The sequence below is a fragment of the Streptomyces scopuliridis genome (genome assembly GCF_042790125.1).
GTDB classification, from domain to species: domain Bacteria; phylum Actinomycetota; class Actinomycetes; order Streptomycetales; family Streptomycetaceae; genus Streptomyces; species Streptomyces scopuliridis_A.
This window is the reverse complement of the sequence record NZ_JBHTZS010000036.1, coordinates 21,859-73,450: the sequence shown is the minus strand read 5'-3', so window position 1 is coordinate 73,450 and position 51,592 is coordinate 21,859. Positions and strand designations below refer to the sequence as shown.

At 69.5% G+C, this 51,592-nt stretch carries 38 protein-coding genes and 3 pseudogenes; 22 read left to right on the top strand and 19 right to left on the bottom strand.

Going from position 1 to position 51,592, the window contains the following annotated elements; translation table 11 throughout:
• Positions 1 to 306 precede the first annotated feature (306 nt).
• A complete protein-coding gene (locus ACFRKB_RS33955; protein WP_383110461.1) occupies positions 307 to 1,389 on the top strand; it encodes a hypothetical protein in 1,083 nt (360 codons plus the stop codon).
• Between the two features lie 25 nt (positions 1,390 to 1,414).
• Positions 1,415 to 2,278 carry a DUF3592 domain-containing protein gene (locus ACFRKB_RS33950; protein ID WP_383110460.1) on the top strand — a complete coding sequence of 288 codons (864 nt, stop codon included), beginning with the start codon at positions 1,415 to 1,417 and terminating at the stop codon, positions 2,276 to 2,278.
• 226 nt (positions 2,279 to 2,504) lie between these two features.
• Here ACFRKB_RS33950 and ACFRKB_RS33945 read toward each other — a convergent pair whose 3' ends face one another.
• Positions 2,505 to 3,167: a response regulator gene (locus ACFRKB_RS33945; RefSeq protein WP_383110459.1), complete on the bottom strand. Its 663-nt coding sequence runs from the start codon at positions 3,165 to 3,167 to the stop codon at positions 2,505 to 2,507.
• A complete protein-coding gene (locus tag ACFRKB_RS33940) occupies positions 3,164 to 4,291 on the bottom strand; it encodes a sensor histidine kinase (RefSeq protein WP_383110458.1) in 1,128 nt (375 codons plus the stop codon). Before ACFRKB_RS33940 ends, ACFRKB_RS33945 begins: the two co-directional genes overlap by 4 nt.
• A gap of 230 nt (positions 4,292 to 4,521) precedes the next feature.
• On the opposite strand from ACFRKB_RS33940, the gene ACFRKB_RS33935 reads away from it, so the two are divergent.
• Positions 4,522 to 4,881, top strand: coding sequence for a DUF6223 family protein (locus tag ACFRKB_RS33935; protein ID WP_383110457.1), 360 nt, complete (start codon positions 4,522 to 4,524; stop codon positions 4,879 to 4,881).
• Positions 4,882 to 5,168: 287 nt separating this feature from the next.
• On the opposite strand, the gene ACFRKB_RS33930 is transcribed toward ACFRKB_RS33935, so the two are convergent.
• On the bottom strand, positions 5,169 to 5,627 hold the full coding sequence (locus ACFRKB_RS33930; RefSeq protein ID WP_383110456.1) for an NUDIX hydrolase: 459 nt from the start codon (positions 5,625 to 5,627) through the stop codon (positions 5,169 to 5,171).
• A 485-nt stretch (positions 5,628 to 6,112) separates the two neighbouring features.
• Here ACFRKB_RS33930 and ACFRKB_RS33925 point away from each other — a divergent pair, with 485 nt between their 5' ends.
• Positions 6,113 to 8,479: a glycogen debranching protein gene (locus ACFRKB_RS33925; RefSeq protein ID WP_383110455.1), complete on the top strand. Its 2,367-nt coding sequence runs from the start codon at positions 6,113 to 6,115 to the stop codon at positions 8,477 to 8,479.
• 144 nt (positions 8,480 to 8,623) lie between these two features.
• Here the strand turns inward: ACFRKB_RS33925 and ACFRKB_RS33920 are convergent, their stop codons facing one another.
• Positions 8,624 to 9,304, bottom strand: coding sequence for a hypothetical protein (locus ACFRKB_RS33920; protein WP_383110454.1), 681 nt, complete (start codon positions 9,302 to 9,304; stop codon positions 8,624 to 8,626).
• A gap of 180 nt (positions 9,305 to 9,484) precedes the next feature.
• Entirely contained in the window at positions 9,485 to 10,093 is a 609-nt protein-coding gene (locus tag ACFRKB_RS33915) for a helix-turn-helix domain-containing protein (RefSeq protein ID WP_383110453.1), read from the bottom strand.
• 122 nt (positions 10,094 to 10,215) lie between these two features.
• On the opposite strand from ACFRKB_RS33915, the pseudogene ACFRKB_RS33910 reads away from it, so the two are divergent.
• The 3 genes and pseudogenes from ACFRKB_RS33910 to ACFRKB_RS33900 form a co-directional block, all read left to right on the top strand.
• Positions 10,216 to 10,323, top strand: a pseudogene (locus ACFRKB_RS33910) (mycothiol transferase); the annotation flags it as partial.
• A gap of 91 nt (positions 10,324 to 10,414) precedes the next feature.
• Positions 10,415 to 11,395 (top strand): alpha/beta fold hydrolase, encoded by a 981-nt coding sequence (locus tag ACFRKB_RS33905; RefSeq protein WP_383110466.1) that lies wholly within the window; start codon positions 10,415 to 10,417, stop codon positions 11,393 to 11,395.
• A gap of 95 nt (positions 11,396 to 11,490) precedes the next feature.
• Positions 11,491 to 12,030, top strand: a complete 540-nt coding sequence (locus ACFRKB_RS33900) for an SRPBCC family protein (protein ID WP_383110452.1) — start codon at positions 11,491 to 11,493, stop codon at positions 12,028 to 12,030.
• A 116-nt stretch (positions 12,031 to 12,146) separates the two neighbouring features.
• On the opposite strand, the pseudogene ACFRKB_RS33895 reads toward ACFRKB_RS33900, so the two are convergent.
• From ACFRKB_RS33895 to ACFRKB_RS33870, 6 genes and pseudogenes are all read right to left on the bottom strand, one after another.
• A pseudogene (locus tag ACFRKB_RS33895) lies at positions 12,147 to 12,694 on the bottom strand (GNAT family N-acetyltransferase).
• A 91-nt stretch (positions 12,695 to 12,785) separates the two neighbouring features.
• Entirely contained in the window at positions 12,786 to 13,271 is a 486-nt protein-coding gene (locus ACFRKB_RS33890; RefSeq protein WP_383110451.1) for an iron chaperone, read from the bottom strand.
• 52 nt (positions 13,272 to 13,323) lie between these two features.
• Entirely contained in the window at positions 13,324 to 13,599 is a 276-nt protein-coding gene (locus ACFRKB_RS33885) for a VOC family protein (RefSeq protein WP_383110450.1), read from the bottom strand.
• 137 nt (positions 13,600 to 13,736) lie between these two features.
• Complete coding sequence (locus ACFRKB_RS33880) at positions 13,737 to 14,786, bottom strand: aldo/keto reductase (protein ID WP_383110449.1); 1,050 nt, start codon at positions 14,784 to 14,786, stop codon at positions 13,737 to 13,739.
• Between the two features lie 250 nt (positions 14,787 to 15,036).
• Positions 15,037 to 15,414: a GNAT family N-acetyltransferase gene (locus ACFRKB_RS33875; RefSeq protein WP_383110448.1), complete on the bottom strand. Its 378-nt coding sequence runs from the start codon at positions 15,412 to 15,414 to the stop codon at positions 15,037 to 15,039.
• 802 nt (positions 15,415 to 16,216) lie between these two features.
• Positions 16,217 to 16,576, bottom strand: a complete 360-nt coding sequence (locus ACFRKB_RS33870; RefSeq protein ID WP_383110447.1) for a hypothetical protein — start codon at positions 16,574 to 16,576, stop codon at positions 16,217 to 16,219.
• Between ACFRKB_RS33870 and ACFRKB_RS33865 the strand changes: the two genes are divergently transcribed.
• Both ACFRKB_RS33865 and ACFRKB_RS33860 read left to right on the top strand, forming a co-directional pair.
• Positions 16,569 to 17,399 (top strand): RlpA-like double-psi beta-barrel domain-containing protein, encoded by an 831-nt coding sequence (locus ACFRKB_RS33865; protein ID WP_383110446.1) that lies wholly within the window; start codon positions 16,569 to 16,571, stop codon positions 17,397 to 17,399. The two genes, ACFRKB_RS33870 and ACFRKB_RS33865, sit on opposite strands and share 8 nt — an antisense overlap.
• A 183-nt stretch (positions 17,400 to 17,582) precedes the next feature.
• Positions 17,583 to 18,998 carry a M1 family metallopeptidase gene (locus ACFRKB_RS33860; protein WP_383110465.1) on the top strand — a complete coding sequence of 472 codons (1,416 nt, stop codon included), beginning with the start codon at positions 17,583 to 17,585 and terminating at the stop codon, positions 18,996 to 18,998.
• Positions 18,999 to 19,151: 153 nt separating this feature from the next.
• Here ACFRKB_RS33860 and ACFRKB_RS33855 read toward each other — a convergent pair whose 3' ends face one another.
• Positions 19,152 to 19,820 carry a M15 family metallopeptidase gene (locus ACFRKB_RS33855; protein WP_383110445.1) on the bottom strand — a complete coding sequence of 223 codons (669 nt, stop codon included), beginning with the start codon at positions 19,818 to 19,820 and terminating at the stop codon, positions 19,152 to 19,154.
• Positions 19,821 to 20,325: 505 nt separating this feature from the next.
• Between ACFRKB_RS33855 and ACFRKB_RS33850 the strand changes: the two genes are divergently transcribed.
• The 7 genes and pseudogenes from ACFRKB_RS33850 (at position 20,326) to ACFRKB_RS33820 (ending at position 38,271) form a co-directional block, all read left to right on the top strand.
• Positions 20,326 to 20,946 carry a LuxR C-terminal-related transcriptional regulator gene (locus tag ACFRKB_RS33850; protein WP_383110444.1) on the top strand — a complete coding sequence of 207 codons (621 nt, stop codon included), beginning with the start codon at positions 20,326 to 20,328 and terminating at the stop codon, positions 20,944 to 20,946.
• A 358-nt stretch (positions 20,947 to 21,304) separates the two neighbouring features.
• Positions 21,305 to 22,072, top strand: a pseudogene (prcB, locus tag ACFRKB_RS33845) (proteasome subunit beta); the annotation flags it as partial.
• Between the two features lie 402 nt (positions 22,073 to 22,474).
• The gene (locus ACFRKB_RS33840; protein ID WP_383110464.1) at positions 22,475 to 23,497 is read left to right on the top strand and encodes a beta-ketoacyl-ACP synthase III; all 1,023 of its coding nucleotides are present in this window, start codon (positions 22,475 to 22,477) and stop codon (positions 23,495 to 23,497) included.
• A 58-nt stretch (positions 23,498 to 23,555) separates the two neighbouring features.
• Entirely contained in the window at positions 23,556 to 23,789 is a 234-nt protein-coding gene (locus ACFRKB_RS33835) for an acyl carrier protein (RefSeq protein WP_383110443.1), read from the top strand.
• Between the two features lie 237 nt (positions 23,790 to 24,026).
• Entirely contained in the window at positions 24,027 to 25,736 is a 1,710-nt protein-coding gene (locus ACFRKB_RS33830) for an acyl-CoA dehydrogenase family protein (RefSeq protein ID WP_383110442.1), read from the top strand.
• Positions 25,733 to 32,146, top strand: coding sequence for an amino acid adenylation domain-containing protein (locus tag ACFRKB_RS33825; protein WP_383110441.1), 6,414 nt, complete (start codon positions 25,733 to 25,735; stop codon positions 32,144 to 32,146). Before ACFRKB_RS33830 ends, ACFRKB_RS33825 begins: the two co-directional genes overlap by 4 nt.
• Complete coding sequence (locus ACFRKB_RS33820; protein ID WP_383110440.1) at positions 32,143 to 38,271, top strand: type I polyketide synthase; 6,129 nt, start codon at positions 32,143 to 32,145, stop codon at positions 38,269 to 38,271. Before ACFRKB_RS33825 ends, ACFRKB_RS33820 begins: the two co-directional genes overlap by 4 nt.
• A gap of 48 nt (positions 38,272 to 38,319) precedes the next feature.
• Here ACFRKB_RS33820 and ACFRKB_RS33815 read toward each other — a convergent pair whose 3' ends face one another.
• A complete protein-coding gene (locus ACFRKB_RS33815) occupies positions 38,320 to 39,378 on the bottom strand; it encodes a hypothetical protein (protein ID WP_383110439.1) in 1,059 nt (352 codons plus the stop codon).
• Positions 39,379 to 39,530: 152 nt separating this feature from the next.
• On the opposite strand from ACFRKB_RS33815, the gene ACFRKB_RS33810 reads away from it, so the two are divergent.
• Complete coding sequence (locus ACFRKB_RS33810) at positions 39,531 to 40,187, top strand: TetR/AcrR family transcriptional regulator (protein ID WP_383110438.1); 657 nt, start codon at positions 39,531 to 39,533, stop codon at positions 40,185 to 40,187.
• 76 nt (positions 40,188 to 40,263) lie between these two features.
• On the opposite strand, the gene ACFRKB_RS33805 is transcribed toward ACFRKB_RS33810, so the two are convergent.
• Positions 40,264 to 40,743, bottom strand: a complete 480-nt coding sequence (locus ACFRKB_RS33805) for a DUF6194 family protein (protein ID WP_383110463.1) — start codon at positions 40,741 to 40,743, stop codon at positions 40,264 to 40,266.
• 47 nt (positions 40,744 to 40,790) lie between these two features.
• On the opposite strand from ACFRKB_RS33805, the gene ACFRKB_RS33800 reads away from it, so the two are divergent.
• The 3 genes from ACFRKB_RS33800 to ACFRKB_RS33790 all read left to right on the top strand — a co-directional run bounded on the left by ACFRKB_RS33800 (position 40,791) and on the right by ACFRKB_RS33790 (position 43,860).
• Positions 40,791 to 41,540 carry a MerR family transcriptional regulator gene (locus ACFRKB_RS33800; RefSeq protein WP_383110437.1) on the top strand — a complete coding sequence of 250 codons (750 nt, stop codon included), beginning with the start codon at positions 40,791 to 40,793 and terminating at the stop codon, positions 41,538 to 41,540.
• Between the two features lie 376 nt (positions 41,541 to 41,916).
• Positions 41,917 to 42,816: a helix-turn-helix transcriptional regulator gene (locus ACFRKB_RS33795; RefSeq protein ID WP_383110436.1), complete on the top strand. Its 900-nt coding sequence runs from the start codon at positions 41,917 to 41,919 to the stop codon at positions 42,814 to 42,816.
• Between the two features lie 24 nt (positions 42,817 to 42,840).
• A complete protein-coding gene (locus ACFRKB_RS33790) occupies positions 42,841 to 43,860 on the top strand; it encodes an aldo/keto reductase (protein ID WP_383110435.1) in 1,020 nt (339 codons plus the stop codon).
• A gap of 46 nt (positions 43,861 to 43,906) precedes the next feature.
• Here the strand turns inward: ACFRKB_RS33790 and ACFRKB_RS33785 are convergent, their stop codons facing one another.
• Positions 43,907 to 44,488 carry a TetR/AcrR family transcriptional regulator gene (locus ACFRKB_RS33785; RefSeq protein WP_383110434.1) on the bottom strand — a complete coding sequence of 194 codons (582 nt, stop codon included), beginning with the start codon at positions 44,486 to 44,488 and terminating at the stop codon, positions 43,907 to 43,909.
• A 137-nt stretch (positions 44,489 to 44,625) separates the two neighbouring features.
• Here ACFRKB_RS33785 and ACFRKB_RS33780 point away from each other — a divergent pair, with 137 nt between their 5' ends.
• Positions 44,626 to 45,879, top strand: coding sequence for an MFS transporter (locus tag ACFRKB_RS33780; RefSeq protein WP_383110433.1), 1,254 nt, complete (start codon positions 44,626 to 44,628; stop codon positions 45,877 to 45,879).
• 344 nt (positions 45,880 to 46,223) lie between these two features.
• On the opposite strand, the gene ACFRKB_RS33775 is transcribed toward ACFRKB_RS33780, so the two are convergent.
• Positions 46,224 to 47,927, bottom strand: a complete 1,704-nt coding sequence (locus ACFRKB_RS33775; protein ID WP_383110432.1) for a CocE/NonD family hydrolase — start codon at positions 47,925 to 47,927, stop codon at positions 46,224 to 46,226.
• 53 nt (positions 47,928 to 47,980) lie between these two features.
• On the opposite strand from ACFRKB_RS33775, the gene ACFRKB_RS33770 reads away from it, so the two are divergent.
• Positions 47,981 to 48,685 (top strand): TetR/AcrR family transcriptional regulator, encoded by a 705-nt coding sequence (locus ACFRKB_RS33770; protein WP_383110431.1) that lies wholly within the window; start codon positions 47,981 to 47,983, stop codon positions 48,683 to 48,685.
• Between the two features lie 145 nt (positions 48,686 to 48,830).
• Here the strand turns inward: ACFRKB_RS33770 and ACFRKB_RS33765 are convergent, their stop codons facing one another.
• From ACFRKB_RS33765 to ACFRKB_RS33755, 3 genes are read right to left on the bottom strand one after another with little or no spacing between them, the layout of a single operon-like run.
• Positions 48,831 to 49,808, bottom strand: a complete 978-nt coding sequence (locus tag ACFRKB_RS33765; protein ID WP_383110430.1) for a PDR/VanB family oxidoreductase — start codon at positions 49,806 to 49,808, stop codon at positions 48,831 to 48,833.
• A 44-nt stretch (positions 49,809 to 49,852) separates the two neighbouring features.
• Positions 49,853 to 51,289: a glutamine synthetase family protein gene (locus ACFRKB_RS33760; RefSeq protein ID WP_383110429.1), complete on the bottom strand. Its 1,437-nt coding sequence runs from the start codon at positions 51,287 to 51,289 to the stop codon at positions 49,853 to 49,855.
• A gap of 8 nt (positions 51,290 to 51,297) precedes the next feature.
• Complete coding sequence (locus ACFRKB_RS33755) at positions 51,298 to 51,507, bottom strand: hypothetical protein (protein WP_383110428.1); 210 nt, start codon at positions 51,505 to 51,507, stop codon at positions 51,298 to 51,300.
• Between the last annotated feature and the right edge of the window lie 85 nt (positions 51,508 to 51,592).

The window sequence follows — 51,592 nt, the reverse complement described above, 5'->3', positions numbered from 1 at the left end:
AACCCCCGCGCCCCGGTGCCCCAACACCACCCCGTTGTGGCCCCCCACCCCTCATGCCCCCGCCCCCCCCCCCGCCACCTGCTCCTGCGTGTGGCCCCGGGTGAGGGCCAACGAGGCTGACTCGCGGATCGTCTCCCGATCGGTCTCCGCCGTCGCCGCGAAGAACGCGAACAGCAACGGCGCCGCGCCGGTGAGGTCATAGACGCGGGGCAAGGGCCCGGCGAGCCTCTCCAGGCGAACTCACCAGATGGGACGACTTATCCACAGGGCTGTCGTCCGTCGCGCATGGCGTGCACAATCTGCAACATGACGATCACCGCGGGCACACCGCCCACGCACAACACGCCTGCCGGCCTCGCTCTGGGGTTCCTGACGGGCGGCGTGATCGGGGCGTCGCTGACCGCCTTCATCGGTGGCTGTGTCGTCGAGAGGGCGCCACTGATCGTCACGGGGCTGGTCCTGCCGGCGGTCTACGGGCTCCTCTTCTTCCTCGCCACACTGCCGCACCGTGCCCGGGAAGCGGCCGTCGTGCCGCGCACGGCGCTCGCGGTGATCGAGAGCCTGGAGGCCGTCGGGGGTGAGACCAGCGATGTGCCGGTGCGGTTCGAGCTGTCCGTCGTGCCGGACGACGCACCCGCGTTCCGTGTCGAGATACGGCAGGACGTCAACCTCGTCGAGCTGTCCGAATACCGGCCGCGCGGAGTCGTGGTGGTGGAGTATCCGCCGGACCGGCCGTGGAAGACGCGGATCGTGATGCGGCCGACGCCGGAGTGGGAGGAGCGGGCGGCCGTGGCCCGGGTGGACTCGGTGCCCGGTCCGGCCATGAAGAGCGAGACGCCAGGTGGCTGTTTCAGCACGGTCCTCGCTCTCCTCGGGCTGTTGCTCGGCGCGGCCGCCGTGCTCCTGCTGTTCCGTGCCGACCTCTTCGACTCCCACGAGAGCAAGAGCGGCGCCCCCAGGCCGTCCGTCTCCTCCTCGTCGTCCACGACCACCGTGACGTCGGCGACGGGCACGGTCACCCTCGGTCCTGGCCAATCGATGCTCGACGAGGGTGAACTGCGCAAGGCCGTCGAGTCGTTGACGCAGGGTGCGGACAAGCGTCAGGCGCTCACCGTCGTCGTGCAGGACCGCCTGCTGACGGTCGTTTTCACCTCCACCGGCGTGAAGGCCGCCGCATTCGACCCGAGGTCCCTGCCCTACGAACGTGTCCCCGGCCTGATCGAGGAGGCCAGGACGACCCTCGGCGTCGAGTCCCCGCAGAGCTGGCAGCTCACCGCCGACGGTGTCACCGGCTCGCTCACGCTCAGGGTCATGGTCAGCGGCGACGGGGGCGCGGGAACGCTGGAGGCGGACGGTCAGGGCAACGTGCTTCGGCGCAACGGCAGTTGACCGGATCGGGCAGGAGGAGGGGTGCATGGGATGGGACGAGTTTCTGGTGCTGTGGTGTGCGGCGTGGGGTGTGGTGACGCTGGCCGGGTACGGCATGTCGCTGGCCGGGGTGACGAAGGCGCAGCGGACGGTCCGGCTCACGGGGCGGATCGAGCAGGTGCGGGAGCCCCGGCACGGCGGGTCCCGGACGGGCGGGATATGGGTGGTCGTCTCCTACCGCGACCCGGCCTCGGGTCAGCAGATCACCGTGACGAACGACGGTGAGCGGGGCGAGATGATCACCGCTGCGTGGGAGGGCCGGGAGATCGGGGTCAGCCATCCGCGGGGCAGACCGCACGCCTACCGGTTCTCCAACACCCCGGAGAAGCCAAGTCGTGGGCTGGGCTGGCCAACTTTCGCGGTCTTCCTGGTCTACGTCGGGCTGGTGGTCCTCGCCGCGGTCGGCTGGGGGTGGCCGTGGGCGCTGATCGGCTTCGGCGGACCGTGGGCGGTCTTCGCCGCCGCTTCGCTGCCCGGGACAGTACGCGCCAAGAACCGCCGCATCGAGAGACTGGCCGCGATGGACAGCGTGCGGGGGCAGGTCGTCGCGGTCCTGAAGGACGTCAGCGTCGACCAGGACGACGGCCACACCTCGACCACCATCACTCCGGTCGTGTCATTCACCACCCGCGAGGGCACGGCCGTCACGGCCCACTGCACGTCGAACCTCCCGGACCCCGCCGACGCGTACGGCCGTGACGTCACGGTCCACTACACGCCCGGCAACCCGGCCGAGTTCGTGCTGGACCCCGCGGCCGAACACCGCTCGGAGGAGCGGGAAGTGATGGTCAACGTCCTGGTGATCATCGTGCTCATGGCGACGGCCGTGGCGGGAGTGGCGATGCTCTGAGGCCCAAGAGAGCTTCTTGTGATGGGGTCCCGTTGCGGCATGCGGCAGCCCTGTGCCGTGCACAAAAAGAGCTTCGACGTTCTTCATGCCGGTCTGGTTCTTGAGCCCGGTCTTCTCCTTGGGGGTGATGGGGGGGAAGACATCCCCGGCCGCATACCGTGCCGGAACGCCGGCCCGTCCCAGATCTCGACCGGCCCATGGATGTCAGGATGCCGGCCCATGGATGTCAGGATGTGCGCGGAGTCACCAGGCCGGATTCGTAGGCGAATACCACGAGTTGGGCGCGGTCGCGGGCGTGGAGTTTGGTCATGGCCCGGTTGATGTGGGTCTTCGCGGTCACTGGACTGATGACCATGCGGTCGGCGATCTGATCGTTGGACAGACCCTGCGCGACCAAGGTGACGGCCTCGCGTTCGCGGCTGGTCAGCTCTCCCAGCCCGGCGGCGGCGGTGGCCGGGAGCGGCTGGGTGACGTACTGGTTGATCAGCTTGCGGGTGATGGACGGCGCGAGCAGCGCGTCACCGCGGGCGGCGACCCGCACAGCGTGCACGAAGTCGTCCGGCACGATGTCCTTGACGAGGAAACCGGCCGCGCCGGCGCGCAGCGCGTCCAGGACGTACTCGTCCATGCCGTAGTTGGTGAGGATGACGACGTGCACCGGGGCCAGGGCCGGGTCCGCGGCGATGCGCCGGGTGGCCTCGATGCCGTCGACGACCGGCATCTGGATGTCGATCAGCACAACATCGGGCAGGTGCTGTTGGGTCAGCGCCAGGCCCTGCTCACCGTCTGCTGCCTCGGCCACCACCTCGATGTCGTCTTCAAGGTCGAGGAGCGCACGGAATCCGCTGCGAATGAGCGGCTGGTCGTCGACGAGCAGGACACGGATCATGACGCTCGTTCCACGGGGAGTTCGGCCTCGACGGTGAAACCGCCCTCGGCGGTCTGCTGTGCGCGCAGCCGACCGCCGAGGGCGGTGACACGTTCGCGCATGCCGAGCAGCCCCAGGCCGGGCTTCGGCACTGTGGTCGGTGTGGCCTGGCCGTCGTCATCGACCTGGATGGCCAGTGAGTCGGCCCGGTAGACGATGCGGACCGACGCGGACGAGGCATCGGCATGCCGGGCGATGTTGGTCAGCGACTCCTGAACGATCCGGTACGCAGTCCGGCCCACCGCGGCCGGCACGTCGGTCCGCTGTCCCTCGACCATCAGCGTCGCCTCCAGGCCCGCCCTGCTTGCCTGCTCCACCAGCTTCGGGATGTGGTCGAGCCCGCGGGGCGGGGTGGTGTCGTCATCACGCAGCGCCTCCAGGGTGGCGCGCAGCTCCCGGGTCGCCTCACGTCCGGCCTCCTGGATCGCGAGCAGGGCCTCGGGTACCTGCTCACCTCGCCTGCGGGCCACGTGGACGGCGACTTCCGACTGAACCTTGATGATCGAGATTTGCTGGGTGAGCGAATCATGCAACTCCCGCGCGATATGCAGCCGTTCCTCATCCGCGCGGCGCCGCGCGGTCTCCTCCCGGGTGCGCTCGGCTTCGTCCGCTCGTTGCTCGGCCTGCCGCAGCGCCTCCCCCGCGGCGAACGCGGCAATCAACCAGGCGAGCTCAAGGACGTGCCGGGCCTGCGCCAACGCCTCACCCGCAGGCCCATCATGGAAGACCAGAGCAGTGAGGTGAAGGACGACCAGCATGGCCACGGACGCCGCCACCGTGACGGCCCGTTGGCCGGCCCGCACCGCGCCGTACACAGCGACCAGGTACGAGACGGCGAGTACGTCGAAACCCACCGCCTGATACCCCACCGCACACAGCCCGGTGACGGCCAGGACGGTCAGCGGAGCGCGGCGACGCGCGACCAGCGCGAGGCCACCGGCCGCCAGCAGCACGTAGCCGAGCATGTCGGGGCCCGTGCCGGGGTGCTCCCCTGACAGCCCATTGCCCAGCAGCAGTGCCGCCACACCGAGGGCGATCGCCCCGTCTCCGACACCGGCAGGAACGCCGAACCGACCTTGGTCCATGCGCGCACCCTAACCGTGTGCCGCTGCGAGCGCGTCCCGCTCGTGGACGAGCGGCCGACTACCGCGCTCGCGGTATCCGGGCGGCTCCTGCCGCACCCGCAGCAGGCGTCTGCGGCAGCGGCGGCAGCGCGAAGTGCCTGCGCCTGAGGGACGACCGGCACTGCGGTCGGCAGACATGCTCACGGCACAGCGAAACCTTGGAATTGATCCAAGCGAAGAAGGGGAGAGGCATGAACGCATCAGACGTCTTGATGGCGGCTGCCGAGGGCGGAGTCATCGGCGACGGGCGGACCGGTGCCAACCTGGCCCTCGCGGTGGGGGCGGTCGGCGTGGCCATCGGCTGGCTGGCGCTGGCCCGCCTCGCCGGCCGTAGCCGCACCGGCAACGCGCGCGCCGGCGCCATCTCGGCCATGACGGCCGGGCTGGCCGGCACGGTCCTCGCGGTGGTGCACCTGGCCACCTCCAGCGGCGGTCCCGGGACCGGCAACGGAATCGTCGGAGCCATCGTGGCCATCCCGTTGGGAGCGATCGCCATCGTCCTCGGCCGCCGGGCGCTGATCCGCTCCCGTCGCACTGTGCCGGCCGGCTGACCGCGGCGCATCCGTGCGCGGCCGGATACGGTCAGCAGCAGGCGGCTGGACCGCGCCTGATGCCCCGTTGGCGTCGAAGTGTGGCTCGCGGACCGGCCGGGCTTCTCCAGCTGCGTGACGCGGTCCTCGTCCACGTCACCGCCGCCGCAGAACTTCGCGTCGTTCAGCCACGAGTTGGTCGCCGCACAGCCACGCGGATGCAGACGCGGTCCGGAGGTACGGCCCTTCGGGCTGGTGGGGGCGCATCCTGATGTGCCGCGTATTCAGCGGGCAAGTCCGACGGCTGATTACTGCCTGTTGCCGGTAACGGTGGTCCAGCGCGGGTCGATGTGGCCCAACCATGCGTCTTGATCGTCGGCCAGTGGCTGCTTCAGGGGAAGTGGGAGGAACCGGCAGGCGAAGGTGAGGCCGGCGTCATCTCCGTCGCCGTGAACGTGGTGTTCCCAGGCATCGGGGGTGTCCGCGGGCGCCTGGAGGTGGAAGAAGCCGCTTCGTCGTGGCTGTCCCGTGTCGGGGTGGGGTTTGTCCTCCTCAGCGATCTGCCGGACCACTGTGGCTGTCAGCAGGCCGGTTTCCTCGGCGACCTCTCGAAGAACCGCTTCTTCCGGTCCTTCGCCCGATGTGACTCCTCCCGCCGGGACCTGAGTGCCGGCCTCTGGCATATCGACGTGGTCGAAGACCAGCAGCTCGGGGGCTGCGCGATGCCGGATCACGTATGCGGCGACGCGGATTCTGGGTCGGATCATCCTGGCATTGTCCGTCATCGGCGCCGTTCGCGATCGCCGGGGCATATCGGCTCCAAGTGCCCTCGGCCTCGGTGACCAGGCGGGGGGCGGTCTTGTCGTGGCAACCGCAGCCCTTGGCGGTGACGGGGCCGCGGCTTGGAGGGCGAGGTGACGGATCGACGAGGTCCGGGCCCGCTGGAGGGGAACGCTGAGTTTACTCAGTCCGTCCCTGCCCAGTCCGACCCGCAGGGTGGCCTGGTGCATCGGCTGGTTCGCCCGACAACCGGGGAAGAGCGAGCGGGGGACTTCGCGGTCACCGCTGCTGCCCGGCCCACCGGTCGGAGCTTGGAGTCGCCATGTGCCTGCGGGAGGTACTCGGTGGCGCGCGCCGGAAGTCTTTACGCGGACCGGTCGGCCCGCTACCTTGCGGCAAGTTACCGCAAGGATTTGCAGGTTACAGTGCGGCCGCGGCGCTTGCGGCCCCTCCATGCCGTGAAGGAGCAGCCGTGCGTCCCGCTACCTGTGTCCGTGCCCGAATACGAGAACAGCTCCGACGTGTGGTGCTCGCCGCTGTAGTCGTATGCGCGGCCCTGACCGGTCCCGGTGTCCCCGCTGCGGCCGAGACGTCGGCTCTCGTGGCCTCCGGTGCGCGGAATCTGGGAGCGGCCTACGACTCCACAGGGGCGGGCATCGGCTTCCGTATCTACTCGTCACGGGCGACCCGGATCGACGTCTCCTTGTACGCGTCCGCCTCCGGTAGCCAGGAGCGTGTCAGTTATCCGCTGACCAAGGACCCCACCAGTGGCGTCTGGTCGGTCAACGTATCCGTCGCGACGCTGCGCGACCAGTACGGCATCACCGGGGCGGTCTACTACGGCTACCGGGCCTGGGGCCCCAACTGGCCGTACAGCTCAGCCTGGACGAAGGGGTCGTCCGCCGGATTCGTCTCCGATGTCGACTCCGCCGGCAACCGGTTCAACCCCAACAAGCTTCTGACAGACCCCTACGCGCGGGAACTCAGCCATGACCCTCGCACCGCCGCGGTGAACAGCGAGACGGTCTACGCCTCCGGCCCGCAGTACCGCACCCTCGACAGCGGACCGCAGGCGCCCAAGGGCATCGTGCTGCCGAGTGACACCACAGGCACCGGCAGCAAGCCCAGCCGCGCCCTGAAGGACGACATCGTCTACGAAGTCCAAGTCCGGGGCCTCACCAAGAACGATGCTTCCATCCCCGCGGCCGACCGCGGCACGTACAAGGGAGCGGGCCTGAAGGCCGCGAGCCTGGCCGCCCTGGGCGTTACGGCGGTGGAGTTCCTGCCCGTGCAGGAGACCCAGAACGACGCCAACGACGTGGACCCGAACAGCACCGCCGGGGACAACTACTGGGGCTATTCGACGCTGAACTACTTCGCACCGGACCGTCGTTACGCATCCGACCAGAGCCCTGGAGGTCCCACACGCGAGTTCAAGGCGATGGTCAAGGCGTACCACGACGCCGGCATCAAGGTCCTCGTGGACGTGGTCTACAACCACACCGCCGAGGGCGGGCCCTGGAACGCCGCCGACAAGAACACCTACAGCCTGCTGTCCCTCCGGGGCCTGGACAACCCGACGTACTACTCGCTTACATCCGACCGGCAGAGCCCGTGGGACAACACGGGCGTCGGCGGCAACTACAACACCTACAATCCCGTCGCCCAGGACCTCATCATGGACTCCCTGGCGTACTGGAAGGACACCCTCGGCGTCGACGGCTTCCGCTTCGATCTGGCGTCGGTACTGGGCAACACCTGTCAGCACGGCTGCTTCCAGTACAGCAAAACCGATCCGAACACAGCGTTGAACCGGATCACCGCGACCATGCCCGCACGCCCGGCCCAGGGCGGCACCGGTACGGACTGGATCGCCGAGCCCTGGGCGATCGGCGCGGGCACCTACCAGGTGGGCAACTTCCCCGCCGAATGGTCCGAATGGAACGGGATCTTCCGGGACACCCTGCGCCGCGATCAGAACGCCATGGGCTTTCAGAACGTCACGCCGGGCGAACTCGCCACCCGGTTCGCCGGATCGTCCGACCTCTATCAGGACGACGGGCGGGCGCCCTGGAACTCCATCAACTTCATGGTCGCCCACGACGGCTTCACTCTTGCCGATCTGTACGCGTGCAACGGCAAGAACAACGGGCAGACGTGGCCGTACGGTCCCTCCGACGGCGGCTCGGACGACAATATCTCCTGGGACCAGAACGGAAACGCGGCCGACCAGCGAAAGGCCGCCCGCAACGGCATGGCCTTCCTGATGCTGTCCGCCGGCACACCCATGATGACCGGCGGCGACGAGCACCTGCGCTCCCTGCGGTGCAACAACAACCCCTACAACCTGGACTCGTCGGCCAACTGGCTCAGCACCACGTACACCGGCGACCAGAGCACCTTCCGCACCTTCACCCAGCGCCTGATCGCCTTCCGCACAGCACACCCCGCGCTGCGCCCGGCCGGTTTCTACAGCGGCTCGGACACCAACGGCAACGGCATGCCCCAGTTGAGCTGGCACACTCCTGGTGGCTCGGCCCCCGATGCGGCGTACTGGGACAACCCCTCGAACCACGCGCTCGCGTGGCGCATCGACGGAACCGAACTGGGCGACTCCAGCAGCGCCCTGTACGTCGGTTACAACGGCTGGTCCGGTGACGTCGACTTCACACTCCCGTCTCCCGGGTCGGGCAAGCAGTGGTACCGAGTGACGGACACTTCCGCCTGGGCCGAGGGCCCCGGCCAGGTTGCTTCTCCCGGTGCTGAGGCCGTCATCGGGGGCGCCGGCACCAGCTATCGGCTCGGCGGCCGCGCACTGCTCGTCCTGATTGCGAAATAGCAAGCGTCAAGCGTCTTCGCAGGTCAGCCCCTGCCGGATGGCCTCTGATCGGGCGGCCACGGTGCACTGAACGCAACCTGGGCAGTCACACGGACCGCATCCCGGCGGGCGCCGTGCCGCTCCCCCGTACCGATGTCCATGACCTCATGAGGTCTCCGGCGAGCGGCCCTCGTCGAAGACGACCCCGCCCTCGCCCACGCTCACCGGCACGTTGATCCAGTGGGACGCTCCGTCGACGGACGAGGCGTACTGGCAGCGGTGACCGGTGTCCCGTTCGTACGCGACGAGTTCAAGGTCCGGCACCTTGTCACAGCGCAGATGCTCGCTGACGTCGTTGTACTCCTTCCAGAACTCGCCGTAGACGGACTTCGCGGTGAGGGCGACCCGGCCCCCGCTGCTTATCTCGTACGGTTTCAAGTCGCCGGCCGGCTCACTGAACCGAATGGACCAGGGAACCTTCAAGCCCTCGTAGGTGACGGTGCACCGTGTGGTCACACCGGGCGCTTCGCTCACCTCGCCGCCCTCACACGTGGCGCTGGTCCTCCCCGATACCCCGGCTATGGCCACGGTGTGCTTACGCATCTGCCACAGTGCCCGTTCGGTGAACTCGGCGTCGTCGGGAGGTTCCGGGAGGGTGGTCAGCAGCGACTTCACCGTCAGGAGTCCGGGCTCGGCCGCAGTGACCGCGACGGGTAGTTCCTTGCCGCTCCTCGGCGGCGCGGAGTCCGCAGGGCGGGATTCGCCGTCATCCGGTCCCGAACCTTGACAGGCCACGGTGGCGAGAACGATCAGGGCAATTCCCGGGAGGGTTCGCACGATTCGCATGTTGGGCAACCCTACGTGTCCGCTGTGCGTGGGGGGTGACTACGGGTCGCGTCGGTGGGGTGGTGAGGTGCAGCCGTGGTGGGCGTGATCGATGTAGAGCAACCGCCCGGCCTCGGTGCCGGGGCCGGGGCCGGGGCCGAGGGCTCGCTGCCGGCGGGAGTACGGAATCTCTCGCTGAGTTCACCGTCGGCTCCCGGCCTGAGACGAGCGATGGGGGTCGGTGCGTACATGCGCGCGCATCCCTTGCAGGCCGAAGAGGATGAGAAGCTCAACCACGCCGCCGTCGGCGCTGCCCAGCCAGTGGGGCAAGGACGTGTCGAACTCGGCTGCCTCACCGGGCGGCAGGGTCAGATCGCGCTCGCCGATCACGAGTCGCAGACGTCCGTTGAGCACGTAGAGCCATTCGAAGCCTTCGTGGGTCTGCGGGGTCGGTTCGAGTGGTTCCGGCTGGGCGGGGATGATCATCTTGAACGCGTGCACACCGCCCGGTCGCCGGGACAGGGGCACGAAGGTCATTCCGAACCGCCTGATCGGCTTGAGGTGGATCCGGGGGTCACCGGTGCGCGGAGCACCGACGAGGTCGTCCAGCGGAACGTCGTAGATACGGGCCAGCGGCAGCAGCAGTTCCAGGCTCGGCCGGCGCTGCCCGCTCTCCAGCCGGGACAGGGTGCTTTCCGACACGCCGGTCGTCGACGCGAGGTCGGCGAGGGTGATGCCGCGGTCACGACGCAGCGCGCGAAGGCGCGGCCCCACCGCGTCGAGCACGTCGTCGTCCGTCTTGTGATCCATCAGGCCATCTTGCAGTAACCGCAAGATTCCGTGCCAGGCCGTGGGGTGTCTGGCAAGACTGAGCGCCTACCGACGCAAGGAGCCTCGATGAGCACCACCGATGCGGTCGCGTGCTGGGACGGCGTCCACGCGGCCCGACCGGCAGCCGGCGGCCCGCAGAGGAAGCCGGCCGACACACGGGCCACGCGGACATCCTCCGCGAACTCATCGACGGCACGACCCGCCGCTGATCCGCCTTCTTCAGGACGTGAACACATGATCACAGCACCACGGCCGTTGTCGCGCCGCTTCCTCCGACCCGCGCACACGGTGGCAACCGTGATGCTCACCCTCCTGCTCACGATCGGCACCGCAGCCTGTTCCGCGTCCACGTCCACGTCCGCGCCGACAGCCGGCGACGGTGTTCCCGGCTACGCCGCCGCCCTCCAGGACGATCCCCGGTTCAAGAACACCTTCCGGCACAAGTTCGCCGACGTCGACGGCGTCCGTATGCACTACGTGACCGGCGGCAGCGGCACGCCGGTCGTGCTGATACACGGTTGGCCACAGACCTGGTACGGCTGGTGGCCGATCATGCCGGAACTCGCCAAGCACCACACCGTCTACGCCGTCGACCTTCCCGGGCTGGGTGACAGCACCGGCTCACCGACCGGCTACGACAAAGCCACGCTGGCGCGGTACGTGCACACGCTGATCGCCGATCGGCTCGGGGTGAGTGATGCCCGTGTCATCGGACACGATCTCGGCGCCGCGGTGGCATTCCAGTACGCCAGCCAATTCCCCGACGACACCGCACGCCTCGGCTACCTCGACCTGCCTCTGCCCGGGCCCGCGATCGATGCGCCCACCTACCGCTCACTGAGCTGGCACATCGCGTTTCACTCCCAGCGACGGGTCCCCGAGGCGGTCGTGGGCGACGATGTCCGCGAGTACCTGGCACTGTTCTATCCCCAGGTCTCGTTCGGTGGCACGGCATTCGGTGGCACCTCTGAACGGTCCCCGTTCACCGAAACCGAGATCAACGAGTACGCACGAACCTACAGCCGGCCCAAGGTCCTGTCAGGCGGCTTCGAGCTCTACCGCGCCCTCGACAAAGACGTCCGCGACACCGTGGCAGCAGCACCGGTACGTGCCCCGGCCCTGCTCATGACCGCCCAAGGGCAACTCGACGCGATCCAGGGCACAGTGGCCCCACGCCTGACCAACATCGTGCGGGCGGTGGACGTACCGAACGCCGGGCACTGGCTCATCGAGGAGAACCCTCAGTTCGTCACCGCCGAGCTATTGCGTTTCCTCGACTGATGACCACGCCACCAAGGCGGCACGGATGCCGCTCGGCACGGACCGCAGTGCCGGGCGTCACCATCCAGTACGCCGACTGACTCTCGCGCTACCGGATGAACGTGTGCCCGGCCAACCGCTACCGCGTCGACCGCGTCTTCTTGGCCGGGCGCACCGCCCGCATCCACTCACAGGAGCCCTCCTCCGTGCACACATACGACGTCACAGTGACCACCAGTGCCTCGCCGGAAATCGTCTGGAAGCTACTGGTCGACGCCACGAGCTGGCCGCTGTGGTCCAAGGTGGACAGTCTGGACACGACACGGTCGGTCGGCCTCAACCCTGGCGGCGACGACGGCGTCGGTGCCGTCCGGGCTTTCCGGACGGGGCGCGTTGTGAGCGGGGAGCGGCTGACTGAGAAGGTCGAGCGCCGCCTCTTGGCCTACGAAGACGCGTTCAATTCGTCGATACACAACTATCAGGCGCGCATCGAGCTGAAGCCAACAGCGGGTTCGGGCACGGTCATTCACTGGTACGGCGAGTACGAGACGAGTCGGCTGTTGCGCTGGATCATGCCGCGCTACCTCCAGAAGTTCATGCGGGGCATGGCGGAAGGGCTGGCGCGCTACGCCGAGGAGTGCACGCCGGCTGAGTGACGCCTACGCCGCGGCGCGCGTTCAGCCAGAGCCCGCCCCGGGCATCGCGGCGGATCGCACACGAGTCTCGTACGACCGATCGGTGGCCTCGTGGATCCGCGCCGTCGAGCACGAACTCAACCGGCCGGCGTGACCGAGGTCCACACGCCGAACCACTGCTCGGCGCCGTACTCCTCGAACCGCTCCACCTCGGTGAACCCCAGCTTCGACGCGAGGCGCATCGAGCGGTCATTGGCGGTCTGATGCCGAGCACCACCGGCTCGCTGGGAAGTGCCTCGGCGAACCAGTCGAGTGCCGCCGCGCACGCCTCGGCGGCGTATCCGCGTCCCCACGCTTCCGGCAGGAACATGTAGCCGAGTTCGGCCTCCCCGGCATCCGGACGGACGTGGCCCGGACGCTCTGCGTCGCGCCGATCGAGTGTGATCATGCCGATCATCGCTCCGTCGAGATCGATCACGAACAGGCCAGGGCGCTGCCGCGGCACCGCAGGCACCGCGCGTTCGAGCTCATCACGCGGTCGAGGACCACCGATGTAGGTCCCCACCTCCGGCGAGGCGAACAGATCGATGAACGCCGCCCGGTCCCGGGCCTCGGGCTGGCGGAGCACGAGCCGTTCAGTCCTGATCGGGGCAGGTGGCCAGGCGACGGGTCCGAGCTCAGTCATGCCGGCGAAACTACCCAGGAGGCTCTGCAGTGATCAAGACTGGCGGACCGATCAACCCACCGGCCCGCGGCGCGCCCCACCCCGGCCGGCCTCAGCCGACCGCCTTCTTGACGAGGGCCCTGATGTGCTGTTCGTCGGCTGCGGTCAGCTCCCTCACGGCGTAGGCGATCGGCCACATGGCGCCGTCGTCGAGTGCCGCCTGGTCGCTGAACCCGAGCGTGGCATACCTCGTCCTGAACTTCTCCGCGCCCTGGAAGTGGCAGACGACTTTGCCGTCTCTGGCGTACGCGGGCATCCCGTACCAGAGCTTGGGCGCGAGATCCGGAGCGGCGGTCTCGATGATCTCGTGGATCCGCTCGGCGAGGAGGCGGTCCACCTCCGGCATCTCGGCGATCTTCGCGAGCACGTCCCGCTCGGCCGCCGCCTCCTTCTCCGCCCGGGACGAACCGCGCCGCGCCGCCGCCTTCTTCTCCTCGCGTGCGTGCTCCTTCATCGCGGCCCGCTCTTCGGCGGTGAATCCGTTGTACTTCTCGGTGGCCGTGCCGGAGTCCTCGGCGGGCGACTTCGTGGACGGCATGGCGGTTTCCTCTCGTACAGGGTCAGGCGGGGCGGGAGTGAGGGCCCGGAAGTCAGGACGGCGTGGGGGCGAGCGACGCGGCAGCTTCCCAGGCAAACCCGTCCGGGTCGGTGAAGGTCTCGGCGGTGCTGCCGAGGACGACGCGGTGCGAGCCGGTGCCGTCGGCGGGGACGCGGAATCCGGTGGAGTATGCCTCGGACGCCCGCAGACGTATGTACGTGTCCACACCGAAGGCGCTGTAGAAGCGGCGGGCGGCCTCGGGGTCGGCCACCTCAAGGGTGACGGACGCGAGGGATGTGTTGGCTGCGATGGAAGCGGTGGTTGCCATGACCAGCACGCTAGGGGCTGCGCAGCGGCCAGGGCTTCTCGATTCCTGACCGGTCTGAGACCTGCTGCGCCAAGCACGCCGGCGTCCCCTCCACCGCGCTGTACCGAGCGGCCGAAGCCCGCCTGCTGGGCCGGAGGTCAGCCCGCTGCACGCTCCGCGAGAGGCCGGCGGCGCCGGGCGACGTCGACAAGCGAGGGGGCGCGCCAGGCCCCGTCGGGGTGGTACTGGTTGGATCCGGGCGGCACGATGTCGTCGATCTGGTCGAGCATGTCGTCGTCCAGGGTGAGTGCGCCGCCCTTCAGCAGGCCTTCCAGTTGATCCATGGTCCGTGGGCCGATGATGACCGAGGTCACGGCGGGGTGTGCGAGGGGAAAGGCCACGGCGAGCTGGGGAAGCGAGCAGCCGATGCGGTCCGCGAGCAGCGCCAGCTTTTCCACCGTTTCCAGCTTGGCGACGTTCTCGGGGATCGTCGGATCGAAGCGCGCCGGGGTGAGTGCCGCCCGGCCCGTGGACAGGTCGATGGGCCGGCCCTTGCGGTATGCCCCGGACAGGAAGCCCGAGGCGAGCGGACTCCACGTCAGCACGCCCATCCCGTAACGTTGGCAGACGGGAAGCACGGACGTCTCAACGCCCCGCGCCAGCAGCGAGTACGGCGGCTGCTCCGTCCTGAAGCGCAGCAGGGCCCGCCGCTCGGAGACATGGTGCGCCTCGACGATCTCCTCGGCCGGGAAGGAGGAGCAGCCGAAGGCGCGGATCTTGCCCTGGTGGACGAGGTCGCTCAGGGCGGAGAGCGTCTCCTCGATGTCCGTTGTGTGGTCGGGGCGGTGGACCTGATAGATGTCGATCCAGTCCGTCCGCAGGCGCCTGAGGCTCTCTTCGACCTCTTTGATGATCCAGCGGCGTGAATTGCCGCTGCGGTTGGGACCCTCGCCCATGCGGAAGTGGACTTTGGTGGCCAGCACCACCTCGTCGCGGCGGCCCTGGAGCGCCTTGCCGACGATTTCCTCGGACTCGCCCGCCGAGTACATGTCGGCCGTGTCGACGAAGTTGATCCCTCGGTCGAGGGCCGCGTGGATGATGCGGACGCAGTCGTCGTGATCGGGATTGCCGACAGCACCGAACATCATGGTCCCGAGGCAGTGCGCACTCACTTCGATTCCGGTCCCGCCGAGCACCCGGTAACGCATGGCCAGCCCCCTCAGTCCTTGGTCGTGGCGAGGATTCCATCACTTGGAGCGCGCTCTATGTCAACTCTTGGCGAACTGGAGTCGAGGTCTGCCGGCACACCACCGGCGTGACAGCATCCGCTGCCGCGCCTTCAACCAACCGCCCGCCGGTCTCCGTCTACGGCCTTCGGCCAGCTCCGTACGGTGCGGCACTACGAACAGAGCAGAACCGACGGCCGGAGCCACGTTCTTCCTCTGGATCCGCTCGTGATCAATGACCCTTCGCGGGCTCAGTGGCCACCCCGAAGAAGTCGGCGCACGCCGTCAGTCCGCTGACCGTCACGGGCACATGCTCCTGACGGCTCCAGTCCTGCCGTGAGAGCCGGAACCACTGGGACTCCACGACCTGCCCGTGGAGTACATCGCGCTTGGTGCCATCAGGCTGATAGCCGAGCTTCTGCGACACTGCGATCGAAGCATCGTTGTCGATGAAGGACACCGACCTGGCGGTCACCGCGCCGAGTTGCGCGAACGCCAGATGAAGCATGGCGACCCTCATTTCGGTTCCGATTCCCTTGCCCTGATGGTCGATCCCGATCCACGAGCCCGATGTGATCTCGCGTCGGATACCGAAGTCGGTGGCGCGCATCTCCTGGATCCCCACGGGGGCGCCCCTCGAAGAACACGACGAGTTCCAGTGCCCAGTCGTCGGGTGTCCACGTCCCCAGCCGGTTCCAGTGCTGCTGCACGACGTGGCGGGCACGTTCAGCAGGTGGCAGATCCGTCCAAGGTGTCAGGAACGGCCGTGCGGTCGGGGCATGAACTCCCCGTGCCGCCACATCGGCCACCGCTGCCAGCTCCTCTTCGGACGGAAGCCGCAACTCAAGACGGGGCGACCGAATGCGCAGGGCCCTCAGCGGCCAGATGCCGATCAACATGCACGCCAGTGTGCACAAGAACACGTGTGGCCGCCACTCATTCTCCTTCCTCATCAGGCTGCGACACACAATCGGCGGGATACCGCCCAGGTGATGAGTAAGGACCGACGAGCCCCGGGTTACGCCTCCCCGGACATGACGGCATTCACAACATGTGGTTGTGGAAACCGCACTGATACTCACACCTGTTGTTCCCCCATCACTTTCGGACGCCGGAGATCTTTCCGCGGAAGAGGCCGCAACCCCCATGCAGAACACGTGCCATTGGTGCCGCTGACGATCGTTCTTCCAGCTCAACGAGCCCTTTCTCCCTCCGACCAGGGTGCCCCGACAGGGCAGACACGCAACTTCCGTTTCCTCCCCAATGGGCCCGGACAGCCTCTATTCCCGGCCAATTGATACCCGTGAGCGCCACTCAGCGGCCTTGGACATTATCCGGAAACGTGGCAGCATCCCGGCCAACCGCACATCTGGCCACGCGCCTAACGGCAGAGTCTCCCGTCTTTCATTTGTTCAGGGGCGCGGCCCACCCATTCTCATTTCACCAACGAGGCAGGTCGCTATGGAGAAGCCGAGTCCGCCCTCCAGTAATCCGAAGCGCACGGCAATCATCGCGAGCGTGATCACGATCAGCGTCGTAGGTGTCGCCGCAGGTGTCTTTCTGCCCAGCGCAACCTCGGCCGACGACCGGGCCGGCAAGGCACCGACCGCTGCGGGTGACGTGACCACCTCACCGTCTTCCACCCCCACCATGTCCTGGACGAAGAGGCCCACTCTCAGACCGTCGAGAAAGGCCGCTCCCAAGGAGCCGTCGTCGCGCCCCACACCCAAGCCCTCTGTCACATCACGCAAGGCCAAGGAGGGAATGTTCACCGGTGTGGCCACGCATTTCGACAAGACCGGTGACGCGGGTGGCGGATGCGGCGTTCCGCCGGCTCAGATCGAGAGCGAGGACTTCGTCGCACTCAACGTGTACGACGTCCCCGACAACTTCTCCCCTTCTCTCCCCCGCCCCGCTCCCGAGGCCCTGAAGGGCGTGTGGAACAACGGGCTCAACTGCGGCCGCTGGGTGGAAATAAAACTCGGCGACTTCTGCACCATCGCCAACGGCGGCGCGGCCGGCCAGGGAATCTGTCGGGGAGGTGCGTGGAAGCGTGACAAGTTCAACGGCGCCACTGTGAAGGCCATTGTCACCGACAGCTGCGCCGATCCCAACGAGTGGTGCCGTTCCGACCGTAACCATCTGGACATCGCCAGAAGTTCCCTTGGCCGCTTCACACTCAACGGCTCTCCCGTCGGCGACCTGGAGAGGATGGGCAAGTGGAACAACCGGAGAATCGAGTGGTCGTTCATCCCCGCACCGGACTACCGCGGCGACATCAAGATCGGGCTCGCCAAGGACGCCTCCAAGTGGTACAGCCCAGTCGTCATCACGAACCTCCCCAATGGCATCCGCGGTGTGGAGTACCAGGAGAACGGAACGTGGAAAAGGGCACAGATGACCGGGGACAACGGTCAGCGCTACGAGATACAGCCCACGTCGGCCGCCCGCGCCACCTTCACGGTCCGCATCACCGACGCGCACGGCAAGCCACTGAACGACGGACGCGAGTACTCGTTCAAGCAGCCGAGCTGCGCGGGTGAATCGACGCGGTGCGACGGCCTCTACACGCCAGTCAGTTACACCACCAGCTGAGAGGCGGGCCGCACCAGGAAGGTGGTACGGCCTACACACGCCCGGATATCGCTCATCTGCGCTGAGCGATGGAGGAGTTGAACTCCGTCGGCTCATCCGGCGGTCGTTAGTATCCCCCGAATCCACGATCGGGAGGTCGAAATGGAGTTGAGCAGGCGAGCGTTCACGATGGGTGCGGCTTTGGTGCTGGTCGGCCCGGCGATCAGTGCGACGGCTCAGGGAAATGGCAGATCCGCGGACGACGGCTTCGATGTCAGACACTACGCCGTCGACCTCAACTATCGGCCGGAATCGGATACCCTCGCCGGTTCCGCCACCATTCTGGCCAGGACGACGCGCCGGTTGCCGCAATTCGACCTCCATTTCATGCTCACTGTGTCGTCGGTCGTTGTGAACAACGAGCCGGCCACGTTCTCCACGGAGAACGGTAAGCTCACCATCACGCCAAGGAAGCCGATCAAGCAAGGTGGTGACCTCCTCGTGGAGGTCCGCTACAGCGACACCCCGGGCACGTACCCGGGAGGCGGTGAACACGGCGCGGGCTGGAAGCGAACGGCGAACGGTGCGCTGGCGGTGTTCAGTTCGGCGTGGTGGTACCCGACCGCCTTCGACGTGGCGGACAAGGCGACTATGGAGGTGAAGGTCGTCGTGCCGACGGGGCTGAAGGTGGTCGCCAACGGCACCCTGCGGTCCGGCGGACCGGTTCCGGTGCCCGGCGGCGACCAGTGGACATGGCGCAACGAGGTTCCGCAGCCGAGTCTGACCACGCTGCTCGCGATCGGCCAGTACGACCTGAAAGTCTCGACGGTACTGGGCGGAAAGCAGCTGGTCACCGCGTACGGGACCGGTCTCGGCCCGCTGGAGGCCCCGGCACGCACGTCGGTCGAGCGGACTCCGGAGATTGTCACGGCGCTGTCGAAGTGGTTCGGTCCTTATCCGTTCACCGCGTTGGGTGGGCTGGTCGACATGGAGTTCCGCACCCCGGTCGCCACGGCAACCCGGCCGATCTACTACGGCGGCTTCTTCGAAGACGGCGCGAACGCGTCGCTGGTCGCACACGAGTTGGCCCACCAGTGGTTCGGAAACGCTGTGTACCCGACGCCGAACGAGCAATGGCTGTCGGAGGGATTCGCCACCTACGCGGAGTTCCTGTGGTCGGAGCGGGAGGGGCAGGGTACGGCGGCCGAACTCGCCCAGTCCAGCTACGACTTGTACCCAGCGGGCCACGAGGCCTGGAAGCAGGCACCGGCCAACCCGGATCCGGACAACGCCCTGTCGTTCCCGATCTACTACCGGGGCGCGCTCGCCCTGCAGGCGTTGCGCACCAGGGTCGGCGACGACACGTTCTTCAGGATCCTGCGGACATGGGTCGCCTCGCAGAAGACCGACGAGGCGGCGACCACGGCCGATTTCACCGCACACGCCGCACGTGTCGCCGGAAGCGACCTCGACGACGTGTTCCGGCCGTGGATCTACGGAACCGAGCGTCCTGCTGTCGGCCCCAACGGGCCACTTGGCAAGGCGAGAACAACGGCGAAGCCGAAGTCCTTCGACACCATCCACAACAACTGCAGGCGATTCGCGGCCGCACGACACTGAAACGCGGTCCTGGGCCTCCTTTCGCGCGGGGTCCAGGATTGCCCAGCGGCGGGCCCTTTGGCAGCCACCCGGGGCGGTGTAGTCGGCGCCCGGTGTGCGGCGTTGAGTGGTGAACCCCGCCGGCCCCTCCATACAGGACCAGCCGAGATTCGATCAAGGGCATCCCTGCCCATCACGTCCTCTCGGTCCGTAGCAGGCGGCTGCCGCTCCGGTAACCAGAGCCCAGTAGCGGTCGCCGAACGACCAATGCCACCACTCCGTCGGATAGTTCACGAAATCCGCAGCCCTCAGAACGCTCCCCAGGATCTCCCGGTTGCCACGCGCCTGCCCGTCGATCGCGGCGGCATCGCTGTAGCAGGCCCCAGCGCTCTCCTCCGGAGTCGCGTTCATCGGCGTGCCCAGGTCCAACTCGTTGCCATCGGCATCGGCAAGTGTCAGGTCCACTGCCGCCCCCGCGCTGTGAGGCGCGATCTCCGGGGGTGACACAAAACGGCTCGTCGCCGTGCGCAACTGTTCCTCTGACCAACCGGGCTGCTCAGCCCGCAACTCCGCCGAGTAATCCTCGAAGTAGCGACGCTGCAGCTCTGGGGGTCGGTACCCCTCGACCACCAACAGCCGCAGATCGCCTGGCAGTTCGGCTTGTGCCCGGCACAGGCGCTCCAGCACACCTTCGCGCAGGAAGAAGAAGGAATCCGAGTCATCCTGCTTGCGCGGGTCTACGAGCAGCCGGCCGTCCAGCCGGAGGTCCGCGAGGCACGCACCGCATTCGCGCACGGGAATGGCCGCCACCTTCGGATCCGACATCAAGATGATCTGGCTCATGCCGGGATCATCTCGTAGCGGTCAAGGACCGCACGACCCACCACAGGCTCTCTTCGGGCGCGGCCAGTCGACTGTTCCGTCCAGGAACGCGCGCCGGGGCCGACGATCGTGCCGTTCGCACCGCGGCGAAGGCCATGTGCACGACGGCGTGGTGGACGCGCTCCCTTCACGCGACAGTTCCGCCTGTGCCGGCACGCGCGGCGCGATGTCCACAACGGTCCGCACATACCCTTACATACCCTTCAAGGACTTTAATCAAGAAAGATGCGGAACCATGCGTGAATAAAATCTGAATCAAGACCAAACCCACCAATGGCATCGCGCATACGTTCGGCATTGATTCGCCCAGGGGAAAGCTCTAGGACTTTCCTCTCCAGGGATTGAAGAAAAGTCCTAGCATTGCGTGGCACAGGGAAGCCGTGACATGTGGCAGAGCCTCAGCTCTTCAAGTACCGTTTACCCCAACCCTCACCGTTTCTGGACATACTCGACAGAAGGGGGAGTTGTGCCTATCGCCGTCCACGATACGGATACATTCCATTGGGCCCTGCTCATGCAATCCGGAATCAGCGTGGCCGTAATTGATGCGGAGAGGAGGGTCCTGTGGGCGAGCCCCAGTTTCCTTCACAACTTATCGAGAGCGCGGGAAAAGATCGTCGGGGGGCATCTCTCGGATTTATTCCACCCAGGCGTGAAAGAACATTTGAATTTACTCATCACTGAAGTACTGGAAGGTCGGCGGATCCGCTTCTCCCAGGAAACCATCCTGGTCCGTGGGGGCGGGCGGTGCGCCGGTGGAAATCTGGTGGGCGTGGCGATGGGCGGATTCGAGGGCGGCCCCGGTCTGCTCGCTTTATGGCATCCGGACCGCCACTCGACGGTGCGTACGAATGATCTGAGCCGGCAGGTCACCGTCAGCGAAATGGGCCGCAGGGTTCTTGAGGGTGTGGCGCGTGGTCTGTCCAACGCAACACTGGCATCCCAGCTCTATATGAGCCGCAACGGCATCTCGTACCATCTGGGCGAGCTGATGAGAGAATTCCAGGCCGACAATCGGACAGAACTGGTCTCCAGAGCGTATGCGATGGGTCTGCTCAAAGTCGGAACATGGCCGCCGGCCACCTGACAGGAGCCGTCCGCCCGACCGGGCGGCCTGTGCGGGTTCGGCGGCACAGACGCGGAGTTCCTGGAGGGCCAGGATTTCGTGCAGGCCGCCGTCGCCGGCTCGGGCACCATCCGCACCTGGCCGATACCCGCACTCTGCCGCCCTGCCCACCCGCCGCAGGAAGGCGGGAACCGGCCATCCGACTCCGGGAACTGATCGGCAGGCTCGCGGCGGCCGGTTTCCGGAGATCGGAAATTTGGTAGGTTCCGAAGATCTTCAGCGCATTGCGGAAAGGGGACACCGAGTGACTGGGACCACCGGCGGGCAGCCGCTGACACCCTGGCTGTTTACCCCCGGAACGTCGTCATTCATAGAGTTCATGGCACGTTATGAACCGGACCTGCTGCCCGGAAGTGGGCAGCGGCCCGCCGGGGCCGCGGGGCTGACCGCAGATCAGATTCCGCACGGTACAACCGTGCTGGCACTCACCTATGCGGACGGCGTCATGATGGCCGGTGACCGGCGCGCGACGATGGGAAACCTCATCGCGCAGCGTGATCTGGAAAAGGTGTATCCCGCGGACGAGCACACGGCGGTGGCATTCGCCGGAACCGTAGGGATCGCGCTGGACATGGTGCGGCTCTACCAGGTCGAGTTGGCCCACTTCGAAAAGGTCGAGGGCACGGCGATGACCCTGGACGGCAAGGCGAACCGGCTGGCCACCATGATCCGGGCGAACCTCGGCCAGGCCATGCAGGGCATCACCGTCATACCCCTGCTCGCCGGGTACGACCTGCTCGCCCCGGAAGGCGAGGAGGGACGGATCTTCAGCTACGACGTGACCGGCGGACCGTACGAGATGCGGGACTTCCACAGTGTGGGATCCGGTTCCCCATACGCCCGTGGGGCGTTGAAGAAGCTCTACCGCCCCGGGCTCTCGCGCCGCGAAGCCGCGCTGGCCGCGCTCCAGGCGCTGTACGACGCGGCGGACGACGACTCGGCGACCGGCGGCCCGGACGTCTCCCGGCGGATCTTCCCGGTCATCGCGTCCATTACCGAGGAAGGCTATGAGCGGATGGATGAGGCACGGACCGAGGAACTGAGCCGAAGTGTGGTGCACCTGCGGCGGCGCCCCCCCGACGGGCCCACGGACACGCGCGCCCGGGGGTCTTCGGCCATGCCGACCCAGACGGGGCGGGCCCTTTTCGGGCCCGCCCCTTCTGGGTTTTCGCTCCGGGCGGCCCACCACACGGGACACACACCAAGTCCCTCTCCCCCGTTCTTAAACACTCGGAGTGTACATGCATGGACACGAATTCCCCGAAAATCTCCCACTAAGGTGACGGCAGAAGGTGACGGCGGATTCCTCGCGAATGGTTTCGGAATCCCGGTGGCAGGACTCCGATGGCGGGAATTCGGTGAACCGCGTTGCCACACGGTGGTACCTGATGGCCCGTCAGGGGACGGAGCCGCCGGCCGTCCGATGACGTCGCAGACGGGTCCGCGCACGCAGGTGTCGCCCCGACCACTCGACCAGGGAGGCCCGTACATGCCAGTGAGACACCAGGAGAAGGACCGGGCGGTGGTGGTGGCGGGCGTCGGTGGATGGGTGCCTCCGAACGTCGTCACCAATGACGACCTGTGCGCCCGCCTCGACACGTCGGACGAGTGGATCCGTACCCGCACCGGCATCAGTACCCGGCACGTGATCTCCCCCGGCATGGCCACGTCGGATCTCGCGGTCGAGGCGGCCCGCAGGGCGTTGGCCTCCGCGGGCGACCCGGAGATAGGAGCGGTCGTGCTCGCCACGACCACTCCCGACCGGCTCTGCCCGGCCACCGCGCCGGATGTCGCGGCCCGCCTCGGGCTCGTGGGAGTGCCGGCCTTCGACATCTCGGCGGTCTGCGCCGGTTTCCTCTACGGCCTGGCGACGGCGGCGGGGCTGATCGCCCATGGCACGGCGCGGCAGGTTCTGCTGATCGGAGCGGACGCCTTCACCACCCTCATCGACGCGAAGGACCGTTCCACAGCGGTGATCTTCGCGGACGGGGCGGGCGCCGTGGTGCTGCGAGCGGGTCAGGCCGGCGAACTCGGAGCGGTGGGCCCCGTGGTGCTCGGCAGCGACGGCAGGTTCGCGGACCTCATCGAGGTACCGGCCGGGGGTTCGCGCCAGCGTTCTCGGAACGGGTCGTACGAGCCCGGCGACGAGTTCTTCCGTATGGCGGGACGCGACACATTCCGGCAGGCCGTGAAGTGGATGTCAACGGCATCCCGGCACGCGGTCGAGGCCGCCGGCTGGCGTCTTGAGGACATCGACAGGTTCGCCGCCCATCAGGCCAACGCCAGGATCCTCAAAGCCGTCGCGGACGAGCTGGCCGTACCGGCCGGGCGCCGGTTGTCGAACATCTCCCGGGTCGGCAACACCGGCGCCGCCTCCATCCCGTTGCTGCTCGCTCAGGCCGCCGAGGACGGCGGTCTCGTCGAGGGGCACCGGATCCTGCTCACCGCCTTCGGCGGGGGACTCTCCTGGGGCGCGGCCACACTCACCTGGCCGCGTCTGCCCGCCGCCTGATATCAGCCATCCCCAACCGTTCACCTACGCAACAGAATTGGACCGTCCCATGTTCGAGATGCTCAAGGAAATACTGGTCGGCAAACTCGAAGTCGCCCCCGAGAGGGTCACTCCGGAGGCCACCGTCAAGGACGCCGAACTGGACTCGCTCTCCATCGTCGAGCTCTCCATCATCCTGGAGAAGGACTTCGCGGTCACCATCACCGACGACGAGTTGCTGGCGGCCCCCACGATCGGCGACATGGCGAAGCTGTTGGAGGAGAGGCACGCGGCGGAGCGACGAGAGGGATAGGGGAAGACTGCTCGTCCGTCCCCCTCTCACTTCGTTCTTAAACACCGGGAGTGTACATAGGTGGACACGACGTGCCCGAAATCTCTGACTAAAGTCATGAGCAATTGGTCTGGCGGCAGGCTTCATCCCACGTAGGCGGAGTTCGAAGTGAGTGTCAGGGAAACGGTTAACTTATTTCATCGGCCTGGATTTCCGAGCTTCCTGGAGGAAATCTATCAAGGCCGGTTCGAATGGGACATGATAAGCAATTTCGTCGCGCAGGATTCCGCCGACGCGAGGGTGGGCGACGCGGCGGTGGCGCGCTTGACGGACATCCTCCGGGACCGGGTGAACCCCACCGCCGTCGATGCCACGCGGGAACTCCCGGAAGGGCTGCTGGAGGAGTTGCGCAGCAAGGGATTCCTGAATCTCCAGGACTCCCCTGACGTCAACGGCCTGGGTCTTTCCGGCTACAACACCTTCCGTGTTGTCCAGGCGGCGGCCAGTTGGTCGGTGCCGGTCGCCCTGGTCCTCGGGATCCAGACGGCCGTCGGCTCCGGAACGTACCTGCGAGCGCTGCCGCCCGGCGATCTGTACTCCTATGTCGAACAGCGGTTGCTGGACGGCATCATCTCCGGTTCGGCCGACACGGAGCCCACCGGCGCCTCGAACAGCGCCCGGCAGACCCGTGCGGTGCCCACCGATGACGGTGAAACGTTTCTCTTGACCGGTGAGAAGATCCACATAGGCAACGGCCCGATCGCGGACGTGGTGACCGTCTCCGCGATGCTGGACGAGGACGGGCGGGACCGGCCACGGCTGTTCTTCGTGGAGACCTCCGACCCGGGGTTCAGCGTCCGGTCGCGCCACGAGTTCATGGGGGTCAAAGGCTTCCCCAACGCGGCACTGGTGCTGGACGGAGTCCGCGTGCCGCGTGAACGGATGATCACCGAGGCCGACCCGGACACCGAGGTACGCATCACCGCCGAACTCACCATGGCCGTGGTCCGGGGCCGCCTGCATCTGATCACCGCTCCCGGGCTCGCCATCGCCAAACTCTGTCTGGAATGGTCCCGGAACTTCGTCAACCGGCGTACGGTCGACGGCCGCCCCCTGGGCGTTCGGGAGGAAATCCAGCACATGGTCGCCTCCACCATGGCCGACGTCTTCGCCATCGAGGCCCTCGCCGAATGGAGTCTGCTCCCCACCGACCAGCCCGAACTCGGCGTCAACGTGGCCTTCGAACAGAACGTCACCAAGGCGATCAGCGCGGAGATCTGCTGGCGGGCCGCCGACCGCACCATGGACCTGCTGGCCGGAGAGGGGTTCGAAACAGCGCCCAGCAAGGCGCGGCGCGGCGTGCCGGCCCTTCCGCTGGAACGCTTCTACCGGGACGCCAGAAACCTCCGGATCTCCGGCGGAGTATCGTTCCTGCTGCACTTCTGGGCCGCCCGCATGAGTCAGTTCTCCTACTACGGACCGGCCCGCGCCGGACAATCGGCCGCCCTCGCGCAGGATGCCGGACAGCAGCCGTGCACGGACGGCCTCGACCCGGTGAACGCGGACCATCTGCGGTTCGCCGCGGCCCAGACCCGGCTGCTCGGCACCGCCTGCGAGAGGTTCACCGCCGGTCATTCCGTACCCGGACTGTACGAACACCAGCACCGTCTCATCGCGTTCAGCCGGATCGCCGACGAACTCCTGACCATGTCCGTCGTCCTGGCCAAGGCGGCGCGCCTGCACCGCGAGGGCCGCACCGGGGTCCAGGACCTCGCGGCCGTCCACTGCGCGGGGGCCAGGGACCGCCTCGCCGGACTGTGGCGGCAGGCCGAGCCCGCGACGCCCGGCCCCGATCACGCCGCTGTGAGCGACGCCTGGCTCAGCGGCGACCGGAAGTACGCCTCCCTGCTCGCAGGTGTGATCACCGATGTACCGCCGACCGCCGACACCCACCCGGGGGAGCGATGAAGAAGCAGAACGACGAGCGCGCCCCGAGCGCGTCGAGAGGAGCGTCCCGGACCTGCGCGGCAACCGCCCCCGGCCACCGGCTTCCGCTCTCCGTCGACCAGCAAGCCGTCTGGGTGCACTGGCAGGTCGCCCCGGACCGGTCCAGCCACATCATCCACCTGCCGATGCTGGTCGACACGGGCGAGCTGGATATCCGACGGGTCCACGCGGCGACGACGTCGCTCGGACAGCGCTTCCCGATGCTGCGCGGCAGAGTCGTGGAACGCGGGAACGAGACCGAGCTGCGCTGGGACGACGCCCCCGCCATCCCGGTCACCGAAGTACGCACGGACAGCCCGCGGACCGAACTGGTGAGCCGCCACGGCACGGCCCCCTTCGACCTGCGCCAGGGACCGCTGGCCCGCGTCCAGGTGCTGCACGGCCCCGACTACACGGTCCTGCTCATCGATGTCCACCACCTCGTCTTCGACGGACGCGCCTGCGGCCCGTTCCTGGCCGCCTTCCGGGACGCCTACGCCGGGAAGGACCTCGGTCCCGCCGACGACACCACGGCCCACGCGGAGTTCGCCCGTCGGCAGCACGAACTGACCCACGGCCCACGGGGCGAGAAGCACCGGGAACACTGGCGCCGGACACTGGGCGAGGACAGGCCCGCGCCGCTCCGGCTGCCGGGCGGGGCGGGCGAGCCCTCGTTCCACGAGACCGCCCTGGACCCCGGCCTGGTCGCCGCCGCCCGCACGGCGGCCACCGCCGCCGGTGTGCACCCGGTGATCCCGCTGTACGCCGCCTTCTGTCTGCTCATCCGGTCCCATACCGGTCAGGAAGACCTGATCGTCCCTACGCCCTACCACGGCAGGACCCGGGAACTGCGCGACCGCGTCGGCTACTTCTCCAACGTTCTCCCGCTGCGCCACCGGCTGCCCACCGGCATCAGCCACCATCAGGTCCTGCGGGACCTGCACCGGAATCTGCGTGACGCCGTCCGGCACGGCCGCCTGCCCTATCCCGCGCTGCTGCGCGCCGCCGGGCTGACGGGGCAGCACGCCCGCGCCCATGCCGGCCAGGTCATCTTCCAGTACTGGGCGGCTCCTTCGCGGGACGAGATCGATCTGAACGCGCTCCGGCTGACGGGCCCGGACAGCCACGCCGTGCTGCGGCTGCTGGCGACGGAAGACTACGCCGACCACACGCTGACCGTGATGCTCCGGGAGGACTCCGGCGGTGTTGGCGTGATCTGGAAGGACCCCGGCGGGGCCGTCGGGCGCGCCACCGTGGAACAACTGGCCGCCGCCTACCCGAAGGCGCTGGCGGAACTGATCGCCGACCCCGACGGCACTGTCGGTGCGGCCACCGTCGCCGCCGGGGACCGGCCGTCGCCCGAGGCCCTGCTGGCGAAGGAGCTGGCATGGAACGCCACGGACGCGGACTTCCCCGATGTGTCCCTGCCCGAGCTGCTGCGCAGGCGCGCGGCCGCGGCACCGGACGCGATCGCCGTCTCGGACGGTACGCGGCGGGTGACCTACGCCGAGCTGACCGACCGCGCCGGCACCCTCGCCCGGGGGCTCGCCGCCCGGGGGGTACGCCCCGGTGATCTGGTGGGGCTGCTGCTGCCGCGCGGTATCGCGCAGGTGGAGGCGGTTCTCGGCACCTTGTTCGCCGGAGCCGCGTACGTGCCGCTCGACGTGGCGGTGCCCGCGGAGCGCCATCGGATGATCCTTGAGGACAGCGCGGCCGTCTGCCTGGTCACCGATGGGCGGCAGGACACCGGCCGCTTCACCGGACCGGTGATCGCGCTGGACGAGCTCCGCGATGCTCCGGAGAGGGAACTGCCGGAGACCGACCCCGGCTCGCCCGCGTACGTGATCTTCACCTCCGGCACCACGGGCCGCCCCAAGGGCGTGGTGATCACCCACCGCAATGTGGTGCGGCTGGTGGTCAATGACCGGCTCCCGTACGACGTCGGCCCCACCGACGTGTGGACGATGTTCCACTCCTATGCCTTCGACGTCTCGGTCTGGGAGATGTTCGGCTGCCTCGCCCACGGTGGACGACTGGTGGTGGTCGACCACGACGAGGCCCGGGACCCGCAGCGCTTCCTCGCCCTGCTGCGCTCCGAGAGCGTCACCGTACTCAGCCAGACGCCCAGCGCCTTCGCCCAGCTCACCGGCGCGCACGGGACCGCGCGGGCCCCGCTGGACTCCCTGCGCTACGTGATCTTCGCGGGCGAGAAACTCGATCCGGGGTCCCTCGCCGGGTTCGCGGCGCGTCACCCGCGCACGGCCCTGGTCAACATGTACGGGATCACCGAGGTCACCGTCCACACCACCTTCCGCCAGGTCACGGCGGAGGACATCGAGACCGGCCGCAGCAACGTCGGCGTCCCCCTGCCGACCACCAGCCTCTTCATCCTCGGCCCTGGCCAAGAGCCGCTCGCGGCCGGGGAGACGGGAGAGATCTGGGTGGGCGGCCTCGGCGTCGCCGCCGGATACCTCAACCGTCCCGAACTCAGCGCGCGGCGCTTCCTCCCCAACCCTTTCGGCCAGGGAACGCTGTATCGCAGCGGCGATCTGGCCCGCCGTCTGCCCGACGGCACCGTCGAGTACGTCGGCCGGGCCGACCAGCAGGTCAAGATACGCGGTTACCGGATCGAACCCGGCGAGATCGAGGCCCGGCTGCTCGAACATCCGACGGTCGACGGCGCCGTGGTCCTGCCCGAATCCGGGCCCGGCGGCGACCGGCGACTCGCCGCGTACCTGGTACCACACGGTGCCCCGCCCACCACGGCGGCCCTCCGCGGCCACCTCTCGGCGAGCCTTCCCTCGTACATGGTCCCGGCACGGTTCCTCACCGTGGGGAGCCTCCCCCTGACGGTCAACGGGAAGATCGACGCCGAACGGCTGCGGGAGGCCGGCACGCCGCTGGCGACCGGCCGGGACGCCGCCCCGCCGCGCACCGCGACGGCGCGCGCGGTGGCCGAGGTCTGGTCGGAGCTGCTGAAGGTCCACGGCCCGGCCGCCGACCAGTCCTTCTTCGAACTGGGCGGCCATTCCCTGCTCGCCGCCCGAGCGCTGCGCGAGAGCGCCGAGCGGCTCGGCAGGGAGACACCGCCGCTGCGGACGCTCTTCGACCACCCGGTGCTCCAGGACTTCGCCGACGCCTTCGACCGGCTCTCGGACGGACCACGGCCCGCGCCGGCCCCCACACCGGGCACGTCCGGAACACCGCTGCCCGCCTCCGGCTTCCAGCAGCGGATCTGGTTCGACGAGCAGTTCCTCGAAGGCGGAGACCTCTACCAGGTGCCGATGGTGTGGCGGGTCCGAGGACGCCTGGAGCCCGCCGTCCTGCGCACGGCACTGCACCGGATGACCGGGCGCAACGAGATCCTGCGAACCGTCTTCGTCCAGCGTGACGGCGCCCTGTGGCAGGAACCCGGCGTCCCCTGGCAGCCGGAGGTCGGCCACCAGGACCTGACCGCGCTCGCCGGAGACGACCGGGAACGCGAGGTGACGGAGCGACTGCGCACGGCCGCCCGGGAGCCCGTCGACCCGGGCTCCGGCAGGCTCCTGCGTGTCACCCTGTTCGACCTGCCGGACGGGGAACAGCTCCTGTTGCTCAACACTCACCATCTGATCTGGGACGGCGGTTCCGCACACCCCTTCCTGCACGAACTCGCCGACTGCTACGCCCAGTCGCTCGACCCGGGCGCGCCGCCGCCCCCGCTCCGCCCGCAGTACCGGGACGCGCTCGTCCGCCCGGCAGGCTCCGCCGGTTCCGCCGGTCTCGACCACTGGGCCGGACAGCTGGCCGGTGCCCCCGTCCACCCGGGATTCGAGCCGCCCCGCGCCCCGGCGCCGAACGGCCAGATCTCCGTACCGCTCCCCCAGGAACTCACCGCACACCTCAAGGAGTTGGGGACGCGGCACAGTGTGAGCCCGGCCATGGTCTTCGCGGCGGCGCTCGCCGCCGCGCTGCACGGCTGGACCGGCCGGGACGACGTCACCTTCGGCACACCGGTCTCCGGGCGGCTCCACGAGGAGCACACGGATGTCATAGGGCCGCTGCTGAACACCGCTGTACTGCGGTCCACGGCCCGGCCGGGCGAAACCGTCGGCGAACTCCTCGGCCGGCTGCGCGGCACCGTCCTCGACGCGATCGACCACCAGGATGTCCCGTTCGAGGACGTGGTGGAGCGCCTGAACCCGCCGCGGCGTCCCGGCTGGAGCCCCTACGTCGAGGTCATGCTCGTGGTGGAGGCGGAGCCGCCGGCCCCGGTGCCGGTGGGTCCCGGGCAGCTGACCCCGTACGCCTTCGAGGACCCGGAGGCGGACCATGTCGCCAAGTTCGCCCTCACCGTCAGTTTCCGCGAGGAGAGCGGTCGGTTCACCGGAACCGTGACATACCGGGGCGACCGGATCACCGCCGCGGCCACCCGGGCCTTCACGGGGCTGCTGGGCCGGATGGTGGAGGCGCTGTGCGGCCCGCCGTCACGGCGTGTGGACGAGGTGCGGCTGATCGGGTCCGAGGAGTACGGACGGATCACCGCCTTCGAGAACGGCGCGCCTTCCGCGCCGGCCACCACGGTGCCCGCGCTGCTGGCCGAGCGGATCTCCGAGCGGCCCGACGCACCGGCCGTCGAGTCCGCCCGGGGCGTTCTCCGCTACGGCGAACTGCATGTACGCGCCGCGCGGTTGTCCGCCCGGATCCGGACCGCCGTCGAAGGGCGCGAGCCGGTCGTGGCGATCGTCCTGGGCCGTGGCGAGGACCTGGTGGCGGCCATGCTCGCCACCTGGTACGCCGGTTGCGCGTTCTGCCCGATCGACCCGGACTACCCGGAGGAGCGAATCCGGCTGACCCTTGACGGCGTCGCGGCCGGGGCCGTCATCACCGGGCCGGGCCGGAGCGCCGCCGCCGGGCCGATCCCGGTCCTGGACCTCGGCGACCCGTCCGTGTACGAGGACGACGGCCCGGTGCCCGAGCCGCATGCCCCGGCCCCTGGCTCGCCCGCCTACGTGCTCTACACCTCGGGGACGACCGGACGGCCCAAGGGCGCGGTACTCAACCATCACGGCCTGGCCCAGCTCGCCCTGTGGCACGCCGAGGCGTACGACGTGACGCCCCGGGACCGGGCGAGCCATCTGTCCAGCGTGGGCTTCGACGCCACCCAGTGGGAGATCTGGCCCTATCTGGCCGCCGGAGCCTGTGTGGTGGCCCACGAGAAGCGCGTCGTGGTACCCGAGCTGGCACCGTGGCTCGCCGAGCGGCGGATCACCATGACCTATCTGTCCACGCCAGTCGCCGAGGCGGTGTGGGCCACCGGGGCGGCCCTTCCGACGTTGCGCTGGATGCTGTTCGGCGCCGCGGCCCAGACCCGACGGCCACCCGCCGGTCTCGGATACCGGGTCGCCAACAACTACGGGCCCACCGAAGGCAGTGTGGTCGCCACCTGGCAGCCCGGCCCGACACCCGGGGACGCGCCGCTGAACATCATCGGCCGCCCGATCACCGGTAAATCGGTGTACGTCCTGGACCCGGCCGGACGCCGCTGCGCACCCGGCGTGATCGGTGAACTCTTCATCGGCGGGGTCGGCATAGCCCTGGAGTACCGGGGCAACCCGGAGCTGACCCGGGAACGGTTCCTGCCTGCCGGCCCCGACGGCGCCCCGGGCCCCGTCTACCGGACCGGCGACAGGGCCCGCTGGCGCGAGGACGGAACACTGGAGTTCCTCGGCCGTATGGACCGCCAGCTCAAGGTGCGCGGCCGCCGGATCGAGCCCCAGGAGGTCGAGGCGGGACTGCTCGCCGATCCCCTGGTGCAGCGCGCCCATGTCTCGGGGGACGCCACGACCCTGGTCGCCCATGTGGTCCCGGCTGCCCCGGGCGACCGGGACAGCCGACGCGTCCTGGACGGGCTCGCCACCCGTGTGCCGGCCCATCTGGTGCCGGACGCCCTGATGTGGCTCGACGAACTGCCCACGACCGCGCACGGGAAGGTCGACACGGCCAGACTTCCCCGGCCAGGCCGTGACGACCTGGCGGGCGCGCACAGCTGGGTGGCGCCCTCGGACCGCCTGGAACGGCGGATCGCCGCCGTCTGGTCCACGGTGCTGGGCCTCGAACGGGTCGGGGCCGCGGACAACTTCTTCGACCTGGGCGGCAACTCCCTGAAGCTGGCCACCCTGCACGCCCGCCTGCTGGAGGACCTGGACCGGGAGCTCCCCGTACACCGGCTCTTCGAGTTTCCGACGGTACGTCAGCTCGCCCGTTTCCTCGCCCCGGGAGGCGACGGCCCGGCCGCGTCCTCTCCGGTCGCCGGTGACGACGTCCAAGTCCGGGCCGCCCGTCGGCGGTCCCCCGCACAGCGGCAGTCGCCCGCCGCGCACGGAACCCTCCGGAGGAACCGCAACTCATGACGGACAATCAGCAGATCGCGGTCATCGGCATGGCCGCGCGCATGCCCGGGTCCAGGGACGTCCCCGGTTTCTGGGCGGATCTCCGGGCGGGCCGGGAAGGACTGACCCGGTTCACCGTGGAGCAGTCCCTCGCAGCCGGGGTGGATCCCGCGCTGAGCCGGCACCCCGACTACGTACCCGTGCGCGGCACCATCGACGGCGGCGACCGGTTCGACCACGTCTTCTTCGGCTACAGCCCGGCCGAGGCCGCCACCATCGATCCGCAGCAGCGCGTGTTCCTGGAAGTGGCGTCCACCGCGCTCGACGACGCGGGCATCGACCCGTACCGGCTGAACGGCTGGATCGGTGTCTACGCCGGAAGCGACATCACCCCGGATCGCGCACCCGGCGACGGGGAGCTGCTGAGCCGGGTGATCGGGGCGGAGAAGGACTTCGTCGCCACCAGGGTCGCCTACAAACTGGGGCTGCGCGGCCCCGCGTTGACGGTGCAGACCGCCTGCTCCACCTCTCTGGTCGCCGTCCACCAGGCGTGCAACAGCCTCCTGACGCATGACTGCGACGTGGCGCTGGCCGGTGGGGTGTCGCTGCGACTGCCCCAGTGGACGGGCTACCGATACAGCGAGGGCCACATCATGTCCCGGGACGGACACTGCCGTCCCTTCGACGCCGCGGGCGGTGGCACGGTGCCGAGCAGCGGGGCCGGGGTGGTCGTACTCCGCCGCCTGGAGGACGCCCTGGCGAGCGGGGACCGGGTCCTCGCGGTCATCCGCGGCTGGGCGCTCAACAACGACGGCGGAGCCAAGGTCGGTTATACGGCGCCGTCCGTCACCGGACAGCGGGATGTCATCAGGCTGGCCCTGGGCCAGGCCGGCGTCGACCCCGCCGATGTCGGCTGCGTGGAGGCGCACGGCACCGCGACCAAGGTCGGCGACCCCATCGAAGTGGCGGCGCTCACCTCGGCGTTCCGGGAGAGCACCGACCGCGTGGGCACCACATGGCTCGGCTCGGTGAAGAGCAACATCGGCCACACCGGGGCGGCCGCCGGCGTCGCCGGGCTGATCAAGACCGTGCTCCAGCTCCGCCACCGGGAGATCGTCCCGACGGTGCACTACCGCTCGCCCAACCCGGATCTGAACCTGGCGGAGAGCCCCTTCCGGGTCGCCACCGAGGTACAGCCGTGGGATGCCGACGGACCGTTGCTCGCGGGGGTGAGTTCCTTCGGGATCGGCGGCACCAACGCCCATGTGGTCCTGGAGAACTCGCCACGCTCCCGCCGGGCCGCCCAGACCGTCAGGGCACGGGTCTTCCCGCTGTCCGCGAGCAGCCCCTGGGCGCTGGAGAGGCTGCGTACGTCGGTCGCGGACGCGATCGCCTCCGCCCCGGCCGCCTCCGCTCCGGCCGGATCCGGCGCGGGCGGCTCCGGCGCGGGCGGCTCCGGCGCGGGCGGCTCCTCCGGGGACGGCTCCTCCGGGGACGGGCTCGGCGACGTGGCCTTCACCCTCGCCGAAGGCCGGCGCAGGCTGCCGCACCGTACGGCTGTCGTCGCCGCCGACAGGGACGCGCTCGTCGCCGCCCTGCGCACTCCCCGCGCTCCGGTCCGGTACGACGGCACCGCCCCGGCCGTCGCCTTCGTCTTCCCCGGCCATGGCACCCTCTACCCGGGCGCCGGCGCCGCCGCCCACCGGCTGCTGCCCGAATTCCGCACGGTGTTCGACGAGGCCGCGCGGATCTCCCTGGAGCGCCACGGCGTCGACCTGACCGCTCTGATCACCGGAGAGGCCGCCCCGGTCGAGGACATCGTCTTCCAGCAGCTCGCCCTGTTCACCCTCGGATACGCGCTGGGCAGTCAGCTCCGCGTCTGGGGGGTGCGGCCCGCGTCGATGATGGGCAACAGCGTGGGCGAGTACGTCGTCGCCGCTCTCTGCGGGGTCTGGAGCCTCCCGGACGCCCTGGCCCTCGTCCACCTGCGGGGCCGGGCGATGCTGTCGGCGGCCCCCGGCCGGATGATCGCCGTCGTCCGGCAGCCCGGCCGGCGGCTGCGGGTGCCGGACGGCATCACCATCGCCATCGACGCCCCCCATCAGCTCGTGCTGTCCGGCGAGCCGGAACCGGTCACCACGGCGTACGAGACCTGGATCGCCGAGGGCTGGTCCTGCCGGCTCCTGGACATCGACCGGGCCTCGCACTCGCCGATGATGGACGGTCCCGCCGAGGAACTGCGCGCCCAGGTGGCCGCCACCCCCGCAGGGGCCACGGAGACGGGGGACACCGTCGTCGTCTCCACCCTCACCGGCGAGCCGGTGAAACCGGGGCAGCTCACCGATCCCGGCCACTGGGCAGGCCATCTGCGCGGCACCGTCCAGCTCGACCGCGCCATCGGCACACTCCTGGCCTCCCCGTGCGACCTCGTCATCGAACTCGGCCCCGGGCAGAGCACGTTGCGCGCCGTACGGACGCACCCTGGCTGGAACGCCGCCACCCCGGCCCTGCCGGCCCTGGGACGGGCCGCCGACCAGGAGGCCGAGAGCGTGCTCCAACTCTGCGCCGCCCTCTGGGAATACGGGGTCGACGTCGATCTGGCCGGGCTGCTGGACGCCGACGAGCCCTCCATCACGGAGCTGCCCGCGCACCCCTACGAGCCGAAACCGCTCCCCGCGAGGCCCACTCCCCCGGCCGGTGGCGCCGCCCCCGCCGGGCCGCCACGCCGGGGCCCCGAGCCCGTGCCGCCCGGCGCGGGACCTCACCCGGAACTGACCACCGACGCCTGGACTTCGGTCTCCACGCGGCTGTCCGCGAACGGCGCCGCGGCGGTCGGCGGGACACTCGCGGCCGAACTGGGCCTGCCGGCTACGGACGACCGGTTGACCGGGCTCACCGCGCCAGTCGTCGTCGCCGAACTGCCCGAACCGCCGGACGACGACTGGACCGCGCTGACCGGCCTCGCCGACCGGGCCCGTACCGCCGGCGTGCACCTGCTGCTCCTGGGCAGAGGACTGTTCGACGTCCTGGACGACAGCACGGGAGCGGCCGGCGCCCCGTCGAAGGCCGTGGAATGGCTCGGCCACCGGGAGGCGGCCGGAGACCGGACCACGCTGCTCGACATGGGCCTCGTCGGCCGCCCGGGGTGGCTCCCCGCTCCCTGGCCGGACGCCACCCGTTACGCCTGGCGCGGGAGCGGCTGGTGGTCCCTGCTGCCCCGGCCGGTCCCCGTCGAGCCGCTGACCGGCACCCCCAGGGTGGCGCTGGTCTCCGACGCCACCGACGCCACCGTGCTCGCCGCGGACCTCGCCGCGGCCGGTGTCCGGGTCGGGGCTCTGCTCGGCGACGCCTCCCCGCCCGCACGGCCGTCCCCCGGCGAGATCGCCGCCACCCATACCTGGCGGCCCGGCGCCGCCAGGCTCTCCCAGCGTCCCGAGCTGACCGCCGCGGTCGACCGCTACTGCGGAGGTCTCATCGCCCGCTTCGTCCTGGACCGCGCCGGACTGAGGCCGGGCGACCGGATCGCCGGCCCCGAACTGCGCCGTCGGCTCAACGCCGGTGAACGGCTGCCCCGTTTCGTCGATTTCCTGCTGCGTTCCCTCGTCGAGGAAGACGTCCTGCGGCCCGAACCGGCGGCCGACGGCACCGGCGACGGCTACCGGGTCGTCACCGGCCCGCGGGACCTGCTGGCGGCGGGCGGCGGCCTCGGGGAGGTGGACGGTCTGCACCGGCTGCTCGACAGCATCGCCGCCGAACTGCCCGCGGTCTTCGACGGCCGGAAGGAACCGGTCGCCGTGCTCTGGCCGGACGGCGACGACAGCATGCTGCGCTCCCGGCTGCCGGACAACCGGCTGGAGATCTACGACGGCGGATTCTGCCTGAACGCCCTTCAGGAAACGGTGCGTTCCCTCCACCGCACCTGGGGCGACCGTCCGTTGCGGATCCTGGAGGTCGGCGGCGGACACGGCCTGTTCACCTGGCAACTGCTCGAAGGCTGGCAGGACCGGGACAACGTCGATTACCACTTCACCGACATCAGCACACTGCTGGTGCGCAGGGCCGCCACGTACGCCCGTGCCAAGGGCATCGGCGGAGTGCGCTTCTCCACCTACGACATGACCCACGACCCGGTCGAACAGGGGCTCGCGGCGGGCAGTTTCGACCTGATCATCGCGTACAACGTCATCCATGTCGCCCCCTCGGTGCACACGGCTCTGGGGCATCTGCGGAACCTGCTGTCCCCGGCGGGCGCGCTCTCCCTCGTGGAGGTCACCGAGGTGACGCGATGGAGCCATCTGCTGTGGGGGCTGGCGCCGGGCTGGTGGGACTTCGACGACGAGATGCGGAGCACCTCGATCGTCCTGGACGCGGCGAGCTGGCAGCGGGCTCTCGCGGAGTCGGGGCTCCCGGAGATCACCGTGGCCCCGGAGGGTGTCCCCTCGGACCATACGCTGATGATCGCGGCGCCGGCCCGCACGCCGGACGAGGACCACGCCGCGCCGCCCGCCCCCGACACGGATCTGGTGCTGTCCGTGCTGCGCTCGCCCGACGAGCGGGCGGCACGCGACGCCATCACCCGCTGGACGTCGCTGCGGTCCGGCGGACCCCTCGCCGCTGTCCCGGGCGTACTGCTGAGCACCGGCCCGCTGGACGGGGCGACCCGCGCCCTGCTGGACCCCCCGGCGGACGCGGACTGGACGCATCTGCACGCCGACCGGTTCGGCGCGGCGGTGCTCGGCGCGCTGCCACGGACACTGGGCCGGCCGTGGCTGCCGCGCACGGTCCGGCTGCGGCCACCGGAGCTTCCGGACACCGTCCGGGCCTCCGCCATCACGGCCATGGCCCCGACCGACGTCCCCGAGACCCTGCGGTCCGCGCCCGCACCCGCACCCGAGGCACCGGCCCGCACCGCCCCGGGTCCGCGCCCGGAAGAAGCCCCGCCGGCACCCCCCGCCGCCGAGGCTCCGGAGCCGCTCGCGGCAGACACGGACCGGGGCGCGACCACCGCCCTGGACGAGTTGTGGCGTTACGAACTCGGTGTTCCGCTGGCCCGGCCCGAGGACGACTTCTTCGCCCTCGGTGGCGAGTCGCTCGCCGCGGTCCATCTGCTGGCCCGGATACGGGACGTGTGCGGGATACAGGTTCCGATGTCCGACTTCACCCGTAACCCGACCTTCGGATACCTGGCGGGCCTGGTCGGCTCCGTACCGCGGCCGGAGCCGCGAGCACGGCAGGCCCGGCAGCCGGGTCGGTTCGAGCCACGGACATCACCGACCCTCTCGGGACCCGCCGCCACCACGCCGGGCGACATCCCGAACCTCATGGTGCTGAACGACACGGGCCAGGGCACCCCGCTCTTCTTCTCGGCCCCTGCGTCAGGCAGTGCCCTGTGCTACCGCCAACTCGCGAAACACCTCGGCGACCGTCCCTTCTACGGCCTGGAGACCCCGGGCCTGCACGACGGGTGCGCGCCGCCGCGCCGGCTGGAGGACATCGCGGACCACCATGTCGGGCTGATCCGGCGGATCCAGCCGGACGGCCCGTACCTGCTCGGCGGATGGTCGTTCGGGATGATACTCAGCCATGAGATCGCCCGCCGCATCACCGCCGACGGCGGCGAAGTGGCCCTGCTGGCAGGGGTGGACGGCTACCTCCCGGACACCGGAGGACTGCCCATGGCCACCCGGCCGGACTTTCTCCTCGGCGGCCTGCTCTACAAGACCCAGGCGGTGCTCGGACTCGGCGGCGCACAGCCGGTGGTGGGCGCGCGGGACGGGGACCAGGACCAGCGGATCCTCCGCATCTCGGACGTGACGCGGTGGCGCCGGCAGCGGGCCAGGACCGGACGGCCGGAAGAGTTGGGCGCCGACTTCGTCGCCGTGCACAACCACAGCATCAACGCGATGTTCCGGTACGTCCCGAGGCCGGTCCGCTGCCCCGCCCTGATCCTCAAGGCCGGGGTGGACGAACGTACGCGGCTGCGACTGCACCGCGATCTGAGCGGCCTCTACACCGCCGTGGAGGTGCGGGCCGTCGCCGGTGACCACTGGACCGTGATGGACAGCCGTAACGCCCCGGACCTCGCCGCGCAGTTGGACCGGGCCCTGCGGCGGTACGACCCCCTGACACAGGAAGAGCACCATTGACGGCGACGATCGACGGCGGCTGATCTTCGTCACGGCGGCCTCCCGGCCTCACCCTCCCGCGGCCGGGTCGGCGCTCGGGCGGGCCCGGCCGCGGCCGTACGTCGCGAGCGCGTGGAAAGCGGCTTTGGGCTCCCACGGCAGATCCGGGTACGCGGTACCGGTGCGCCCGCCGTCGAGGACCTTGACGACGCCGAAGGACGCTTTGTCGAAATCGCGGTCGTCGTCGGTGTCCGTATGCGGAAGGTCGTAGCGGGCGAAGGTGTTGACAAAGGCCGCGTCGATGGCGGACCGGTCGAAGGTGTCGATGAGTTCACGCAGGTAGGTGGCTTGTTCCTGTTCGTCACGCACGACGGGGCTGGTGAACCGCGCCGGACGGGCACGGTCGTCCCACGCGATGACCGTGTCGCCCCGGCCGCCGGCGTCGGCGGCCCCGCGGTAGGTGGTGCAGCCGAACTCCGTGACGGCGGCCGGCCTGCCATGTGCGGTCAGTGCCCGCAGACCGTCGGCGAGTCGGTCGGCGGTCCGCACGTCGCGGTAGCCGGCGTCGGTGGCGACGATGTCGAAGGGCTCCCAGTCGACGCCCTCGAACGGAAGCGAGGCGTACCCGACCGGGCCGCCGAACCGCGCCCGCACCTCGGCGACCGCCTCGCTCAGGAAGGCGTTGACCCGGGCGGGGAGTCCAGGCAGCGTGGCCCGCAGCAGGCGCGGGTCCGCGAGGACGGCGGTGCGTTCCTCGACGGTGTCGCCGGGAAGCAGGCCGAGGGTGAAGAGGGAGATCTCCGAGCCGGTGAGGAAGACGACCTCGGCGCCGCCACGGCGCAGTCGTTCGGCGCGTTCGGCGCTGTCGGCAAGGAAGTCGAGGAGTTCCGCGAGGGTGAGGCCGTTCGTGAACGGTGAGTACCAGACCTCCAGTTGGGCGTCGGCGGCGTACCGTGCGGCCGTTTCGAGCCGGTCGCGGTCGCCGCCGGTGACGCGAACGGCGTCACAGTGCAGCTCGTCGCGGATGATCCGCATCTCGCGTCGGACGATGGCGGGGTCGAAGGGTTCGCGGGTGGTGGTTCCCATGGTGGTGAAGCCCGTGTCGTAAGTGATGCCGAAGGTGCGCACGGCGGGTCCTCTCCTCGATCCATAAGGTACGGCCAGTACCTTATATGGATACGCGCCGAACCGTGAACGGGCCCAGGAGCAGGACCCGTAGGACGCCGGAAAGTACGATGCGTACCGTAGATCCAGCTGTACGGTGCGAGAGGGGACAACCGGTGGCACAAGCCGGGCGGGAACCGCGACCAACCGCGGCGACGCGGCGACGCGGGGCCGCGCTGGAGGAGGCCATCCTGCGAGCGGCGGCCGAGGTCCTGAAGGAGTCCGGCGTCCCGGGCCTCACGATGGACGAGGTGGCCCGGCGGGCCGGGACGAACAAGAACGCGCTGTACCGGCGCTGGCCGAACCGTGTCGCGCTCGGCGCGGCGGCGTACCGCCGACTGGCCGCCGAGCAGACCGTTCCGCCGGACACCGGCTCACTGCGCGGCGACACCCTGGAGATGCTGCGGCGCGCGAACAGCACCTGGTCATCACCGTACGGGGAGATCCTGCGCGGCCTGATCGCGGCCGCCGGCGGTACTCCGGAGCTGCTGGCCGAACTGCGCGACCCCGCGGCGGACGGCTCACAGGAGGCGGCATGGCTGACCCTGCTCGGCCGGGCGGTGGCCCGCGGCGACGCGGCGCCCGAGGCACTGCACCCGCGAGTCGCGTCCGCGCCGATGGCGCTGCTGCGCAACGAGTATGTGATGCTCGGCGTCCCGGCCGTGCCGGACGCCACCCTCACCGAGATCGTCGACGAGGTCTTCCTGCCGCTGGTCCGCGGACGGGGCCCACAGAGCGGCACATCGGCCTTCCACGGCCCGCGCCGGTCGTGATCAGGCGAGCGGCCAGAGGCCGGAGAGCCAGGTCTGTTCCCGCCCATCGGCCGGAACAGACCCGTCGGCAACCGGGTCAGTCGTGCTCGGGCGACTCCCCCGGTTCATGCCGCCGCTCGGACCGGGACCGGGCGGCGTCGTGGGCGGCGCGCAGGAGCCGCACCACCGTGTCCGTCGTCCTCTCGCCCGGATTGACGACAGAGATCCAGCCGAGGGCGCCGTACACCGGGTGCGGCATCACGCTGTCGGCCGCCGCGTAGTCGCGAGGGCGGCTGAGACCGCGCGGCTCCTCGCCGGTGAGCTCTCGGAACGCCGGCCGGCCGACATGGATGTTCACCCGCCAGCGGCCCGGAGGATCGAGGTCGGAAGCGGTGTCGTCGGGATAGTTCTTGGTGACGATCGTCCCGTACGGCTGGACGTTCCGCGGCATCCGCCCGTCCGGGGCGTGGTAGAAGAACGCGTCCCCCCACACGAGCTCGGGGAAATCGCCTCCCGCTTCCGGGACGAACACGAGCGCGCCGTCGAAGTCTCGTACGGTCGCGATGATCTGTTCCATACTCATGGTTCAAGCATCACCTTCAAGCGCTTATGTGGGGTTGGCCGATGGGAGAGCCGGCGGGCGGTTCGCGACGGAGACCACTCCGAACGGTCGATGTCGCCGGAGAGACCGGTTACTCGGTGCAACAGGTTCGCGACCTGGAGCGGCTGGGAGTCATTCCCCCGGCCGCTCGGTCGAGCAACGGTTACCGCTCCTACACGCCGCTTCATGTACGCGCCCTTCGCGCCTACCGAGGGCTCGCGGGTGCCGTTGGGCCCGTCGCGGCCCGGCAGATGCTCGCGGAGCTGCGCACGGAGACGCTCGCCGAGGCAGCCGCGGCGGTCAACGGGGTGCATGTCCGGCTCGCGCGGGAACGGGACGAGGCCCTGCGTGCTCAAGAGGCGTTGCGTGCGATCCAGGCCGAAGCGAACACACCCGAGTTCGAGCACGACGGTGACGCGATGACGATCACGGAGCTCGCCGGAGCGCTCCACGTACGTCCCTCGGCCCTGCGGTTCTGGGAGCAGGAAGGGCTTGTCATCCCCGAGCGGGTGACGTCGCTGCGGGCACGTCGCTACGGCCTTCCGGCGATCAGAGCGGCCAGGATCGTCGCGGCCCTCCGCAGCGCCGGCTACGGCATCGCGGCGGCGCGCGAGATCATGGAGTCCCTGCACCGGCTCGACGGCCCGGAAGACGCCCAGCACATCCTGCGGCAACGTCTTGACCAGATCGCGGTACGGACCGTGGCGCTGCTCCGAGCGGGCGCGGACTTGGCGGCGGTCGTCGCGTCCACTCAGGAACCGACCGCCTCGTAGGTCCTGTCTTCAAACCGGTTGAGCGAGCGGTGAACGGGCGGCCGACTCGGGGTCGGGGCGTCGCCCCCGCGGAGGTGCCGCGGATCGATCGCCACCGGGTCTCGTCGGGCCGGTGCCGTGCCCGGCGCGGACGTCGCGGAGTCACTGTTCTTCCAGGTAATGGCAGTACCTCGCAGAGCACCGGCGACGGATCTACGGTGAAAGAGCCGGTACAGGAATCACGGCGATCAGGAGGAATCACCCGTGCCCCCGGACACCCGTCTCACATCAGCCCGACGGCCTGTCTCAGCGGTATCGCCGCGGCAGGACCTGTTCGGTGGCGAAGGGCCCGGACCGCATGCGCCGGGATCGGCCAGGACGTCCACGGGATCCGACCATGGCCGGCGCTGACCGAAAGAACCTGGTCGCCGAGGTCCGCGAGTTTCTGAGCACCCGACGAGCGCGGATCACCCCTGAGCAGGCGGGGCTCCCGGTCCACGGCGGCAACCGTCGCGTCGCGGGTCTGCGGCGCGAGGAGGTTGCCCTGCTCGCGGGAATGAGCGTCGACTACTACGTCCGCCTTGAGCGCGGCAATCTCGGCGGCGCCTCGGACTCGGTGCTCGAATCCCTGGCCCGCGCACTGCAGTTCAATGAGGCCGAGCGCGCCCATCTCTACGATCTGGCTCGCGCGGCGACTCCATCCGGCCGGCGGCCGATGGTGACCGCCTCCAGGGTCCGGCCCGCGATCCTTCGGCTGCTCGACTCGATGACCGGCGTACCCGCGTACGTGCGCAACGGGCGGTTCGACATCCTGGCCGCCAACGCGCTGGGGCGCGCTCTGTACGCCCCGGTCTTCGACTCACCGCTGTTCGCCCAGCGCGGGCCGGTCAACACCGCCCGCTTCCTGTTCCTGGACCCGGCGGGCCAGGACTTCTGGGCCGACTGGGACAAGGGAGCCGACGACTCGGTCGCCTTTTTGCGCACCGAGACAGGCCGGGCGCCCCACGACAAGGCGCTGACCGACCTGATCGGAGAACTCACGACCAAGAGCGACGAGTTCGCGCGGCGGTGGGCCCGCCACGACGTGAAGATCCACCGCTCCGGCGTGAAACACCTGCGCCACCCCATCGTCGGTGCGCTCGCGCTGCCCTACGAGGCGCTGGACCTGCCGGCCGATCCCGGCCTGCGCATCAACACCTACACCCCCGAGCCGGATTCGCCGGAGCAGGAGGCCCTCAGCCTCCTCGCCGGCTGGGCGGGCGCCGGCACGGTCGTCCCCTCGGCGGGGAACCACTGACCACACAACGAGGAGAACAGCTTCATGCGCTACCGACCGCTCGGCCGCACCGGCGTCCAGGTCAGCCCGCTCTGCCTGGGCGCGATGATGTTCGGGCCCTGGGGCAACGAGGACCAAGCCGACTCGGTGCGGATCATCCACCGTGCCCTGGACTCGGGCATCAACTTCGTCGACACCGCGGACGTGTACTCCGGCGGGGTCTCGGAAGAGATCGTCGGCAAGGCACTCAAGGGCCGGCGCGAGGGCGTATTCCTCGCGACCAAGTTCTTCATGCCGATGAGCCAGGACGATCCCGGCCAGCGCGGCGGATCACGGCGCTGGATCATCCGCGAGGTCGAGAACTCCCTGCGCCGGCTGGGCACCGACCACATCGACCTCTACCAGGTCCACCGCCCCAGCCCGGACACCGACGTCTCCGAGACCCTCGGCGCCCTGTCCGACCTCGTACACCAGGGCAAGGTCCGCTACATCGGCTCCTCGTCCTACTCCGGCTCCCAGATCGTCGAGGCCCAGTGGACCTCGCGGGAACGCCACCTGGAGCGGTTCGTGACCGAGCAGCCGCCGTACTCCATCCTGGTCCGCGGCATCGAGGAGGACGTGCTCCCCGCGGTGCGCCGCCACGGCATGGGCACGCTCACCTACAGCCCGCTCGCCGGCGGCTGGCTCTCGGGCCGCTACCGTAAGGACGCCGCCTCCGGCCCGGCCTCCGCGGCACGGCCTGCCGCCCGTTTCGACATGAGCAGCCCGGCCAATCAGCGCAAACTCGACGCCGTCGAGCAGCTCGCGGTCCTGGCCGAGATGGCCGGTCTGACCCTGATCGAGCTGGCTGTCGCCTTCGTCGTCAACCACCCCGGTGTCACCTCGGCGATCATCGGGCCGCGCACCATGGAGCAGCTGACGGCGTTCCTGCCCGCTGCCGACGTCACGGTCTCGGCCGACGTACTCGACCGCATCGACGAGATCGTCGCCCCCGGGGTGACGGTCAATCCCGCGGACAACAGCTACGGCGACTTCGAGCTGCGGGCCGACCAGCGGCGCCGCTGACCCGGACGCACCACCGTGTGTCCGTGATCCACGTTCCGGGCAGCCGTCAGCGGGCGAGGAGTCTGCGGGCGGCTTCCTTGATGGAGGCTCGCAGGCGTTCGCGGTCCGTGTCCTCCGCGCCGGTGAGGATGCGCCGCATCTGTGGGACGACGACGGCCCAGTTGGTGAGGGCTACCAGCAGGAACAGCAGGTCGCCGGGCGGGAGGGCAGCTGTGATGACGCCCCGGGCCTGGCCGTCCTCCAGCGCCGCGACCTTGCCGGCGTAGTAGTCGCGGCGGGCCGCCTCGTCGGGCAGCTCGGTGCTGCCGTACTCGATGCCCTCCCAGAAGAGCAGGCGCAGCATGTCGGGGTGGGTGGCGTGGTAGTCGAGGAGCCGGTCGACCCAGCCGTCGATATCGTCCGGATCGACGGGGACGGCCGCGGCCAAGTCGACCATGGACCTGCCCAGGACCTGGGCGAAGAGTTCCGCCTTGTTGCCGAAGTAGGCGTAGATCAGCTGCTTGTTGGCCTTGGCCTCGGCGGCGATGCGGTCGATACGGGCGCCCGCGATGCCGTACTGGGCGAACTCGGCCACCGCCGCGTCGAAGATACGGGCCCTGGTGGCCTCAGGGTCCCTCACTGATGCCATGGGGACAGCATAGCCAGGCAAGTAACCAACTGTTTGGTTGACAGAAATTCCGCGTACGGCACACACTGCCAGCATCCAACCAACCAGTTGGTTGCTACTCGGTCTGTTCCCGTCCGCTCCAAGGAGTGCCTGCGCTCATGCCACCAGCGAACCCGCCCCAGGAAGTGGACGGGCCCCGGGCCACCGGCCGCGAGCAGGCGGCCACCGCGCCCCGCTCCGGCGGGCCCCTGCTCGTCCTCATCACCGCCTGCACCGCGGCCACCGCCGCCAACATCTACCTTGCCGCCCCTCTCCTCCCCCTCATCGCCGACAGCTTCGGCACCACCGCCTTCGACGTGGCCTGGATCGCCTCGGTCGCCCAGTTCGGCTACGCGGCCGGACTGCTCCTCTTCGCCCCGCTCGGGGACCGCGTCGACCGGCGGCGGCTGGTCGGCGGGCTCTCACTGATCACCGCGGCCGCGCTGACCGCGGGCGCCGCGGCGGCCGGGCCCTCCGCGCTAGCCGCCGCCGTTCTGGTCGCCTGCACCGCCACCGTCGTGCCGCAACTGCTGGTCCCGCTGGTCGCCGCCCGCGCACCGGCCGGCCGGCGGGCCCGCCATGTCGGAGCGGTGACGGCCGGACTGTTCACCGGGGTCGTGGCGGCCCGGGTCCTTGGCGGACTGATCGGGCAGGTCTACGGCTGGCGGGCGGTCTTCGTCGGCGCGGCCCTGTTGACCGTGGCCCTCGGCGTGGCGACCGCGTACGCCCTGCCCCGGGAGGACCGCTCCCACCGCGGTCCCCTGTTCGCCGGGCTGACCTCGCTGCCCTCCGTCGTGCGCGGTTCCCCCGACCTGTGGCGCGCCTGCGTACGGCAGGCGGGAATGTACGGGACCTGGAGTGCCCTGTGGACCTCGTTGGCCCTGCTGCTGACCGGGCCCGGATACGGCTTGTCGACCGGCTCCGCCGGGCTCTTCGGCCTGTTCGGGCTCTCCGCGGCCGCGGTCGCCCCGCTCGCGGGCGGACTCGTGGACCGCTTCGGAGCCGCCGGGGTCGTCCGCAACGCGTATCTGCTCGCCGCCGTGTGCGTTCCGCTGTTCTGGCTCGGCGGGCACTCACTCGGCGCTCTCTTCGCGGGCGCCGTCTTGATCCATGCCGCCTTGGTCGCGTCCAATGTCGCCAACCAGACCCTCGCCCTCATCACCACCACCGTCCCCGCGACCGCCAACACCGCCTGTGCGGTGGCGAGTTTCGGCGGCGGTGCCCTCGCTTCCGCACTGGTCGGCCCGGTCTATGACTCCTGGGGCTGGGACGGGGTGTGCACGGTGGCGGGAGCATGGCTGGTGCTGGGATGGCTGGCGACCGCGCTCCCGGTACGGCGCGCGACATCGTCGAGCCAGTCGGGGTGGCCGTAGGTCAGGCCGTACTTCTCGGCGAGTTCGGCGAACGCGCTGCGGTCTCCGGTGCTCGACGCGGTGAGTTCCGCCAGTTCGCGGAAGTCTTGTTCGAAACCGCCGGGAACGATGATCTCGATGATGCGGCCGGCCTGTGGCCGGCACGGAGACAGGGGTATCCGCTCACGCCGTGAAGGGCGGCCTCACGGCGGTCATCAGATCCGCAGCTGCGGCCCAGAAGTTGGCGTCCCCGCGGCGAAAGCGATCCTTCTGTCGCGACGAGGCCGCCCGTCGGCGAGCGCTGCCGAGTGAGGCCGATGAACGCGCGCCGGCGGCAGGCGCCGACGGCGCTCTTGTTCTCGGTGTCACCGCTCCTTGGGGATGACGGGTACGAGAAGGTGGGCGGGCCGGTCCGGCCCCCAGTGCAGGGTGCAGCGTCCCGGGGTGCGAGTGGTGTAGGCGGCGGGGAACTGTCCGGTCAGGGGGTTACGGGGAGAGAGCCACCGTCCGGCGACGACCAGCCGGATCTGTTCTCCGGTGCGGAACAGAGTGGAGGAGGAGCCGAGAGCGATGTCCGCGGGAACGATCTCCCCTGCGGTGACCGGCTTACGGGTGAGGCAGGCCGGCACCGGTTCGAAGGGGCGGGACCGTTCGTAGTCGAGTTCTCGCAGCGCGACGTTCTGCCATCCGGTGGCCACGCGGTCACGACCGTAGCCGTAGGAGCCTTCGAAGGGGACGAACCTGCCCTGGCTCCACTTCTCGACCCCCACGACGAGGTCCATGTCGTCGGCGCCGTGCACCTCCAGGTACAGGCGCAGTGCCATTGGGCCGGTGATCTCGGTGTCCTCCGTGACCGTCCACCCGAAGCGGACCGCGCCGCGGCGGATACCGAAGGAGATCGCCCCGTCGCGGGACGGAGGCGTTTGCGTGAGTCCGGACGCCGCCAGGTAGCGCGGGGTCCACCGGGTGCGTTCCAGCGGCCAGGCCGTCTCCTGGCGGACTTCGGTGATGTGGTCGGCGCGGTCACGGACCTCCAGACGGACCCGAGGCAGCGGTGGAACCTCGCGGCCCCGCAGGTGGCGGTCGAAGAACTGGAGCTGGGCGGTGCGGGCCTCCTCGTCGTAAAAGGTCGCCCACTTGCCACCCCGGTGGGTGTAGAGGTGCCGTTCGGGGGAGCTGATCTGCTCGAACCCCGCGATGGATCCGCGGCCGTGCAGATTGTTGTCGGAGAAGCTGCCGCAGATCAGTGCCGGCACCTCGACCTTCGACAGGTCCGGGTCCAGAGAGCGGTACCAGTCGTCGATCACCGGGCGCCGGGCGCTCTCCCTTCGGAAGGAATAGGTCTGCCTGGTCTTCCTGAGTCCGAGGTCCCACAGCTTGAGGAAGCCGCTCTCGGGTACTCCGCCGGGACGGAGCAGGCCCCGGTAGGCGTTCGTGAACCCTTCCCAGGGCGCGATCGCCTTGAGCGACGGAGGCTGGGTGGACGCCGCCCGCCACTGGGACAGCGCCAGGTAGGAGACGCCCAGCATCCCCACGGCGCCGTTGCTCCACGGCTGTGCCGCAGCCCACTCGATGACGTCGTGGATGTCCTCGCCCTCCTGACTCGACATCAGGGACCCGACCCCCTCGGACGTACCGGCACCGCGGATGTCGCAGTTGACCACGGCGTACCCCTGGGAGACCCACCACGCAGGGTCCGGTCCTTCCCATGTGGTGAGCGAGGAGAAGGCGACCGGATCGGTCTGGCGCAGGATCCGGTACCGGAAGGACACCTTGGAGCGGCCCGAGGCCGTGAACCTCGGCAGGTCGTCCTTTCCGTAGGGGTGCGCGGCCAGGATCACCGGAACGGAGTCCGTCCCCCGGGGGCGGTAGACATTGACCCGGAGGACGGTGCCGTCCCTGGTGGCGACGGGCTGGTCGTTCTCGATGACGACTTTCTCGGTGTCCGCGCGGTACACCGTGATCCGGGGTCTCAGCGCGCCGGAGAGGCGGCCGGCGGTGTACCGCAATCGCCCGCGCCTGCTCCAGGGCTTGTCGTGCCCGGCGTCGTCGTCGTGGCCTCTGGTCATCAGACTGCTCCTGCGCTTCCCGCACAACATGGTTTGGAATATGATTCTAAACCATGTCGACAGAAGAGCCGGACGTCCACTTCTCGCCGGGCGAGAAGCAACCACAGCAGAGGATCAGCCGTCAGCGGGTGGTGGGAGCCGCCACCCGGCGCGAGACGCGCGGGAAGGTACTGGCCGCCGCGGCGGCGGAGTTCGCCGAGCGTGGATATGTCAAGGCCACGGTGGCCCGGATCGCCGACAGGGCCGACGTGGCCGTACAGACCGTCTACCACGCCTGGGGAAGCAAGCGGGCGATCCTGCGGGCCGTGATGGAGGCGGCCATCGTCGGCCGGGACGCCGGATTCCAGCCGGGACGCCAGTTCCGTGACCCCCTCATCGGGGGGCTCGACGCGAGCGACAACGTCGAGCCCGGGCTGTTCATCGCCCATCTCGCACGCAAGTACCGTGCCCTAGCGGAGCGCTCCGCCACCGGATGGCAGACCTACCGGGACGCCGCCGCCGTCGACACCGACATCGCGGACGACTGGCAGCAGCTCCAGCTGATCCGGCGCGACGCCTTCCACGACGTCATGGCACACCTGCCCCCCGGAGCCCTCCACTCGCACCTCACACGGAGCCAGGCAGCCGACACCGCTTGGGTGATCGCGAGCCCCGAAACGTACGAGCTGCTCGTCCGCCGGGCCGGCATGACACATGACGACCTTGAGGAGTGGGTCAGGACCACACTCTCCTCAGCTCTCCTCCACGACTCACGGTGACAGGTCGGCAACGTGCCGCCCTGCCTCCCGAAGGTGCTTGAAACGGTTCGGACCGGCGGCCTCGGCCGCCTCTTCGGCGACCGGGGCCGCCCGCCGACGCCGCCGGACACAACGGTGTTCGAGATGTGAGGGAGAGGGGAGCGGGTCAGAGATCGAGGAGCAGTCGTTCGGAGGTGGCTCGACTGACGCAGATCATCATCGTGCGGTCCCGCCCCTGCTCGTTCGTGCCGAGCACTTCGTCCCGGTGGTCGGGAGTCCCCCCGAGGACACGCGTCTCACAACTCCCGCAGTAGCCCTCCTCGCAGGAGAAGGGAACATCGGGCCGGACCTCCCTCACGGCTTCCAGGATCGTCCGGTCGGCCGGGACGGTGATCGTCGTCCCCGTCCGGGCGAGTTCGACTTCGACGGGCCTGTCGCCGTCGGTCCGCACGGGGAACGACTCCGGGTCGGCGGCGAACCTCTCGACGCGAACGACGAGTCCGTTCCCCGTTGCCTCCGAGGCCGCTTTGACATCGGAGATCAGTGATGCCGGGCCACAGCAGTAGACAGCCGTGCCCGCGGGGAGCCGGCTGATCAGATCCCGTACGGCCGGGCGGCCCCGCTGGTCGGTCTCGACGACGGTGACGCGCTCGGGGTCGATGTCCTGGAGGGCGTCGACGAAGGGCATGTTGTGCCGGTGCCCGCAGTACAGGAGCTGCCAGCTCTGCCCGGCGCGCTCCAGCGCCCGCGCCATGGCGAGGATCGGGGTGATCCCGATACCACCGGCGATGAGGAAGTGCTGTTCCGACCGGGCCAGCGAGAAGTGGTTGCGCGGACCTCGGACCGTCAGCTCTTTTCCCACCAGGGGCACGGTGTGTACCTCATGAGAGCCACCACGCCCCGCGGGTTCATGCTGGACGGCGATCGTGTAACTGGTCCTGTCCTGGTCGTCCCCGCACAGGGAGTACTGCCGGATCGTTCCCGAGGGCAGGACCAGATCGAGATGGGCTCCGGCTTCCCATGGAGGGAGTGTTCGTCCGGCCGGGTCGACCAGGGTCAGTGTGACGACATGAGGCGACTCGGAACGTATCTGCTTGACCAGAAGTGTTCCCGGATGACCGGGGTCTGGCGTGTCTTCAGGCATGTGTTGTGCTACCTCTGCTTTTCGAGCACCCGCGTGCGGGCGCCTCAGAAGAGATCGACGTACTCGTTGTGCTCCCAGTCGGTGACCGAGGCGTTGAACCGGGCCAGCTCGTGACGTTTGATGCCGAGGTAGTACTCGACGAACTGCTTTCCGAAGGCCTGGGTGAATTCGGTGTCGTCAGCGAGGGCTTGCAGGGCTTCGGTGAGCGTGGCCGGCAGCCGCGGTGCCTCCGTCTCATAGGGCTCGTCGGCCGCGGGGCCCAACTCCCAGCGCTCCTCGACGCCGTTGAGGCCGGCGGTCAGCTGGGACGCCATGTAGAGATAGGGATTGGCGGTGGGTTCTCCGACCCGGTTCTCCACATGGGTCGATCCGTCCGCGTCCGAGCCCGTCACCCTGAGCATCGCCGCACGGTTGTCCTTGGCCCACAACACCCTGTCCGGAGCCATGGAGTAGGACTGGAACCGCTTGTATCCGTTGATCGTGGGCACGGCGAAGGCCGAGGCCGCGCGGGCGTGACGCAGCTGCCCGGCGAGGTAGTGGCGTCCCACCTCGGACAGGACGGCACCCGGCTCACCGGGGACGAAGGCGTTCTCGCCGTCGCGCGTGCCGGTGTGCAGGAGTGACTGGTGAAGATGCCAGCCGCTGGAGAAGACGCGCGGTATCTTCGGCCGGCACATGAAGGTGACGTGACAGCCGTGCCGGCGGGCGATCTGCTTCAGGGCGCTGCGCATCAGCATCACCGTGTCGGCGGCGCGCACACCGGTCTCGGGGTTGAGGGTCACTTCCAGCTGGCTGGGGCCGAATTCGACCTCGAAGGTGCGTACGGGGATGCCGAGGCGCCGCAGATGCTCACCGAAGACCGACACGATCGGCTCCATGGCGTCGGTCCGGTCCTCGGAGAGCAGCTGATAGCCCGCGTTGACCGGCCCGAAGTCCGGTGTGCCGGCGGCCGATTCGTCCCGCGTCCCATCGCCGGGCAGCAGGCGGAAGAGATGAAACTCAAGCTCCGCACCGGTCAGCACCTCGTAGCCGTGATCGGCCGCGCGCTGGACCGCCCGCCGCATCAGGCCCCGGCTGCACAAGGGGACGGGCTGTCCGTTGGAGAAGTAGAGGTCGCACAGCAGCCATCCCGTGTTCTCCGCCCAGTCCAGCACATGGAACGTGCTGGGATCCGGGACCATCACCATGTCACCGGCACCGGCCATCTCCGCGATGCCGACGCCGCCATCGGCCGAGAAGGCCGGGTAGACGGTGGTTCCGGAGGTGTCCTTCGACAGCAGGGTGGACACCACGGTCAGACCGCCTCGCAGAACGGATGCCAGTTCGCCGGCCATGACGGTCTTGCCGCGCAGCAGCCCGTGCTGATCCGCGAAGACGACGCGGACGGCCCGCAGGTCCTCGTTCTCGACTCGCCTGACGATGTCGGCCGCGGCCTCCCGTTGTTCGCCGGAGTACAACTGGTGCCGTTCGATGAATCCCATGGTGTGCCTCAGTTCGAGGTGCTCGGCAGGGGCGGGAGCAGGTCGTCGTCCGGCTCCGGCGGCGAAAGCCTCACACCGGCGGGGCCACTGGAACGGGCGGCGTCGGAGTCCTGGGCCCACGGGCTGGTGCGGCGCAGGGAGCCGATGGCTTCGGTCCAGAAGGACTCCCACTCTCCTGTCGGGGCGGAGCCGGCGCGCGGGGTGGGTCCACCGCGCACCCCCGCCCCGGGGGGCGTAAGCCGGGGTTAGGGGCGCCAGGCCACCGCGCCCGCGGCCGTGGGGGGGGGCCCCAAACCGCGGGTG

What these genes read in the sequence shown, in the direction of transcription:
- ACFRKB_RS33790 (WP_383110435.1), top strand. Translation starts at nt 42,841, where the DNA reads ATGCGCTACCGACCGCTCGGCCGCACCGGCGTCCAGGTCAGCCCGCTC.
- ACFRKB_RS33915 (WP_383110453.1), bottom strand. Translation starts at nt 10,093, where the DNA reads ATGGATCACAAGACGGACGACGACGTGCTCGACGCGGTGGGGCCGCGC.
- ACFRKB_RS33780 (WP_383110433.1), top strand. Translation starts at nt 44,626, where the DNA reads ATGCCACCAGCGAACCCGCCCCAGGAAGTGGACGGGCCCCGGGCCACC.
- ACFRKB_RS33900 (WP_383110452.1), top strand. Translation starts at nt 11,491, where the DNA reads ATGAACGTGTGCCCGGCCAACCGCTACCGCGTCGACCGCGTCTTCTTG.
- ACFRKB_RS33760 (WP_383110429.1), bottom strand. Translation starts at nt 51,289, where the DNA reads ATGGGATTCATCGAACGGCACCAGTTGTACTCCGGCGAACAACGGGAG.
- ACFRKB_RS33945 (WP_383110459.1), bottom strand. Translation starts at nt 3,167, where the DNA reads ATGATCCGTGTCCTGCTCGTCGACGACCAGCCGCTCATTCGCAGCGGA.
- ACFRKB_RS33765 (WP_383110430.1), bottom strand. Translation starts at nt 49,808, where the DNA reads ATGCCTGAAGACACGCCAGACCCCGGTCATCCGGGAACACTTCTGGTC.
- ACFRKB_RS33800 (WP_383110437.1), top strand. Translation starts at nt 40,791, where the DNA reads ATGGGAGAGCCGGCGGGCGGTTCGCGACGGAGACCACTCCGAACGGTC.
- ACFRKB_RS33825 (WP_383110441.1), top strand. Translation starts at nt 25,733, where the DNA reads ATGAAGAAGCAGAACGACGAGCGCGCCCCGAGCGCGTCGAGAGGAGCG.
- ACFRKB_RS33885 (WP_383110450.1), bottom strand. Translation starts at nt 13,599, where the DNA reads ATGGCAACCACCGCTTCCATCGCAGCCAACACATCCCTCGCGTCCGTC.
- ACFRKB_RS33805 (WP_383110463.1), bottom strand. Translation starts at nt 40,743, where the DNA reads ATGGAACAGATCATCGCGACCGTACGAGACTTCGACGGCGCGCTCGTG.
- ACFRKB_RS33920 (WP_383110454.1), bottom strand. Translation starts at nt 9,304, where the DNA reads ATGCGAATCGTGCGAACCCTCCCGGGAATTGCCCTGATCGTTCTCGCC.
- ACFRKB_RS33840 (WP_383110464.1), top strand. Translation starts at nt 22,475, where the DNA reads ATGCCAGTGAGACACCAGGAGAAGGACCGGGCGGTGGTGGTGGCGGGC.
- ACFRKB_RS33930 (WP_383110456.1), bottom strand. Translation starts at nt 5,627, where the DNA reads ATGATCCGACCCAGAATCCGCGTCGCCGCATACGTGATCCGGCATCGC.
- ACFRKB_RS33875 (WP_383110448.1), bottom strand. Translation starts at nt 15,414, where the DNA reads ATGCGCGCCACCGACTTCGGTATCCGACGCGAGATCACATCGGGCTCG.
- ACFRKB_RS33890 (WP_383110451.1), bottom strand. Translation starts at nt 13,271, where the DNA reads ATGCCGTCCACGAAGTCGCCCGCCGAGGACTCCGGCACGGCCACCGAG.
- ACFRKB_RS33770 (WP_383110431.1), top strand. Translation starts at nt 47,981, where the DNA reads ATGTCGACAGAAGAGCCGGACGTCCACTTCTCGCCGGGCGAGAAGCAA.
- ACFRKB_RS33775 (WP_383110432.1), bottom strand. Translation starts at nt 47,927, where the DNA reads ATGACCAGAGGCCACGACGACGACGCCGGGCACGACAAGCCCTGGAGC.
- ACFRKB_RS33950 (WP_383110460.1), top strand. Translation starts at nt 1,415, where the DNA reads ATGGGATGGGACGAGTTTCTGGTGCTGTGGTGTGCGGCGTGGGGTGTG.
- ACFRKB_RS33795 (WP_383110436.1), top strand. Translation starts at nt 41,917, where the DNA reads ATGGCCGGCGCTGACCGAAAGAACCTGGTCGCCGAGGTCCGCGAGTTT.
- ACFRKB_RS33835 (WP_383110443.1), top strand. Translation starts at nt 23,556, where the DNA reads ATGCTCAAGGAAATACTGGTCGGCAAACTCGAAGTCGCCCCCGAGAGG.
- ACFRKB_RS33855 (WP_383110445.1), bottom strand. Translation starts at nt 19,820, where the DNA reads ATGAGCCAGATCATCTTGATGTCGGATCCGAAGGTGGCGGCCATTCCC.
- ACFRKB_RS33820 (WP_383110440.1), top strand. Translation starts at nt 32,143, where the DNA reads ATGACGGACAATCAGCAGATCGCGGTCATCGGCATGGCCGCGCGCATG.
- ACFRKB_RS33940 (WP_383110458.1), bottom strand. Translation starts at nt 4,291, where the DNA reads ATGGACCAAGGTCGGTTCGGCGTTCCTGCCGGTGTCGGAGACGGGGCG.
- ACFRKB_RS33880 (WP_383110449.1), bottom strand. Translation starts at nt 14,786, where the DNA reads ATGCGTTACCGGGTGCTCGGCGGGACCGGAATCGAAGTGAGTGCGCAC.
- ACFRKB_RS33865 (WP_383110446.1), top strand. Translation starts at nt 16,569, where the DNA reads ATGTTCACCGGTGTGGCCACGCATTTCGACAAGACCGGTGACGCGGGT.
- ACFRKB_RS33935 (WP_383110457.1), top strand. Translation starts at nt 4,522, where the DNA reads ATGAACGCATCAGACGTCTTGATGGCGGCTGCCGAGGGCGGAGTCATC.
- ACFRKB_RS33785 (WP_383110434.1), bottom strand. Translation starts at nt 44,488, where the DNA reads ATGGCATCAGTGAGGGACCCTGAGGCCACCAGGGCCCGTATCTTCGAC.
- ACFRKB_RS33905 (WP_383110466.1), top strand. Translation starts at nt 10,415, where the DNA reads ATGCTCACCCTCCTGCTCACGATCGGCACCGCAGCCTGTTCCGCGTCC.
- ACFRKB_RS33955 (WP_383110461.1), top strand. Translation starts at nt 307, where the DNA reads ATGACGATCACCGCGGGCACACCGCCCACGCACAACACGCCTGCCGGC.
- ACFRKB_RS33830 (WP_383110442.1), top strand. Translation starts at nt 24,027, where the DNA reads ATGATAAGCAATTTCGTCGCGCAGGATTCCGCCGACGCGAGGGTGGGC.